Genomic DNA, 57,671 nt, shown 5'->3' on the forward strand with positions numbered 1-57,671 from the left:
GGCCATGACCGTGAGGTTGTGCAGCACGATGTAGCCGATGAAGAACAGCAGGTCGGGGTTCGAGAAGTGCGGGACCAGACCGGTGGAGGTCTGCTCCATGACCGTGTCGGTGCCGCGGTTGTTCAGCATCATCAGGAAGCACGGCACGATGATGAAGAAGTCGATGACGGTGACCACGGTGTACATGCGCTTGCGGCCGAACTTGTCGCCGAGCCAGCCGATGAGCGGCACGGTGGCGAATGCGACGAGCGAGGAGTACACGACGATGTTCGAGGCGACGGTCTTGGAGACGAGCAGGTTGGCGGTGAGGAAGGTGATGAGGTAGGTCTGCACCATGCCGGAGTTGCCGGACTGGCCGAAGCGCAGGGCGGAGGCCACGAGGAAGGCCTTCCAGGAGCGCTTGGTCTTGGCGAGCTCGGCGATGGCCTCCTTGCGGGCCTCGGCGGCGGCCTCCTTCTTGGCCTTCTCGGCCTCGCGGTCGAGCGGCTTGTCGTACTCCTCGATGATCTCGTCCACGGAGGCCTCGAAGACCGGGGTCTCCTTGAGGTGGATTCGGATGAAGACGGCCACGCCCATCACGATGACGGAGCCGAGGAACGGGATGCGCCAGCCCCAATCGACGACCGCGTCGTTGCCGAGCCAGCCGAGCAGGATGGCCCACACCAGACCGGCGAACAGGGTGCCGGAGTTGGTGCCGAGGGCGGTCAGCGAGGCGATGATGCCGCGCTGCTTGGTCGGTGCGTACTCGGCGAGGAGCACGGAGGAGCCGGCGATCTCGGCGCCGGCGCCGAAGCCCTGCACGAGTCGCAGGATCACCAGCAGTGCCGGGGCGAGGAGTCCCACCTGGTCGTAGGTGGGCAGCGCGCCGATCAGCGTGGTGGCCACACCCATGATGGCGATGGTGATGAACAGCACCTTCGCTCGTCCGATGCGGTCGCCGAGGCGGCCGAAGTACCAGGCTCCGATCGGGCGGGCGATGTAGCCCACGCCGTACACGGCCATTGCCGACATGATGGCCACGGCCTGCGAGCCGTGTCCGAAGAAGATGTCCTTGAACACCAGAGCCGCCGCCAGCGAGTAGAGCTGGAAGTCCATGAACTCGAGCGCGGTGCCGAGCCAGCCGGAGACGGCGGCCTTGACCAGGTCGCCCATCGTGCGCTTGACCAGCGAGGGGTCGCCGCCTCCATTGGCGGCAGTCGAAACTTCAGCAGAAGACATAGGAAACTTCACCTTTCCAACAGGGTTCTCTCTTGGTTGCATAGGGAGGGTTCCTCCCCTCCCATTCCCCGTAAGGCACGCATGCCATGGCATGCCCTCCGGCAGGTCCGCACAGGTAAGGGGAAGGAAACCAGTGCGGCACCCGTATGTTCACCGTCGCGTCTTCGTCGCCGCGACCGGTGGACGGGAGAGCGGCCGAAACCGCAGGCCCTCTCCCGATTCCCGCGCCGGGTCCATCCCGACGCAAGTCTTGTTCGGCGGACCGGCCGCAGCCGGCCCGCGTCGTCATCGCCCGACGACTAGCGCAGCAGGTAGCCGCCGTCGACCGGCAGCATCACGCCGGTGACGTAGTCGGAAGCCTCGCTGGCCAGGAACACCATCGGGCCCATGAGCTGCTCGGGCACGCCCCACTCGCCGGAGGGGATGTGCTCGCGGATTTCGGGACCGCGGACCGGGTCCTGCTGCAGGGAGCGGGTCATGTCGGTGATGATGTAGCCGGGGGCCAGGCCGTTGACCTGGATGTTGTACGGAGCAAGGGCGTCGGCGTAGGCGCGGGTGAGGCCGAGCACGCCGTGCTTGCTGGCCGCGTACGGGAAGATGCGCTTGCCGGCGCGGTAGGACTGCATGGAGCCGATGTTGATGATCTTGCCGTGCTTCTGCTTGGCCATCACCTTGGCGGCGGCGTGCGAGAGCATGTACAGGCCGTTGAGGTTCACGTCGATGACCTTGTACCAGTCCTCGTCCTTGAAGTCGAGCACGTCGTTGCGGATCTGGATGCCGGCGTTGTTCACGAGGATGTCGAGGTGGCCGAACTTCTCGATGACGGCGTCGACGATGGTGTCGGCGGCGCCGGGCTTGGTGATGTCCTGCTTGATGAAGCCGATCTGACGGCCGTTGGCCTCGACGATCTCGCGGATCTCGTCCCAGCCCTCCTCGTTCTCGGCGGCGACGAAGATGTCGGCGCCGTACATGGACAGCGCGATGGAGTAGTTGCGGCCGAGTCCTCGGGCGCCGCCGGTGATGAGGGCGACCTTGCCTTCGAGGTTGTAGCTGTTGCGATCGAACTTGGGCATGGTTTCTCCTTAGAAACGTGTCTTCGGAATCGCAGTCGGTCTTCCATGATCGACGCGAAATCAGATGATGATTGCGGCGATCGCCGTGATACAGGCGATCGGCCGGGGTTGATGATTATCGGGAGGGAGGCCGGGAGACCGCGCTTTTGGCGCGTCCCCCGGCGGAGACGTCACATGGCGATGAGCACCTTGGCGGACTTGGACGCGTCGGCCGCGGTGGCGAACGCCTCGCGGTAGTCATCGACGTCGAAGACCTGGGTGATGACCTCTTCGAGGTTCGGGTTCTTCGCCAGCACCTCGACGGCGTCGCGGATCTCCTGGAAGAAGCGGAAGCTGCCGATGTAGGTGATCTCCTTGCCGTTGATGGCGGAGATGTTGAGGCTGGCGTCGCGGTTGACCATCATGCCGACCTGGATGATGGTGGCGCCGGGGGCGGCGGCCTTGAAGGACGCGCTGATGGCCGGGGCGGCGCCGGAGCATTCGAGGATGAGGTCGTACTCGTTGTCGGGCAGGGACTCCTGCGCCACGTTGAAGACCTTGGTCGCGCCGAGCTTCTTCGCCACGGAGAGCGGGTGGTCGAGCACGTCGGAGACGGCGACGCTCGCGGCGCCCTCGGTGAGGGCGGCGCCTGCGGCCAGCAGGCCGATGGGGCCGGCGCCGGAGACGAGGACCTTCTTGCCGCGCACTCCGCCGGCGAGGTTGATGGCGTGCAGGCCCACACCCAGCGGCTCGGCCAGGGCGGCGGCCTTGAGCGAGACGCCTTCCGGCAGGACGATGAGCTGGTCGGGGCGGACGGCCATCTTCTCGGTCATGCCGCCCTGCTCGTGCGGCAGGTACTGGGCGGAGCCGAGGTAGCGGCCGTTCGGCCAGATCTCGGGCTTGTCCTCGATGCCGGGCTGCTTCTCGCCCCACGTGGAGGGGTGGATGGCGACCGGGGTGCCGGCCGGGATGACCTTGCCGTCGACCTCGACGTCCTCATCGGTCACGGCGCTGATCTCGTGGCCGGGGACGATGGGCTCGCGGACGACGGACATGCCGACCTGTCCGTCGGCCAGGTAATGCAGATCGGAACCGCAGATGCCAATGAACTGCGGACGGACGACGACCTTGCCGTCCTGATGCTCGGGTTCGGGGCGTTCAGCCAGGTCAATCAGTCCCTTGCCGCTGATAAGTACCGACTTCACTTCGACATCCTCCTTGATGTTCGATGATTTCATTTCCCAAGGTATATCGTTTCCCTTGTGGGGTTAACGTTACACCTAAATCAGTTATAATGTCAATATACATTGAAATTTGAGGCGTGTCTTAAGGTTTACAGCATGGTTTTAACGTTTTCCTAAAAACTGTATAACGACACGTTTGCGAAAGACGGCGCAGATAAGGAGCGAACCGTAGAATGACCAATGACCACAACCGTTTCGACCGATATTGAGCACCATGAACAGCCGAAAGACCATCACCATCAAGGAAGTAGCCAAAGTGGCGGGAGTCTCCGTCACGACCGTGTCGCGCTATCTCAACGGCAATCTCGGCAAGATGAGCGTCGCCACCCAGCAGAAGATCCAGCAGGTGATACAGGACCTCAACTATCGGCCGTCCGCCGCGGCGAAGAACATGCGGTCGGACAGCACACACATCATCGGCGTCATCGTCGGCGACATCTCGAACGTCTTCGCGTCCATGCTGTTCACCGGCATGTACAAGGCGCTGCAGCCGCAGAACTACAGCGTGATGCTCCTCAACGCCAACGACGGCGCGGACGAGGAGCGAGAATGCGTGGAGAAGCTGCTGCAGCAGAACGTAGACGGGCTGATCATCCAGCCGAGCCGCAGCAATTTCGAGGACTACTACCCCATCGTCAACGCACGCACGCCGCTCGCGTTCGTCGACCGATACGTGGACGCGACGCCGCCGTCGGTGATCCACGTGACGTCGGACAACTACGAGGCCAGCCAGCGCATGTGCGAGGAGCTGGCAGGCAAGGGATACCGGCATATCGTCGTGGTGAACATCACGACCGTGGGCACCTCGGCGCAGATCCCGCGACTGCACGCCATCACCGAGGCCGCGCGTCGGCTCGGGCTGCGCCTGTCGGTACTTGACCTCGCCGGCGGGGACAATGCCTGGCTGACCGACACGCTGCGGGTCATCAGCGCGAACAGCGCACAGGAGCGGACCGCCGTGGTCTCGCTGATGGGACCGCTGCTGCTGCGCGTGCTCGCCGCGGCACGAGAACTCGGCATGGATTTCCCCCGCGACATGGGGCTGCTGAGCTTCGACGACTGGGAATGGGGGGAATACGTCGGCCACGGCATCGACCTGATTCTCCAGGACCCGGAAACCATCGGCCGCAAGGCCGGGGAGGCGCTGCTCGCCACGATCCGCAAGCAGCCGCCCGTCAGCAACGAGATCGTCGTCCCCACGAAGCGGGTCCTCGGCCACTCGCTGTAATCACATGCGCAAATGGCCGAAATCCGCGATTCACGGTGCTTTCGGGTCGCTTTCAACGAGGAAAGCGACCCTTTGGCACCGCAGATCGCGGATTTCGGCCATTACGGACCGCATTACGACCCATCAGCCATCTCAGCGGTCCTACGACTCAACGGACCGACGGCTCAGACGACCTTGCGCTCGAACGGATCGGAGCTGATGCCCTTGGCGAGGATGTCCTTGCACCATTCCTTCGCCGTGAACAGGCTGTGGTCGCGGTAGTTGCCGCAGCTCTCGATGGTGGTGGCGGGCACGTCGTCCCACGTGGCCTTGTACGCGATGAACTCCAGCGACTCCTTGAGCGCCTTGGCCACGTCCTCGGTGGAGTGCTCGCCCCAGGTGAGCAGATGGAAGCCAGTGCGGCAGCCGAACGGCGAGCAGTCGATGTAGCCGGGGATGCGCTCGCGCAGCAGCACGGCGATGGTGTGCTCGATGGTGTGCAGGCCGCCGGTCGGGATGGCGTTCTCGTTCGGCTGCACCAGGCGCAGGTCGTAGTTGGAGATCACGTCGCCGTGGGGGCCGGTCTCCGTGTCGATGTAGCGCACGTACGGCGCCTTGACCTTGGTGTGATCCAACTGGAAGCTTTCGACGACCGGCTTGTCTGCCATGATGTCCTCCTTGAAAGACGGGATGCATACTCGCATGCCGGTAACGCATGCGACCGCTATCTACTGTCGTCGCAAAACCGTCAATCGTCAACCGCATGGTCGCCGTCATGTCATAGTTGTCGTCTATCGCCGGCCATCATGGCCGGTTATCGGACGGCCGGCACCACGGTCGCCAAATTGCGACGTGCCGGCCGGCGGCGCTATCGCCGGTCGTTGCGCTGATAGGCCAGTCGTTCGGCGTCGCCCTCGCGCCGCACCAGCGTGATCACTCCGCAGCGTGTGAAACCGCTGGATTCCAGCACATGCTGCATGCCGTGGTTGTTGCGGTGGGTGTCCATGCGCACGTTGCCGTAGTGCTTCACGGCCCAGTTCAGGCAGTCGCGGCCGGCATGGCCTCCAAGGCCCGACGCGGCCACGCGATGCACGGCCATGTAGTCGTCGTCATCCAGCCACGCGCCGTCGATCTCGGCGTACGACGGGTCGGGGCCGGGGCACAGCACGAATACGGCGAGCGCCCGCTCCGCGCCGGGGTTGCCGTCGTCGTCCGTTCCGGCGTGGTCGACGAGCAGACGCGTGCGCCCTTCGGCGATGTCGGCGCGGACGGTGGATTCCAGCGGGAACCGGTCGGCCCATTGCGTGGGGTTGCCGTTTTCGGCCATGAGCTTTCGCGCGCGGGCGTACATCGTCTGGATGACGTCGAAGTCGGCGGCGGTCGCCGTACGGACGATGCGGGTGGTGGACGGAGTGGAATCGGATGTCACGATGGTCCTTTCGTCTGGGTTGATGGATTGGCAGTATTCTCGGCTCCCCTCATGATTGAGGGGAGCTGGCCGCCAAAGGCGGTCTGAGGGGAGTTGAAACATCCGACCACACGCCCCCTCAGTCGGCCGCACCGACAGCTCCCCTCGCTGAGGGAAGCCATTGCATGAGGCATCCGTAGCGCCGTCATCCCGGGCAGAGCAATCGGCAGAGAGGCAGATAGGCGATACCTAAGCGAGGAAGTCGCGGATGACGGGGAGGAAACGATCGCCGTAGAGCTCGAGCTTGTGCTGGCCGACGCCGTTGACCTCGAGGAATTCGTCGTCATCGGTCGGCTTGAGCTCGCACATGCTGCGCAATGATTTGTCGGAGAACACGATGTACGGCGGCTTGCCGATCTCGCGCGCGATCTCGGTGCGCAGCTCGCGCAACCGGTCGAACAGTTCGGCGTCGGTTCCGGAAAGCTCCTCGGGAACGGCGGAGCGTGTGCCGCGCGACGGGCCGGACGAACCGCCGTATGATGATTCGCCGTCCCGGCCGGCGGGACGTTCCACCTGCTTGATGACCATGTGGAAGTCGTTGCGCACGGTCTGCGCGGCACGCGTTCCGAATGTGATGGTCTGGTATTTGCCGTCCTCCACGGCAAGATAGCCGTCCGACGTCATCTGCGATATGACGTCGCGGATGCGCGCCGCCGGCACGTCGCGAAGGCTGCCGTACGTGGGCGCGGAGTCGAGATGCCGCCAGTCGTGCATCTCCTGCGCGTCGGAGCCGCGCAGTATCTGGGTGAGCTTGCCGGCGCCGAGATTGCGCGGCCGGCCGTTCTCGCCGAGGCCGAGGAGCACCTGCACGTCATGCACGCATCGGCTTACGGCCACGGCGATCTTCGTCACGTCGACGGTCTCGAACTCGCTGTCGCAGTTGGAGCAGCCGGAGCATGGCGTATCGTCGGTCTCGCCGAAATACGACGTGATGTATCTATGCAGGCAGTCGGTGGTGCGGCAGTAGCCGATCATGCCGTCGAGCAGCACGCGTCGGCGGTTTCGTATGATTTCGGCCTCGTCGGCGCTGAGGCGTTCGTTGTCGCTGCCCATCTCGATGAAACGGCGTCGGGTGGTGATGTCGCCGTCGCTCCACAGCAGGGTGCATCGGGCGGGTTCGCCGTCTCGCCCGGCACGGCCGGCCTCCTGATAGTAGGCTTCGATGCTGTCGGGCATGTTGTGGTGGACGACGTAGCGCACGTTGGATTTGTCGATGCCCATGCCGAATGCGTTGGTGGCGACGACGACATGCGCATCGTCGTTGACGAAGTCGCGTTGCGCCCGGCTGCGTTCGTCGGCCGGCAGCCCCGCGTGGTAGCAGACGGCGGCGATGCCGCGGCCGCGCAGGTCGTCGGCGAGCGCTTCGGTCTCCTTGCGCGTGGCACAGTAGATGATGCCGGATTCATCGGGCCGGGCGGTCACGTATCGTTCTATCCATTGGCGTTTGGCGGTGGGCGTGGCCTTGATGACGTCGAAGTACAGGTTGGTGCGGTCGAAGCCGGTGACGCTGACCTGGGGATTGCGGAGCCCGACGAGGTTCACGATGTCGTGGCGCACGCGTTCGGTGGCGGTCGCGGTGAACGCGGCGATGACGGGACGGTATGGCAGGCCGGCGATGAAGTCGCCGATGCCGAGGTAGGCGGGGCGGAAGTCCTGCCCCCATTGGGAGACGCAGTGGGCCTCGTCGATGGCAAGCAGGGCGATGCGGTTCCGGGCGGCGAAATTCGTGAACTGCTGGGTGCCGAGGCGTTCGGGCGCCACGTAGACGGCGTCGCATCGTCCGGAGGCGGCTTCGGCGAGCGCGGCGGACTGCTCTTCGAGGCTTTGCGTGGAGTTGACGTAGACGGCGTGGATGCCGTTGTCCTCGAGTCCGGCGACCTGGTCGGCCATGAGCGACACCAGCGGCGAGACGACGACGGTGAGACCGCCGAGCAGTACGGCGGGTATCTGGTAGCAGATGGATTTGCCGGCGCCGGTGGGCATGACGCCGAGTGCGTCGCGGCCCTGCAGAATCGCTTCGATCAGCGGCTCCTGACCGGGTCGGAACCCGTCGTAGCCGAAGTAGTGCTTGAGCGCCGCCCGCGCATCGTTCATGTCTGCCATGCTCCCGAGTCTATGGCCGGGCGGCGAAAACCCGACGCGCCGGTCAGCGCACGGCAAGACGGATGTTCTCACGCAGGGAGTCGATGCCGGCGGCCCTGGTGGTGGAGCTGATGATGGCGGCCATGAATTCGATGGATTCCTTCCGCCCGTTTCTGAACCAGTCGCGAATCACGTTCATGACGCCGCCGAGGATGTAGTCGAACTGGTAGTCGCGCACCATCCGCGCGTGTTCGATGTCCACGTCGTCCGCGCCTTCCAACGCCGCCGAAACGGGGTCGAGCGCATCATTGCAGATGTCGCGGATACTGTCGGCAAAGTCATTGAACAACGCATTGCCGAAGGACGACATAAGCACGGAGAACAGCCCGTCATGCTCGTCGATGTAGGTGAGCGCGGCGACGGCGAACGGTCGGTACTCCCCCGCGATCATCTCCTGCGCGTGGTTCTCGACGACGTCGCGGAACTGTTGCACGGCATCGTCCTCGATCCGGCCGAGCAGCTCCTGCACGTTGTTGTAGTGCGCATAGAAGGTCACGCGGTTCACGTCGGCACGGTCGGCCAGCTCGGTCACGGTGATGGATTCCACCGGCTTGGTGCGCATGAGCTCGATGAGCGCGTCCGCCAGGCGGGCGCGGGTGCGTCGCACCCGTCGGTCGCCGTTCGGTTTCGTCGTGCGCACTGCCGTCTTCGTCATTGTCGATGCTCCTGACCGTTGTTGAAGGACCGTCCCGTAGGAAAAACGATATGTATTGTATATCGATTTTTCCTTACGATTGATTATTACACTACACTTGTAGTATAACTTATATCCGTAAGTTTTCGCTGCGACGACCATACGTCGCGCAAGCCGCAGGACATCAACGAGATTCACCGAGGGACAATGAAACACGTATTCCAGGTATTCGCGCGCGACATCCGCCGCATACTCGCCGTGCCCATGGCCGTGATCACGGTGCTGGGCATCTGCACGATTCCCGCGTTGTACTCCTGGTTCAACGTCGCCGCGTTCTGGAACCCGTACGACAACACCGGAGCGCTGCGCGTGGCCGTGGTCAACGAGGACAGGGGCGCGAAGGACGAGACCATGGGCGAGCTGAACATCGGCGACCAGGTGGAGACGTCGCTGCACGACAATCATCAGCTCGACTGGACGTTCATGGAGCGCGAGCAGGCGCTTGACGAGGTACGCGCCGGCAGAAGCTACGCGGCCATCATCATCCCTAGGGATTTCTCGGCCGACCTCATGACCATCGCCACCGGCGACTTTCATCAGCCGAAGATCGACTACTACGCCAACGAGAAGACCAGCCCCATCACGCCGCGCATCACCGACACCGGCGCCGGCACATTGGAACGACAGATCAACAGCCAGTTCCTCTCCACGGTGAGTAAAACGGCGGCCGAAGCCATGGCCAAGGCCGCGAACACGACCTCGGCCCATGCCGATGCGGCGCACCGCGAGACGTCGAACGGCGTGAACAAGGCGCTGGACGGCATCGACGACGCCGAGACCAAGCTTGATTCGCTCATCGCCGCCGTGGACGACGGGTCCGCGAAGGTCGCCGAGGCACGGAAGGCATTGAACGGCATCTCCGGCAAGGCCGCGAAGGCACAGAACACGCTGGACTCGGGCATCGCGTCGCTGAGCGACGCACAGAACGGGCTGACCTCGCTCAGCTCCGGGCTGGCGGTGAAATCGGCAAGCGCCTCGGCGGCGCTGTCCACAGGATCGCAGAATGCGAACTCGTTCATCGGCAAGGCGTCCGGCAGCGTGCTCGGCGCCAAGGAACGGGCCGATTCCGCGGTGGACTCCGCGCAGGATGCGGTGGATGCGAACGCCGCCATCGTCGACGCGCTGAAGGATTCGGAGTTCGCCGGCACGGACTCCGGCAAGGCGCTCATCACCCAGCTGGAGCAGCGCAATCAGGAAAGCCGGAAGGCCCTGGACGCCCTGCGCACGGCCGGCACGAACGTCGGCGACAGCGCCACCGCCATCGCCGGCGCCGCCAACGACATCGACGCGGCCAATCAGAACACCATCGCCGCACTGCAGAACACCCAGTCGACGCTCGGCGGCACCACGACCTCCGGTCTCAACAGCGCGCTCGGCTCGTTCTCCGCGAGCGCGACCACGCTTTCGGGAACGCTCGCCAAGGTCGGGCCGGCCGTGGACGAGGCGGATACGGCGCTCAATCAGCTCAGCACCACGCTCGCCAAGACGTCGAAGGCTCTCAAGGGCTCGAAGCAGTCCCTGGCCGCGACCCGCACCACGTTGAACGACATCGGCTCCGACATGAACGCCGCGTCCAGCGCCGGCACGTTCGACAGGCTTCGGTCGGCGCTCGGCGCCTCGTCCGACGAGGTGGCCTCGTTCGTGGCCTCCCCCACCGCACTGGAGACCCATACCGTGTATGCGCTGAACTCCTATGGTTCGGCCGTGGCTCCGATGTTCACGAATCTGGCGTTGTGGATCGGCGCGTTCACGCTGGCGATGATGGTGCATCTCGAGGTCGACGACGAAGGCATCCCCGGACTGACCTCGAGCCAGAAGTATCTGGGACGCTGGCTGCTGCTGGCCGTATTGTCCTGCGTGCAGGCGCTCATCACGACCACCGGCAATCTCGTCATCGGCGTGCAGTCGGCGAATGTGCCGGCGCTGTATCTGACGACGATGTTCATCGGCGTGGTGTACGTCTCCATCATCTACGCGATGTGCATATCGTTCGCCCATGTGGGCCGAGGCCTCACCGTGCTGCTGACCGTGCTGCAGGTGCCGGGCTCGTCGGGCATGTATCCGATAGAGATGATGCCGAAGGAGTTCCAGCGCATCTACCCGTTCCTGCCGATCACCCACGGCAACAACGCGTTGCGCGAGACGATCGGCGGGTTCTACGGCGACCACTACTGGCGGTATCTCACGACGCTGACGCTGTTCGCGGCCGTGGCGTTCGTGGTCGGCATGACGTTGCGCCCGTATCTCAACAATCTCAACACGATGGTCTCCCGGCGGTTCGCGGCCACGGACCTGCTGGCCGCGGAGAAGCCGGTGGCCATGAGGAACCGGTACCGGCTCGACCAGATGCTGCGCGCGCTGAGCGATTCCGAGGAGTTCCACGCGGGCATCATGCGACGGGCGGCGATGTTCGAACGATGGTATCCGCGGCTCAGGCGCGGGGCGCTGGCCGCCGGCATCATCCTGCCGATCGGACTGACGGCGTTCTCGCTGACCACCGGCGAGAAGATAGGCATCCTGATGGCCTGGGTCATCTGGATCGTGGCCATCATCACGTTCCTCATCGGCATCGAATTCATCTACGACGGCATCCAACGACAGATTCGATTGGGGAACATGGATGGCGAGGAGCTGCGCAACATCTACCGCGAACAGCGGCTGCACAAGAGGCCGTCGAATCCGCTGAACATATTGGACGCCGACGAACGCGGCGGCAGAACACCGAGGCATTCGGCGACGACCGTGGCATCCCGGAAGGAGGCGTGACGTCATGACGGCACCCAAAACGACGATTATGACGATTATGACAACGCTGATGGCGACGATCGCACGGAAGTCCAGAAACATCGGACGCATCATCGCCGGTGACGTGCGACGCATCACGTCGAACGTCACGGCCGTGACCCTGGTCATCGGCCTGGTGGCCATGCCCTCGCTGTTCGCGTGGTTCAACGTGACCGCCAACTGGGATCCGTTCGGCAGCACGGGCGAGCTCAAGGTGGCCGTGGCGAACGTCGACGAAGGCTATCGCAGCGACCTCGTGCCGGTGAAGGTGAACGTGGGCGAGAACGTCGTCTCGGCGCTGCGCGCCAACGACCAGCTCGACTGGGTGTTCACCGGCGAACAGGACGCCGTCGACGGCACCGAATCCGGCGAATACTATGCCGCCGTGGTGATCCCCAAGTCGTTCAGCCACGACATGATGACGCTCTTCTCCACCGATACCAGGCAGGCGAAGATCGCCTACTACACGAACGAGAAGAAGAACCCGCTGGCGCCGAAGGTGACCGGGCAGGGCGCCGACGCGGTGACGGCGCAGGTGAACGACACGTTCAACACCACCATCTCCGGCGTGGGGCTGACCGTCGCCTCGCAGCTCGCGGAATCGTTGGACAGCGATTCGGCGCAGACGCTCATCGGCAACCTCAACGCGAACATCGACCGCACGGCCAGACAGCTCGACCTCGCCGCCGATAATCTCGACCAGTACGGCGACATGCTGGATTCGGCACAGACGCTGGTGGCCACGTCGGCGGGGCTTGTGGGCAAGGCGGGCGGCAGCGCGGCGGACGCGCGCAAGGCCACCGACCAGGCGAAGCAGGGCGTGAGCACGGTCGCCGCCACCCTGGATTCCTCGGCCGATACGGTCGGCGACGCGCTCGACGCCAGTGCGAACAGCTATCAGGGTGCCGAGGCGAGCATCGACAAGGCGTTCGATGCCGTGGGCACGCAGGGCGCTGATTCGGCAAAGCAGCTGCGTGATGTGGCCACGAAGATCGACGACCAGATCAGCGCATATCAGGATCTTCGCGGCAAACTCGCGGCGCTCTCCCCCACGACCGACGAAGGCACACGGCTGCAGCAATCGCTGCTCGGCAATATGGACGAGGCGATCGCCAAGCAGACCGCCGTGCGCGATTCGCTGAACTCCGCGGCCGACGGCATCGACAAGGGGCTGACGGACAGCGGCCGGAAGCGGGAGGAGGCCAAGACCAAGGCCGAGGAGGCGCACAAGACCATGGCGCAGGTGAGCGACGACTTCGACAAGGGGCTCAAGGCGAAGCTCGCCGCCATGTCGTCGGCCGCATCGGACGCGTACAGGGAGACGGTCGAGGCGACCTCACGGCTGGAGACCATGTCGTCGGAACTTTCCGGGTCGGCGGATTCCATCGCCGCCAGCATGGCAGACGCGCATACGGGCATCGCCGCCACGGCGAAATCCCTGCGCGCTTCGGCGAACAAGCTCAGCGACCTGCACGGCAAAATCGCCAAGGCGCTGAACGGCGGCGACCTGAAGACCGTGCGCAGAATACTGGGCGACGACCCCGAGGCCCTGGCCGCGTCACTGGTCTCGCCGGTCGGGCTCAACCGCAACGCGGTCTACAAGGCCGACAACTTCGGTTCGTCCATGGCGCCGATGTATACGACGCTGGGATTGTGGATGGGCGCGTTGCTGCTGTCGCTGGCCATACTCGTGCAGGTGTCGGGCGAGCGCAAGGCCACGCTGGAGCGGCCGACGCCCGGCGAGATGCTCCTCGGCCGTTTCGGCATCTATGCGATTCTGGCGCTGCTGCAAAGCACCGTCATGTGCCTGGGCGAGCTCGTGTATCTGCGCGTGCAGTGCGATAATCCGTGGCTGTTCATGCTGGGCGGCTGGACGGCGTCGCTGACGTTCGCGTTCATCGTCTACACGATGGCGGCGGCGTTCGGCGCACCCGGCAAGGCGTTGTGCGTGCTCGTCATGGTGATGCAGATCACCGGCGCGGGCGGTTCGTTCCCGGTCGCGGTGCTGCCGGACTTCTTCCAAGCGGTGCATCCGTTCCTGCCGGCCACGCACGCCATCGACATGTTCCGTGCCGCCGCCTTCGGCGTCTACCGGAACGACTACTGGATTGCCATGGGCCGTCTGGCGGCGTTCATACTGCCGATGCTGGTGCTCGGCCTGGTGCTGCGCCGCCCGCTCATGCGGCTCACCGCCAAATCGGAGGCCAATCTCAGGCGCACCAAGGTGCTGGGATAGCGGCTGACGGCGCGACGCGACATAGGCGCATTCGGTTACTCACCAAATCCGCCGCAATCTCGGTTGCTCACTGTTTTCCGCCATGAACCGACGCCACCATCGGCGTGTCGCGGCGGAAAACAGTGAGCAACCGTGCGGGGATGCACGATAGACCCCTACTTCGTGCGCTCGAGGGCCTGGTCGAGGTCGGCGATGAGGTCGTCGACGTTCTCGATGCCCACGGAAAGACGGATGAGGTTGTCGGGCACCTGCAGCGTGGTGCCGGCCACGGAGGCGTGGGTCATGGCGGCCGGGTGCTCGATCAGCGACTCCACGCCGCCCAGCGATTCGGCCAGCGTGAAGATCTCGGTGGATTCGGCGAACCTCAGCGCCGCGTCACGTCCTGCGGCGAGCTGCACGGAGACCACGCCGCCGAAGCCGCCGTGCATCTGACGGGCGGCGATGTCGTGGCCCGGATGCGATTCGAGACCCGGGTACAGCACCTTCTCCACCTCGGGCAGGCCGACGAGGTGCTCGGCCACGGCGAGCGCGTTGGCGCTGTGGCGCTTCACGCGCAGTTCGAGGGTCTTCAGTCCTCGGGTCTGCAGCCAGGAGTCGAACGGGGCGGGCACGGCGCCGGCGGAGTTCTGCAGGAAGGCCACGGCGTCGCGGGTCTCCTCGTCGTTGGTCACGATGGCGCCGCCGACCACGTCGGAGTGGCCGCCGATGTACTTCGTGGTGGAGTAGACCACGTGGTCGGCGCCGAGTTCGAGCGGATGCTGGAGCACCGGCGAGGCGAACGTGTTGTCGACGACCACCTTGGTGCCGTGCTCGTGGGCGAGCGCGGAGACGGCCTCCACATCGGTGATGCGCAGCATCGGGTTCGACGGGGTCTCCACCCAGATGTAGGCGTAGTCGTTGGCGGCCAGCGCCTCCTTGACGGCGTCGACGTTCGAGATGTCGACCACGTCGAGGCCGACGCCCCACGGCACGAACACCTTGCTCAGCAGTCGGTAGGTGCCGCCGTACACGTCGTCGCCGAGCAGGATGCGGTCGCCGGGCTTCAGGGTGGAGCGCAGCAGCACGTCGATGGCGGCGAGGCCCGAGGAGAACGCGAGCGCGTACTTGCCGCCCTCGATGGCGGCGAGCTGGGTGTCGAACGAGTCGCGGGTCGGGTTGCCGGAGCGCGTGTAGTCGTAGCCCTGACGCAGGTTGCCGACGCCATCCTGCTTGTACGTGGACGTCAGGTACAGCGGCGGGACGACGGCGCCGGTGGTGGCGTCGGGCTCCTGGCCGGCGTGGATGGCGCGGGTGGCGAGCTGGGTGGCGGTGAAGTCGATGGTCATGGGGAATGTTTCCTTTATATCTGTAGTTGCGGTTGGTTATCTATTTTGCTGTTTACGGTTTGCGTGATGTCAGCCAAGTGTGCCGGTCGGACGATGTCCATTCCGCGACACACTCAAGGCCGTTCGGCCGCCACTCCGGCGTCTGCTTGGCGAAGCCTAGCAGACACCTTCGTTAGCTTACGGTCGCGGAACAGACATCGTCCTCCCTAGGTCAGCTTCCCGGCTCCCCTCTTTGAGGGGAGCTGTCCGCGTAGCGGACTGAGGGGAGTCGGACACGTCTCAGCGGCTACATCGTTCATGGGATAACACGGCGGTCATGCTCTGTTCCTTCACCGTCAGTCCTGGGAGGAAGAGGATTCGGGGATGGAGCTGGGGCGGGAGGTGCGCTTGACGACGTCCTCGAAGCCGTTGTCGATCATCCACTGGTCGTTGAATATCTTGCCGAGGTAGCTGCGTCCCGAGTCGGGCAGCAGCACCACGACGACCGCGTCCTTGCCGAGCTTGTGCTCCTTGGCGTACTTGATCGCGGAGACGACCGCCATGCCGGAGGAGCCGCCGACGAGCAGCCCTTCTTCGGCGGCGAGACGGCGGGTCATCTCGAACGCCTCGGCGTCGTTGACCTTCACGACCTCGTCGACCACGCTCGGGTCGTAGGCCTTGGGATAGAAGTCCTCGCCCACGCCTTCGATCTTGTACTGGTGGACCTCGTCGGGGCTGGAGGCCGAGTAGATGGAGCCTTCCGGGTCGGAGCCGACCACGGTCACGGCCCCGTCGGAGACCTCCTTGAGGTACTTGCCTGCGCCTGAGATGGTGCCGCCGGTGCCGATGCCGGCCACGTAGTGCGTGACCGTGTGGTCGGTCTGTTCCCAGATCTCCGGACCGGTGGTGTAGTAGTGGCTCAGCGGGCCGTTGGGGTTGTCGTACTGGTTGGGCTTGAACGCGCCGGGGATCTCGCGGGCGAGACGGTCGGAGACATCGTAATACGACCTAGGGTCGCCGGGGCCGGCGTCGGTGGGCGTGACGATGACCTCGGCGCCGTAGGCGCGCAGTACGGCGCGCTTGTCTTCGGAGACCTTGTCGGGCAGGGTGAAAATCGCGTGGTAGCCGCGCTGCTGGGCGACGAGCGCGAGGCCGACGCCGGTGTTGCCGCTGGTCGGCTCGACGATGGTGCCGCCGGGCTTGAGCTGGCCGGCTTTCTCGGCCGCGTCGATGATGCGCGCGGCTATGCGGTCCTTGGATGAGCCGCCAGGGTTCATGTATTCCACCTTGACCGCGATGGTGGCGTCGACGCCTTCGGTCACGCGGTTGAGCTTGACGAGCGGGGTGTTGCCGACGAGTTCGGTGATGGAGTTGGCGATGGTCATGTCTCATATCCCTTCGAAGTGCTGGGTTCCAAGTACTGCTTGCGTTCGTTGCGTTGCGTTCGTGGCCAGCCGCCGCCCCTTCGGCGCTGGTGCAATGCGGTACTGGAATGAGACGATACCGGATGCCGGTTTCCGTTCGGTTGTGATTTCCCGTGAATCCCGTGGTGTCGTTATAGATAAATCCGTTAGCCTGTTCGAGATTGCCGGATCCGTATGGTTTTTCGCCGTTTCCGTCGAAACCGTCCGTCAATCGGATATGACAGGACCGTGAGGATTTGCGTTTGGGATTCCAGGAAGAAGAATCGTCCTATTTCCAGTTATGCGTCACTGACCAGCGCCCGCACGATTCGCGCGACCAATGCGCGGATGCTTCGTGCCTCGGGGCGGCGGCTAGCGACAACAACAGGAAATGAACGTCATGGCTCAAACAGTAGCACACGCAAACGCGCCGGCGTGTCGAAACATCGTGTTCCGACCCCGCCGGCGCGGTTCGTCTGCTGTTTTTCGCCGTCTTTGCGTGGGACATGCACCAGATGGCCGGTGGTTGTCGGTACCCGATGGACGGCAGCGCATTTTCCCGAAAAATCGCCGTCGTCCATGAAAAACCATCCGATTCTCATGGACGACGCCGCATTTTCGCCGATATGCGCCGCCGTCCATCGCAAATTCATGAATCGAAAATCATCATCGTTGGAATCATGCGGTTTTCAGGGAATCGAATTCCGAATCATGATGGACGACGATGCATTTTCGCGGTTTTTACATCGTCGTCCATCAACAGCGGCGGAATTCCCATGGACGACGATGCATTTGGACGGATTATGCGGCGCCGTCCGTCGATTCATCCTCGTTCGCGATCTCGCCGGACTCGAGCTTGGCTTCGAGTTCCTTGACGATTCGCGCGTGCATTTTTTCGTCGATCTTCACGGTGAAGACGAAGACGAGGAGGCTGGCAACGATGAGCGCGAGCGGCGTGTAGAAGGCGAACATCTTGAAGGTTCGGATGTTGGCGGCGGTCATGTCGGCGGCGGTGGCGGTGCCGACCATGCCGGCGGCCACGGCGATGAATCCGACGATGCCGTTGGAGAACGCTCCGGCGATCTTGTCGAGCATCGGGCGCACGGAGAGGGTCACGGCCTCGTTGCGTCGGCCCGTCTTGAGCTGGCCGTACTCGATGGAGTCGGTGAGCGAGAGGATGGCGGTCATCTGGATGAACGTGCCGGGGATGTAGAACAGCACGAGCGCGATGATGACCATCGTGAGGTTCTGCGCGCCGATGATGAACATCACATAGCCGGCGATCATGAACACCATGCCGGCGATGTACAGGTAGCGTCGGGGGATGTAGCGGTTGAGGACCGGGTAGAGCGGCGCGGCGATGAGTCCGGTGATGATGGGGATGACGCCGGCGATGGAGAACGCGGCCGGCTGACCGAGCACGAACTTGAACAGGTAGAGCAGCACGCCGGTGGTGGCCACGTTGGCGATGGCATAGAGCAGGTAGCTCAGCGCCACCCACAGCAGCTGGTCGTTCTTGGCGAGTGCGGCGAACGCCTGCAGCGGGCTGCCGTTCTTCTGGGCCTTGGAACGCAGGGCGCTTTCGTTCTCCTTGGTGCCGAACGCCACGGTGAGCGCGGTGATGATGCCGAGCAGGGCCACGATGATGCCGAAGGAGGTCCAGCCGGCCTGGCTTTCGGCATGGGAGCCGGTGAATACGTAGCTGAAATAGGTGACGATGGGGATGACGACGACGGTGATGCCGTTGTAGCCGATGGAACCGGTGAACGAGCCGAGCGCGGTGTAGACGCTGCGTTCGTGCGAATCCTCGGAGAGGGCGGGAATCATGCCCCAGTAGGAGATGTCGCGCAGCGAGTAGAGCACGTCGAGCACGACGAATACGACGACGAACAGCACGATGAACCATGTCTCGCTCACGTTGACGAGACCGAACAGGCCCGTGTAGACGAGGGCGAGCAGCAGCGCGGAGACGCAGCCGCCGATGACCTGCCATGGGCGGAAGCGGCCGAACCGCGTGGTGGTGTTGTCGATGAGGTTGCCGAGCAGCGGGTCAAGGAAGATCTCGGCGATGCGGATGACGACGATGAGGCCGGTGATGATGCCGATGAGCCTGGCGGCGAGAGCCTTGTCGACGCCGGCGAACATAGTGCTGGTCACATAGACGACGAAGTAGGTGCTCAATACGTTGTAGAACGCGGCCTGGCCGAGGTTGCCGACCGCATAGCAGATGCGTCGGCCGATGACCCGCGCCTTGGATGGCGTCGACGTTGGTTGCGCGGGCTTGGATTGTTCAGGCTTGGGTTGATTCGTTTGCGGTTGGGTTGCCTGTTCCATGATTGCTCTTTTCGTTGGATGTCATGGCGAGAACGTCATGCTGCATGATGCGGGGATTGCGCTGCTTTGAGGTCAGTCATTGACCTGACAGTCATGAAGTGTATTTCATTACCAATGAAAAGTAAAATTCATTACCTATTTCAGTAAATTTCGGCGTGTCGAAAACAGATGCCCGAGATTGCATACACTGCCATAAATATCAATAATTTCAACGTTTTTAAATACGAAGGCTTCTCAATACAGGGGCCAACAATATCCACAGCCGTTAATTATCAACATCATCCAGTTGCAGTTTTCAGCAGTTCACGCTACTCTTTTAGTAAAGAGATTTACTAACTCTTATCAATTGCATTACTTAATGCGATTATCATTGGCAATGACGCGATGAGCATCAGGAAGGCGACAATCATGAGCACCACGGAATCCACCACCCAGACCGGCGATGATCTGCAGCAACGCATCGTCATTAATCAGGCCACGGAGGCGTCGGCCGCATGGCTTACCGACCCGCAGGTGTTTGCGGTCAACCGCATGACCGCCCACTCCGACCATCGCTTCTTCGACCACAGGCCTGTGCCAAATGAATCCGAAACGCTGAAGCAGAGCCTTGACGGCGAATGGCGTGTGAACGTCATCGACACCGCGACGACGCCGTTCGACGTCTCAGGCTCCCCCGACTTCGCAGCCGCCGATTTCGGCAACACCGACAGTAACGACGCCGCCTTCGGCGCCATCGCAGTGCCGGGCCATCTGGAGACGGCCGGATATCTGCCGCCGAAGTACGTGAACATCCAGTACCCGTGGGACGGACATGAGCACCCTACGGCCCCCGACATCCCGGAACACAACCATGTGGCGCTGTATCGCCGTGAATTCACGGCCGGCCCCGAGGTCTCCGCGGCGATTCGCGGACGTCGCACGGTGACGCTGACGTTCCAGGGCGCGCAGACCGCAATCTACGTGTGGCTGAACGGCACGTTCGTCGGCTATGCCGAGGATTCGTTCACCCCCAGCGAGTTCGATGTCTCCGATGCGATTCAAGAAGGGCACAACGTGCTGGCGGTGGCCTGCTACGAATATGCGAGCGCCAGCTGGCTGGAGGACCAGGATTTCTGGCGTCTGCACGGCCTGTTCCGCAGCGTGGGACTTACGGCCTGGCCTGAGGCCCATGTGACCGATCTGCGTGCCGTGGCCGATTACGACCATACGACGAAAACGGGCTCGATCGACGTCATCGCACGAATCGACAACGCCACGGCGGTCGACGCCGGCATCGTCGAAATCGTCGACGACAACACCGGCATCGTCTGGAGCCGCGAATTCAGCGCCGACGACATCGTCGACGGCGCGCTGCATATCAAGGACGGCGTGGGCGAGGTCGCACCGTGGAGCGCCGAGGACCCGAAGCTGTATACGCTCACCGTCACGTTGAACGGCCCGTTGAACAATACTGTCGACGACGTCATCGAGGTGTCGCGGACCCGCATCGGCTTCCGCCGGTTCGCCATCGACGGCGGCATCATGAAGCTCAACGGCAAGCGCATCGTGTTCAAGGGCGTGGACCGTCACGAGTTCGACGCCCGTCGCGGCCGTGCCGTCACCGAGGAGGACATGCTGTGGGACATCCGCTTCCTCAAGCGGCATAATCTCAACGCCGTACGCACGTCGCACTATCCGAATCAGAGCCGCTGGTACGAGCTGTGCGACGAATACGGCATCTATCTCATCGATGAGACGAACATCGAGACGCATGGCACCTGGTCCGCCCCCGGCGATCAGGTGACGCCCGAGACCAATATTCCGGGGAACAGGCCCGAGTGGGAGGGTGCGTGCCTCGACCGCGTGAATTCGATGACGTGCCGTGACTTCAACCATCCGAGCGTGGTCATCTGGTCGTTGGGCAACGAATCGTATGCCGGCGAGGTGTTCCAGGCCATGCACGACCTGGTGCATGAACTCGACGGGGTGCGACCGGTGCATTACGAGGGCGTGTATTGGAACCGCGGTTTCGATGCCGCCTCCGACATCGAAAGCCGTATGTACGCCAAGCCGGCCGAAATCGAGGAGTATCTTACGAACGACCCGAAGAAGCCGTATATCTCCTGCGAATACATGCATGCGATGGGCAATTCCGTCGGCGGCATGCAGCTGTATACGGCGTTGGAACGCTATCCGCACTATCAGGGCGGATTCATCTGGGACTACATCGACCAGGCACTGTGGCAGCGGCTCGGCGACGGCACGGAGCGGCTCACCTACGGCGGCGACTGGGACGACCGGCCGCACGACTATGAGTTCTCCGGCGACGGCATCGTGTTCGCCGACCGCACCGTCTCCCCCAAGGCGCAGGAGGTCAAGCAGCTGTATGCGAACGTGAAGATCGGGCCGGATGATTCGGGCGTGACGCTCACGAACGGGAACCTGTTCATCGACACCTCCGGTTACGTGTTCACGGCCCGTCTGCTGGTGGATGGCGTCGAGCAATGGAGTGCCGACTATGATTTCACCGTGCTTCCCGGCGAGACCTGCCGATTCGATATTGCGTTCCCCGATGCCTCCGATTATGCCGATGCGGCCGGTGGCAGCGTGGAGGTGACGTATGAGGTCGACCAGCGGCTGCGTCATGCGACCGCGTGGGCCAAGGCCGGCTACGAGCTGACGTTCGGCCAGCATACAGTGACCGTGGAGCCGGCCGCGGCAACGGATGACGGAGCGACTGATGAGTTGCGTTCCGGCGATGTGGAGATCGTCGACGGCCGTTGGAACCTTGGCATTCATGGCAGCGGCACGATGTACGGCAATGATTTCGAGGTGCTGCTCTCCCGTACGCAGGGCGGCATGGTGTCGTTGCGCCGGGACGGCCGCGAGATGGTCATCCGCCGGCCGGACATCGTCACGTTCCGTCCGTTGACAGACAACGACCGCGGCAACGGCAGCGGATTCGACCGCGCGCAGTGGTTCGGCGCGGGGCGTTACGCCCGCGTGGCCGATACGAGGTTCGAGACGTCGGAGCATGGCATCGCCGCCGAATACGCATACGAACTGGCGGAGCCGAACCGCACCCGCGTGACCGTGCGCTATGAGGTGGACGCCACCGGCCGCGTGCATCTGACCGCCTCCTACCCCGGCGGCGTGGATGCACCGACCCTGCCGGCGTTCGGCCTGGAGTGGATGCTGCCCGCACAGTATGCGAATCTTCGGTTCTATGGCCTCGGGCCCGATGAAACGTATCTCGACCGCAAGGCCGGCGGCAAGCTGGGTGTCTATGAGACCACGGCGGCCGGGTCCATGGCACCGTATCTGGTGCCGCAGGAGACCGGCAACCATGAGGACGTGCGTTGGTTGGAGGTCACCGACGAGCATGGCCATGGCATGAGGGTGAGCCGCGCGAGCGCCGACACGTTCTGTGTCAGTCTGCTCCCCTACTCCACGCTGATGCTCGAGGAGGCGCGCCATCAGGACGAACTGCCCGCACCGCGTCACACGTTCCTACGGCTGCTCGCCGCCCAGATGGGCGTCGGCGGCGACGACTCATGGGGCGCGCCCGTGCACCAGCAGTTCCAGCTCGACGCCGCCAAGCCGCTCACACTCGATGTGACCATCGAGTTGCTGTAGCACCCCCTGGCTCCCCTCATGATTGAGGGGAGCTGGCCGCCGTAGGCGGTCTGAGGGGAGTTGAACGCTCGTCCCCGTAGCCCGCCCCTCCCCTCAGTCGGCTACGCCAACGGCTCCCCTCAACGAGGGGAGCCGAGCACGCTCACCGCTCGCCGCGTACGAAACTGCCGCGTTCGACGAGCGTGGTGGAGAGCAGCAGGTGGTGCCGCACCGTGCGTTTGCTGGCGATGGCGTCGGCGAGCGTGTCGATCGCGGTGCGCACGAGTTCGTGCTGGTCGATGGCGTAGGTGCTCAACGCCGGTGAGGTGTATTGCGAAATCGGCTGGTTGTTGATGCTGATGAGGCTTACGTCACGCGGCACCAGCACGCCGGCCGCGTTGAACGCCTGCAGCACGCCGACGGCGATGACGTCCGCCGCCACGATGAACACGTCGGGCATATTGCCGTGCCGTTCCTCGATGATGCGTTCGCCAAGCCGCTGGCCGCTTTCCACGTTGAACGGCCCATCGATGTAGACGAGACCGTCGGTGCGAAGCTTCAGCCGTTGGGTCCAGTTACGGAAGGCGAACAGGCGCAGATCCTCCGGATATTCGTGCATGCCCATGATGCGGCCGGTGCCGCCGATGTATCCGATGCGCGTCATGCCGGCGGCGACGCATTCGTCCAAGGCATCGAGAACCGTCTGGGAAAGGTCGGGCCGTACGGAGTCGAACAGGCTCGGGGCCGGATTCGTGTCGATGAACACGCCATATGGCAGCACGGCATGAAGACGACGCAGATCGTCGTTGTCGATGACTTCGGCGCCGATGGCGATGAACCCGTCATAGTGTTCGCCTTCGTCGATGAGTTGCCTCACCTCGGTGATGAACGTCAGGTTCATGTGGTGTTGCGCGGCACTGTTACGCAACACCTCGCGCAGCTCGTTGAAGTAGGCGTCCTGCAGGTGGTCTCCGGGGTCGATGACGTCGAGCACGGCCACTTCGCGGGGCAGCGCGATGCGCTTGGATTGCGTTGCATAGCCGAGTTCCTCGCTCACCTGGATGATGCGGCGCCGCGTCTCCTCTTTGATCGACAGCGTCGGGTCGCCGTTGAGCAGTCGGGACACCGTGGCCGTGGAGTATCCCGCCTGTTTGGCGATTTCCTTGATGGTGACCATGCCTCAGCTCCAATACACATCGTTTAGTAAACAATTTACTAAACGAGTATAACGCACGGAAGCGCACATAGCGAGGTCATTCAACTCCCCTCAGACCGCCTACGGCGGCCAGCTCCCCTCAATCATGAGGGGAGCCGAAAAGTCTTCGTGAAGGATGGCATGCGTCTCGCGATCGCACCCTAACGAGAGAGGGCCGATATGCATTTCATGACCGTAAGCTTGGGAGGCGAAGCCTCCCGGCCGAACGGCCTTGAGTGTGTCACGAAATGCATATCGGCCCTCGGAGTCCTACGCCGGGCGGATGACGAGCTCCTGGATCTTGCCGGAGTCGTCCACGTTCTCGATCTGCGCCAGCGCGTGGATGATGGTGCCGGCGTAGTTGGCATAGAAGTTGACGGTGCGGCTGTTCACCACATGCGGATCCTCCACGGAGAATCCGCCGATGACGAACTGGTTGTGGAAGTACATGTCGATGGCCTTGTCGCCGAAGAGGAACGTGTTCTCACGCCCCACCAGCGACGGGCAGTAGTCGAACATGCGGCTGCGTTCGGCGAAGCAGGCGGAAAGAGCCTCGTAGTCCTTGTTCTGCAGCGCCTTGATGTAATCGTCGATGATCATAACGGTGTGTGCTCCTGTCTGGAAAGCTTAACGAATCGTGATGCGCGAATGCGCGGGACCGGTCTTTAGTAGACCTTCTCGGAGTGCAGCAGGGCGTCGGTGCCGCCGTCGGCGAAGAGCACCACGCCGTTGAGGCCGCGAGCCTCGGGGGACGCGACGAAGGCGATCACGTTGGCCACCTCCTCCGGGTCCATGAGCGGTTCGTCGCCATAGTGGGTGGGCACCTGGATGGCCTCCATGGCCACGCGCTGCTCGGGCAGGAGATTGTCGGTCATGGCGGTGCGCACGTTGCCGGGGGCCACCGCGTTGAGGCGCACTCCGGAGGCGCCCCACTGGGCGCTCATGCGGCGGGCCCAGCGGGCGAGCGCGTACTTGGTGGCCGCGTAGAAGGCATGGCCGCCGGCGGGGTCGTAGTCCTTGACCAGGTTGACGATGCGCGCCTCGTCGGGGTTGTTGTTGAGCATACCGACGACGTCCATGCGGGCGTCGCCGTGGGCGATGGAGTTGGAGGAGGTCACGGTGCAGCTGCCGTGCTTCTTCTTCAGCAGGTCGAACACGCCTTCGGCCATCACGGTGGCGCCGAAGTAGTTCAGGGATACGATCAACGGGATCGGCGCACGGCCTCCGGCGACGCCGGCATTGCAGATCATGCCATCGATGCCGTCGGGGTACTGCTCGTGCAGCGCGTTGAGCGCGAACTGGCGGCCTTCCTTGGTGGCGAGGTTCGCGCTGATGTCGCCGTCCTTCAAATCGATGTTGACGACCTCATGGCCGTGCTTCTTCAGAATCTCCGCGGTCTTGGCACCGATGCCGCTCGACGCGCCTGTGATGACATAAACGCCCATGTTTCCGTCCTTTCACCGATTCCGAATCCGCCACCATCATTGTGAATACCGAGAAACGAAACCGAATAATGTTGCTTTTCCCTCCGAAAGCGCCTCTGCCGGAAGGTAATCATCACTGTATATCGCTGCGGTTGGAAGGCGTCATCGGTTGCCAGCGTTTGCGGGAAAGTTGTTCACGGTCACATGCAGTCGCGCATCACGGGGATGACGCGGACGTCGGGTGTGAGGAAGATTACATCGGCAATTGTTGGCATGAACTGGCGACGGCAGGTCTTCGCTTATTAGACTTGTATCGGCTTTGACGGGGACTTCCCGCAGAGACTGACGAACTGGCGGCCCACCGTAGGGTGATCTCGCCGTATCGTATGGAGGCAGCGTAATGAGCGCCAATCACAGCAGCGGCACCCGTCCGCGTCATATTCTTCTGGGCGTCACCGGTTCCATCGCCGCGTTCAAGGCGTGCCAGCTGGCATCGAACCTCACCAAGCATGGCCATGAGGTCCGTGTGATGATGACGGCCTCGGCCACGAGGTTCGTGGGCCCCGTCACCTTCGACTCCCTCACGCACACCGCCACGCGCACGGCCATGTTCCCGGCCGCCGAATACGCCACCTATACCGACGAGTTCGGCGAGGCCCGCGTGGGCGTCAGCCATATCGAGGACGCCAAGTGGGCCGATGTCGTGGTCATCGCGCCGGCCACGGCGAACGTCATCGCGAAGTTCGCGTCCGGCATCGCCGACGACTATCTGACGAGCACGACGCTCGCCGCCACCTGCCCGAAGCTGGTGTGCCCAGCGATGAACGTGCATATGTACGAGAACCCGGCCACGCAGCGCAACATCGCCGAATGCCGTGAGCTCGGCTTCCGTTTCGTCGACCCCACGTCGGGTCTGCTGGCCTGCCAGGACGTCGGCAAGGGACGTCTCGCCGAGCCGGAGGACATCGAGAAGGCCATCGACGCGCTGCTCGCCGAAAACGACGCCGCCACCAATGCGACGACGCCTGTTCCGGCCGCGACCGGCGATGACCACGCCGATCAGCCGCTCAAGGGTCTGAATGTGCTGGTGACCGCCGGCCCCACGCAGGAGCCGCTCGACCCGGTGCGATACCTGACCAACCATTCCACCGGCAAGATGGGCTACGCCCTCGCCGCCGCCGCCCGTGACATGGGAGCGCATGTGACGCTGGTCTCCGGCCCCGTGAGCCTCGAGCCCCCCGAAGGCGTGGACGTGGTGGATGTGACGACCGCGCGCGATATGTTCGCCGCCGTCAGCGAGCGCTTCGCCGCCACCGACGTGACGGTGATGGCCGCCGCGGTCGGCGATTTCCGCGCCGAGACCGCCAGCCCGCAGAAGATCAAGAAGCACGGCCGCACCACGCTCACGCTGGAGCTCGTCTCGAATCCCGATATCCTCGCATGGGCGGGCGAGCACAAGCGCGATGACGGCTCGCAGGTGCTGTGCGGCTTCGCGATGGAGACCGAGCATCTGGTGGAGAACGCGGCGAAGAAGCTTGCCGAGAAGCACTGCGACATGCTGGTGGCCAACAACCTGCGCGACCCCGGCGCCGGATTCGCCACCGATACGAACGTGGTGACGATCCTTACCCCGCCCGACGACGTGGAGCACGACCACAGCATCGCCGACATCGAGCGCATCGGTCAGATGCCGAAGACCGACCTGGCGAGGCTGATCCTCGGCCGGCTCGCCGCGCTGCGCAAGGCGGGCGTGCCGCAGGCGGCCTGACCGGCACGCGACCCATACGAGGGCCATGGACCATACGAAGAGAAGAACCAGGGAAGATTGAAGAGAGGAAGACCATGCTGATCGCCGTGGACATCGGCAACACGAACATCGTCATCGGATTCATCGACGGCGACGACATCATCGGCACGTATCGTCTGACGACGAAGACCCGTCGAACCAGCGACGAATACGCGATGATGCTCTCGACGTTCATGACGATGTCGCATATCCGCCCCGAGGAGGTCGATGACGTCATCATCTCCTCCGTGGTGCCGAAGGTCATGTACGCGTTCCGTTCGAGCATCAAGAAGTTCCTCGACCTCGATCCCATCATCATCGGGCCGGGCATCCGCTGCGGCATCAATCTGCGGCTGGACGACCCGAAGACCGTGGGAGCGGACCGCATCGCGGACTGCGCCGGCGCCTACTACCTGTATGGCGGTCCGGTGCTGGTCATCGATTTCGGCACGGCCACGACCTACGACTACGTGGACGAGAACGGCACGTTCAGCGCCGGCGTGATCGGCGTGGGATTGGAGACCAGCGCGAACTCGCTGTGGAGCCATACGGCCCAGCTGCCGGAAATCGAGATCGAGCAGCCGGAGACGATTCTGGCGACGAACACGAAGACCGCCATGCAGGCCGGCATCTACTACCAGTATCTCGGTGGTGTGGAGTACACGATCGCCCAGTTCCGCAAGGAGATCGGCCATGATTTCAAGGTCGTGGCGACCGGCGGGCTCGGACGCGTGCTGTACAACGCCACCGACTCCATCGACGTCTACGACCGCCAGCTCATCTTCAAGGGCCTGGCCATCATCTACGCGCGTCTCAAAAAGCAGGGCACGCGCGGAAAGGCCCGCCGGTCATGAGGATTCAACTCCCCTCAGTCATGCTCGCGCATGACGGCTCCCCTCAAGATTGAGGGGAGCCGAACAGAGGTCGTCCCCCCTGGCTCCCCTCATGAATGAGGGGAGCTGGCCGACAAAGTCGGTCTGAGGGGAGTTGAAGGAAAGGTACAGACAGCATGAGGATCGGATTCATCGGGGCCGGCAAGGTGGGATGCGCGCTGGGCACGCATCTGAGCGGTTCGGCGACCGTCACCGTCAGCGGCTACTACAGCCGTTCGATGGCGTCGTCGCAGACCGCGGCCGACGCGTTGAACGCGGCCGCTCGTGAAGCGGCGGCCGATTCCGACGCCGCCGCGGCCGCCGCGTTCTCGTCGCTGATGTCGGCCGTGGAACTGAGCGACATGCTCATCGTCACCACGCCGGACGACGCCATCGCCGGCGTATGGCACGACCTGCGAGCGCTGCCGGACGACGCCGTCAGCGGCATGGCCATCGGCCATTGCAGCGGATGCCTGTCGTCCCGGGTGTTCGACGGCAGTGACGAGGCCGGTGTCTCCGCGTTCTCGATGCATCCGATGCAGGCGGTGAGCGAGCGATTCCCCGCCGACGGCCGCGACCAGCTCGACGGCGCGTTCTTCGCGCTGGAGGGCGACGCGCGGGTGGCCGAGGCGATGTCGCAATTGCTCACGTCTCTTGGCAATCCGAACCGGACGATTGACGCCGACAGCAAGACGCGCTACCATGCGGCGGCGGTCATGGCGAGCAACCTGCCCATCGCCCTGTGGAACCAGGCGGTGGAGACGCTGCGCTCCTGCGGGTTCACGGAAACGGACGCCCGCAATACGCTGTCGTCGATGATCCGGCATAACGCGGACTCGTTCTGCGAACGCGGCGCGAAGGCGGCGCTGACCGGCCCCGTCGAGCGGGCGGACACCGGCACCATCGAGGCCCATCTCAAGGCCCTGTCGAACGATGCGCTGGCCGTATACCGACCGCTGTCCCGGGCGCTGCTGGACATCGCCGCCGCGAAGAACCCCAATCGCGATTACGACGGGCTGCGAACGATACTTTCACCCATAACCGAATAACAAGTAAATCAGGCGTGGATCGGCCAAGCCGACCGCGACCAACGAAAGGACAACCAACAATGAAGCACACTGCGGTAACGTTCCGTGCGGCCAAAGAGAGCGGCGAGAAGCTTTCGATGCTCACCGCCTACGACTACACGACGGCCAGGCTGCTCGACGAATCCGGCATCGACGGCATCCTCGTCGGCGATTCGCTGGGCATGGTCATGCTCGGCTACGACTCCACCCTGCCGGTGACGATGGAGGACATGATCCATCACGCCAAGTGCGTGACGCGCGGCGCGAAGAACGCGCTCGTGGTGGTGGACCTGCCGTTCATGGCCTACCACACCGTGGACCAGGCCGTGGAGAACGCGGGCCGACTCGTCAAGGAGGGCGGCGCCCAGGCCGTCAAGCTCGAGGGCGGCGTGGCGTTCCACGACCAGATCAAGGCCATCGTGACCGCGTCCATCCCCGTGATGGCGCATCTGGGCCTCACCCCGCAGTCGGTGAACGCGTTCGGCGGCTTCAAGGTGCAGGGCAAGAACGTCAAGACCGCGCAGCAGATCCTCGACGACGCACGCGCCATCGAGGACGCCGGCGCCTTCGCCGTGGTGCTCGAGGGCATTCCCACGCCGCTCGCCAGGAAGATCACCGAGGAGCTTTCCATCCCGACCATCGGCATCGGCGCGGGCGACGTGACCGACGGACAGATCCTCGTCTACCAGGACCTGCTCGACATGTACGGCGAGATGAAGCCGAAGTTCGTGCGTCACTACGCCGAGATCGGCACGCAGATGCGCGAGGCGTTCGGCAGCTACATCAGGGACGTCAAGTCCGGAGCCTTCCCCGACAACGCCAAGGAGGGCTTCGCGATGGATGAGTCGATCATCGACCAACTCAAGTAGCACACGCCATCGGGCGCCCCTCTTCCTCCATCGTGCCTCCGCCGTGCCGCCCTCATCAGAGTCGGGCGCATGGAAACCGCAAAAGTAAACGTAACACCCAATATCCACACCATAAGAGGTAATCATCATGACTGAAACCAGTGAATTCGCCGTCGTCCACACCATCGCCGAGGTGCGTGAGCAGGTCAAGGCCTGGAAGGCCCAGGGCCTGTCCGTCGGTCTTGTGCCGACCATGGGCTTCCTGCACGAGGGCCACAGGAGCCTTATCGAGCGTGCCGTGGCCGACAACGACCGTGTGGTCGTCTCCGACTTCGTCAACCCCGTGCAGTTCGGGCCGAACGAGGACCTCGAGGCCTATCCGCGCGACCTCGACCGCGACTCGAAGCTCGTCTCCGGCGCCGGCGCGAACCTGCTGTTCAACCCGTCCCCCGAGGAGATGTACTACCCGAACCGCACCACCGCCATCACCATGGCCACGATCACCGAGGAGCTGTGCGGCAAGAGCCGTCCGGTGCACTTCGGCGGCGTGTGCACGGTGGTCGCCAAGCTGTTCAACATCGTGACGCCGAACCGCGCCTACTTCGGCCAGAAGGACGCGCAGCAGCTGCTGGTCATCAAGCGCATGGTGCGCGACCTCAACTTCGACATCGAGATCATCGGCTGCCCCATCATCCGCGAGGCCGACGGCCTGGCCAAGAGCTCGCGCAACACGTATCTGAACGCCGAGCAGCGCGCCGCCGCGCCGATTCTGCACAAGGCGCTGGAGGCCGGCCGCGAGCTGGCCGAGTCGGGCGAGAAGAGCGCCGAGGCCATCAAGGCCAAGGTGCGCGAGGTGCTGGCCACCGAGCCGCTCGCCGACCCGGAATATGTCGAGGTGGTGGACCTCGAGAACGTGCACCCCGTCGCCACGCTCGACCAGCCCGTGCTCGTCGCCATCGCCGTGCGCATCGGCAAGACCCGCCTCATCGACAACTTCTTCTACCCCGAACTCCACTGAGTCCACCAGCTCCCCTCACCATATTGGCTCCCCTCATGATTGAGGGGAGCTGTCTGCGAAGCAGACTGAGGGGAGTTGACCCCCACGTCAGCACCCAATTCATCTCATTCAATTCATCAAGGAAAAACACTCATGCAGCTCACCATGCTCAAGGGCAAGATCCACCGCGTCACCGTCACCGAGGCGCGGCTCGACTATGTCGGCTCCATCACCGTCGACTCCGAACTGCTCGACGCCGCCGGCATCCTCGAATACGAGAAGGTCGCCGTCGTGAACGTGAACAACGGCCAGCGTCTCGAGACCTACACCATCGCCGGCGAGCCCGGCAGCGGCATCATCTGCCTCAACGGCGCCGCGGCGCACTTCTTCGATCCCGGCGACACCGCCATCATCATGTGCTACTGCCAGATGGACGCCGCAGAGGCAAAGGACCACAAGCCGAAGGTCGTGTTCGTCGACGGGAAGAACCACGCCACACGCGTGACCAACTACGAGAAGCACGGCCAGATCGCCTAGGCCTCCGCCCGATTCCATGGCTTCCCCGGCCCATGCCCCGCATGACCGGGGAAGCCTCTCAATATAGCCATTGATCCGCGCATCACGCATCACGTCGTCATCGACTTGCCAAGCATACCGGCGAATCCTATGATAAAGACAAACGGTAAGCGTTTACCATAATGTCCGGCGCATGACGGGCCGCCGCGATCCATCGGATTCGATAACCCGTCATAACTTTTCCCTTCAGGAAAACACAGGCAAGAAATGACGCAAGCCGATATCGTATCTGTAGACTGATGCGCACTATCAACACCAAAGGAGCTGCACATGGGGAATACTGTGGGGAATACGGCAGCGTATTCCAATCCGTTGCGTGATTCGCGCGACCTGCGCCTGCCACGCGTCGCCGGACCATGCTCGCTGGTGATCTTCGGCGTCACCGGCGACCTTGCGAAACGCAAGCTGCTGCCCGCCGTCTACGACCTCGCCAACCGAGGCCTGCTGCCCGCCGGATTCGGCCTGGTCGGCTTCGGCCGCCGTCCGTGGAGCAACGAGGAGTTCGCCAACTACGCCGAGGAGCAGGTGCGCGCCCACTGCCGCACCCCGTTCAACGAAACCACCTGGGGCCATCTGCGCGACTCCATCCGCTTCGTGCAAGGCGAATTCCACGATTCCGAGGCGTTCACCCGTCTGAGCGACACCGTCTCCGAGCTCGACCGCGACCGCGGCACCCGAGGCAACCACGCGTTCTACATGGCCGTGCCGCCGCGCGACTTCCCCGTCGTCTCCAAGCAGCTTGCCGCGTCCGGTCTCTCCCACTCCTCCGAAGGCGCCTGGCGCCGCGTGATCATCGAGAAGCCGTTCGGCCACGACCTCAAGAGCGCCAAGGAGCTCGACCGCGTGGTCGGCGAGGTGTTCAGCCCCGAATCGGTGTTCCGCATCGACCACTACCTCGGCAAGGAGACCGTGCAGAACCTGCTGGCCCTGCGCTTTGCCAACATGATGTTCGAGCCGGTCTGGAACGCCAACTATGTGAGCCACGTGCAGATCACCATGGCCGAGGACCTTGGCATCGGCGGCCGTGCCGGTTACTACGACGGCATCGGCGCCGCACGCGACGTGATCCAGAACCACCTGCTGCAGCTCATGGCCCTCACCGCCATGGAGGAGCCGGTCTCCTTCGCCGCCAGCGACCTGCGCGCCGAGAAGACCAAGGTGCTCTCCGCCGTGCATCTGCCGAAGAACCTCGGCCTGCACACCGCCCGCGGCCAGTACGCCGAAGGCTGGCAGGGCTCCGAAAAGGTGATCGGATACCTTGACGAGCACGGCATCAATCCCGATTCCACCACGGAGACCTACGCGGCCATCCGCCTCGACGTCGACACCCGACGCTGGGCCGGCGTGCCGTTCTACCTGCGCACCGGCAAGCGCCTCGGCAAGCGAGTCACCGAGATCGCCGTGCAGTTCAAGCGCGCCCCGCACCTGCCGTTCGAGACCACCGCCACCCGAGAGCTCGGCGCCAACGCCGTGGTCATCCGCGTGCAGCCCGACGAGGGCGTGACCCTTCGATTCGGCGCGAAGGTGCCGGGCACCGCCATGGAGGTGCGCGACGTGAGCATGGACTTCAGCTACGGCAGCTCCTTCACCGAGGCCTCCCCCGAGGCCTACGAGCGACTGATCCTCGACGTGCTGCTCGGCGACCCGCCGCTGTTCCCGACCACCAAGGAGGTCGAGCTTTCCTGGGAGATCCTCGACCCGATCGAGGAGTTCTGGAGCACGCTCGGCCAGCCCTCCCCCTACCGCGCCGGCACATGGGGACCGAAGGAAGCCGACGACATGCTCGCCCGCGACGGACACCATTGGAGGATGCCATGATTTTCGACCTGCCCAACACCACCACCTCGGCGATCTCCCGCAAGATCGAGGAGCTGCACGAGGAACGCGGCGAAGCCGCGCAGAGCCGTGTGCTCACACTGCTGGTGGAGACCTACACCGAGGAACTGGAGAACTCGCTGGAGACGGCCAACGCCGCCAGCCGCGAGCACCCCTGCCGCGTCATCGTGATCGTAAAGCACGCCCGTCCGGCGGACGCCGAGGAGGGCTCCACGCTCGACGCGCAGATCCGCTTCGGCGCGGACGCCGGCGCCGGCGAGATCATCGTGCTCAAGCCGGCGGATGAGCTCATCCGTCATCTCGACACCCTGGTCATCCCGCTGCTGGTGCCCGACGCGCCGGTCGTGGCCTGGTGGCCCACCAAGGCGCCGGAGAACCCGTCCGTCAACGCCATCGGACGCATGGCACGCAGCCGCATCACCGACGCCACCCGCGCCCCTAATCCCGAGGCCGCGTTCACCGCGCTGCGCGCCCACTACAGCCCGCAGGACGTCGACATGTCGTGGACCCGTCTGACCATCTGGCGAGCACTGCTCGTCTCCATGCTCGACCAGCCACCGTATCTGCCCATCAAGTCGGTGAAGCTCACCGGCCCGACGCACGACCTGCCGCTGGAACTGCTGGCCTCCTGGCTCGCCTGGAGCCTGCACAACGTTCCCGTCACCGTCGAGCGCTCCGACGACCTCACCGCCATCTCCGGCGTGTACTTCACCCGCGAGGACGGCGTGCTGAGCATCGAACGCGCCGCCGAGGACGCGGCCATCATCTCCCAGCCCGGCCAGTCGCCGCAGAACGTGACCGTGCCGATCCGCACGCTCGGCGACTGCCTGAGCGAGGAGCTGCGCCGTCTCGACCCCGACGAGATCTACGCCGAGGTCATCCAGCGCGGCTGGGAACTCGTCGAGCACGAGTGACCTGACATCACCGCATCCCCGAAACGAATGGCGGCGCGGCGTCGGAATCGACGTCACGCCGCCTTTGTCGTCCAGGCGCCGGTGCCGTTCCAATCTGAAATCCATATGACATTCGCGTGGATGTCATGTCACAAAGCAAGAAAAACCACCTGGCGCGCAACGAGGATGCGCTAGTCTGACAACCAATCGAATATGACCGCCGCAAATGGACGACGATATGACAACGGCGCGGCGGATTTTTGGAGGAGACATCATGGCAATGATCGATAGGAAAGTCATCATCTACCCGACCGCCGACGTGCTGCGCGAAGCGCTGACCTCGCGGTTCCTGCTGAAGCTTTCGGACCGGCTGGCCAAGCGCCAGCGCGTGGACGTGGCGCTGACCGGCGGCACCGACGGCATCGCGATGCTGCGCACCGTGGCCGAAAGCCCGCTGTCGGCGGCCGTGGACTGGAGCCGCGTGCACCTGTGGTGGGGCGACGAACGGTTCGTCCCCGCCGACGATCCCGACCGCAACGCGCTGCAGGCCCGCGAGGCATGGTTCGGCAAACTGGTGGAAAACGGCCAGATGCCCGAATCGCACATCCACGAGATGCCGGCCGACACCCGTTCCGAGGAGGAACGCGCCAACGCCACCGACGTGGAGAACTACGACGCCGTGAACAAGGCCGCCAAGGCGTACGAGCATGAGATCGTCAAGGCGCTGGGCAAGAAGCAGGCGTTCGACATCGCCCTGTTCGGCGTCGGCCCCGACGGCCACTTCGCCTCGTTGTTCCCGAACCATCCGGCCCTGCGCAGCCACGACAAGAAGACCCGCGTGATCGGCATCACCGACTCCCCGAAGCTGCCGCCGATGCGTATCAGCCTCACCGTGCCGTTCATCCGCCGTTGCCGCCGCGTATGGGTGTTCGCCTCCACGCCGCGCAAGGCCGAGGCCGTGAGCAAGGCGCTGTCCGGCTACAACAACCCGCATGTGCCGAGCTCCTTCGCCGGCGGCGACAAGGAGACGCTGTGGCTGCTCGACAGGGACGCCGCCGCGAACCTGTAAAAACGAAGTCCGGCACGGACCATACGGACCATACGGACCCATAATGCCGGAAACACGAAAGGAGGTGCATCCCCGCATCGGGGATGCACCTCCTTTTTCCGTATCAGCGGCAATCGGAGATCAGCATCAGGACTGCTTGATTTCCTCCTGGCCTTCCTCAGTCCACAGAGTGTGGAAGACGCCGGGCTCGTCGACGCGCTGGTAGGTGTGGGCGCCGAAGAGGTCGCGCTGGCCCTGGATCAGGGCGGCGGGCAGGCGCTTGGAGCGCAGGCCGTCGTAGTAGGCCAGGGAGCTGGAGAACACCGGCATCGGGATGCCGAAGCTGATGGCGCGGGAGATCACGCGACGCCACGAACGCTGCACGGTCTCGACGGCATCCTTGAAGTACGGGGCGAACAGCAGCGACACATTGGCCTCGCCGGATTCGAACGCCTCGGAGATGCGGTTGAGGAACTGGGCGCGGATGATGCAGCCGCCACGCCAGATGCGCGCCACGGCGGCGAGGTCGATGTCCCAGCCGTATTCCTTGGCGGCCTCGGAGATCTCGTTGAAGCCCTGCGCGTAGGCCACGATCTTGGAGGCATACAGCGCCTCGCGGATGTCGTTGATGAACGCCTGACGCTCCTCAAGCGGCATCGGCACGACCTCGGACGGGCCCTCAAGACCCTGCTTGGCGGCCTCGGCTCGCAGCTCGGTCTGGGAGGAGAGACCGCGGGCGAACACGGCCTCGGCGATGCCCGTCACCGGCACGCCCAGCGACAGGGCGGTCTGCACGGTCCAGGTTCCGGTGCCCTTCATGCCGGCGTGGTCGAGCACCACGTCGATGAACGGCTTGCCGGTCTTCTTGTCCACGTGGTGGAGCACCTCGGCGGTGATCTCGATGAGGTAGGAGTTCAGCTCGGTCTTGTTCCACTCCTCGAACAGGTCGCCGATCTCGGCCGGCTCCATGCCCAGGCCGCGACGCATGAGGTCGTAGCTTTCGGCGATGAGCTGCATGTCGGAGTATTCGATGCCGTTGTGCACCATCTTCACGAAGTGGCCGGCGCCGTCGGAGCCGATGTGCGTGACGCACGGCTCGCCTTCGGCCTTGGCGGAGATGCTTTCGAGAATCGGGCCGAGGGTCTTCCAGGATTCCTTGGTGCCGCCGGGCATCATGGACGGGCCCTTGAGGGCGCCTTCCTCGCCGCCGGAGACGCCGCAGCCGACGAAGTGCAGGCCGCGGGCGCGGATGGCCTTCTCGCGACGCATGGTGTCCTTGTAGTAGGCGTTGCCGCAGTCGACGATGATGTCGCCCGGCTCCATGAGGTCGGCGAGGGCGTTGATCATGTCGTCGGTGGGCTCGCCGGCCTTGACCATGATGATGGCCGTGCGCGGCTTGGTCAGCGATGCGACGAACTCCTCCAGCGTCTTCGCGGGGACGAACTTGCCTTCGTCGCCATGCTTGTCGATCAGCGTTTCGGTGCGGGAGTAGTGACGGTTGTAGACGGCGACCGTGTTGCCCTTGTGCGCGAGGTTGCGAGCCAGGCTCGCTCCCATCGCCGCAAGACCTACAACACCGATATTGGCTTGTGCTTCGCTCATCATTGCCTTTCGATAGAACGTTCGGGCGGCCTCGCGGCCGCCATGGGCACGGTTATCGCGCTGGTAAAAGTATACCATTGCGATTAAACGTAGTACTTTTTACGTCCAGAGTTTTCCGACCGTTCATTCGGCTGGCATAGGTCGCGGCACCGCACTCGGCTCCCTCAATGGCACTCGCGAGTCGAATCGACGTGTATCTCCGGTGTAGGGGTCGATGAACTCGAGCGTGCGGGCCACGAGCTGCAGCGGGTTCGAAAAATCGTCGTAGGCGCGGTCGATGACGTGCGGATACATGGGGTCGCCGAGAATGGGCAGCTCCAGTGAGTTCATATGCACACGCAGTTGATGCGTCTTGCCGGTACGCGGATGCAACGTGTATGCGCGGAACAGTCCGCGACGGTCCCCGACCCTCTCATCGTTCCGGATGCCGCGCTCCTCCATCGACTCCAGCTCGATCACCGTCTCGGCGTTGACCGCCCCCGGTTCCTCATATGCCTGCAGGATGCCGCGGTCCTTGACGATGCGCGAGCGCCGCCGCAACGGAAACACACGCGGAGGCTCCAGCCGTTCGATGGTGCCGTATCGCGGCCGCGAGATCGGCTGCGCCGGAGCCAGGCATTCGTAGGTCTTCGTCGTCCGATGCTCCTGAAACAGCATCTGGTAGGCGCCACGGGCGGAGGGCTCGCGCACGAACACCACCACGCCAGCGGTGTCGCGGTCCAATCGGTGCGCCGGCGTGATCTGCGGCTCCCCCAGACGCTCGCGCAATCGAATCAGCGCCGTGGACCGATACCACATGCCGCGCGGCGTGGTGGGCAGGAAATGCGGTTTGTCGATGACGATGATGCGCTCGTCCTCGTAGAGCACGTCGAAGTCGAACGGAATCTCCGGTTCGTCCGTCACCCAGCGGTGGCGTTGCGGCATGTCCACTCCCCCAAATACTCGAAATCCGCATTCTCCCCGCGCAAATCATCGAAAACGGGGCCGTTTTGCGACAACTTGCGCGTGGAAAATACGGATAACGACAAAACGTTGCCCAGCCGTTACTCGACGGTGACGGACTTGGCGAGGTTGCGCGGCTTGTCGACGTCGTAGTTCTTGAGCTTGGCCATGTCCATGGCGAACAGCTGCAGCGGCACGACGTCCACGAGCGGGCTCATGAGCGTGGGGCACTTCGGACGCCAGAACACGACGTCGGCGTAGTTCTCCACGTCCTTGTCGCCCTCCTCGGCCACGGCGATGATGTAGGCGCCGCGGGCCTTGACCTCCTCGATGCCGGAGATGACCTTGGCGTGCAGCACGTTGCGGCCGCGTTCCGGCGGCACGATGAACACGACCGGCTCGCCTTCGTCCACCAGCGCGATCGGGCCGTGCTTAAGCTCGCCGGCGGCGAAGCCCTCGGTGAACGTGTAGGCGATCTCCTTGAGCTTCAGCGCGCCCTCAAGCGCCACCGGATAGCCGACGTGACGGCCGAGGAACAGGAACGAGTTCGCGTTCACCATGCTTTCGGCGGCCTTGCGGATGGTCTCGGTCTGCGTGTCGAGCACCCACTGGATCTTGCGCGGCATGTCCTTGAGCCCGCCGAGGATCTGATGGATCTCGTCGCGGAACATCGTGCCCTTGATCTGCGCGAGGTACAGGCCCAGCACGTAGGCGGCGGTGATCTGCGCGACGAACGCCTTCGTGGAGGCCACGGCGACCTCGGGGCCGGCGTGCGTGTAGAGCACGGCGTCGGATTCGCGCGGGATGGAGGCTCCCTGCGTGTTGCAGATGGCCAGCACCTTCGAGCCCTGCTCGCGGGCGTGGCGCAGAGCCATGAGCGTGTCCATGGTCTCGCCGGACTGCGAGATGGCCACGACAAGCGTGCGAGGAGTCAGAATCGGGTCGCGGTAGCGGAACTCGTGGGCGAGCTCCACCTCCACGGGGATGCGCACCCAGTGCTCGATGGCGTACTTGGCGACGAGGCCGGCGTAGCTGGCCGTGCCGCAGGCGATGACGATGATCTTGTCGATGGCCTTGAAGTCGTGCTCGTCGATGTGCACCTCGTCGAGGTTGAGGTCGCCGTTCTTGTCGAATCGGCCGAGCAGCGTGCGCTGCACGGCGGCCGGGTCCTCGTGGATCTCCTTGTCCATGAACGAGTCCCAACCACCCTTTTCGGCGGCCGAGGCATCCCAGTCGACGGTGTAGGTCTTCGGGTTCTCCACGACGTTGCCGTTGAAGTCGGTGACGATGACCTTGTCGGCGGAGACGCATACGGCCTGGTCCTGGTCGACCTCCAGCGCACGTTTCGTGTAGGCCACGAAAGCGGCCACGTCGGAGCCGAGGAAGTTCTCGCCGTCGCCGAGGCCGACGACCAGCGGCGAGTCATGACGGGCGCCGACGATGATGTCGGGCTGGCGGCAGTCGGTCGCCAGGATGGTGAACGCGCCCTCGAGCATGCGGGCCAGACGACGCACCGCACGGAACAGGTTCGGCTTGCCCTCGTCGGCGATGATGGTGTCGACGATCTTGCCGAGCAGCTTGGCGGCCACCTCGGTGTCGGTGTTCGACGAGAAGCGGTAGCCCTCGGCCTGCAGGTCGAGACGCAGCTGGGAGGCGTTCTCGATGATGCCGTTGTGGATGATGGCGACCTTGCCGTCCATGCTCGTATGCGGGTGGGCGTTCACGTCGCTCGGCACGCCGTTGGTGGCCCAGCGGGTGTGACCGATGCCGACGGTCGCCAGAGGCATGGGCTTGCGTTCGATGTCCTCGACGAGATTCGAGAGGCGTCCCGCCTTCTTGCGCACCTCGACGTGATCCATGCCGGGTGCCGTCAATGCCACGCCGGCAGAATCATATCCGCGATACTCCAGGCGCTTCAGGCCCTGAAGACAGACCTCCAACGGCTTGCCGCACGCGGTTTCGATGTTTCCTGCATATCCTACGATTCCACACATGAAAATCCAGTGTATGCAATGAATGTTGCATACGCCCCAAGCAAAACGCCACCTTGGCCGAACCTATACAAGGCACCCCCACGCTCCCGCGCCCGCCCGAAATCATCTCGTCTCTTCCCGACCCCGGCTATGCCCGCGCTTCTGGCTTCCCGCATCTGCCACGACCGCGACGGCCGCTGCTGGGTGGTGCAGACACCAAGGGCTCCGGCATGCGTTTCGCGACCGTAGGCTTGGGAGGCGGAGCCTCCCGGCCGAACGGCCTTGAGTGTGTCGCGAAATGCATGCCGGAGCCCTATGCAGCGGGCCACGAGGGCTAGAGCACGTGGTTGAGGAAGTCCTTGAAACGGGGTTCCTTGGGGTTGTCGATGATTTCAGGGCCGCCCTTCTCCACGACCACGCCGCCGTCCATGAACACAATCTGGTCGGCGACCTCACGGGCGAAGCCGATCTCATGCGTCACGCAGATCATGGTCATGCCGGCCTGGGCGAGCGAGCGCATGACGTTCAGCACCTCGCCCACGAGTTCGGGGTCAAGCGCCGAGGTCGGCTCGTCGAAGAGCATGATGTCGGGATGCATGGCGAGGGCGCGGGCGATGGCGACACGCTGCTGCTGACCGCCGGAAAGCTGCATCGGATAGTAGTTGAGGCGTTCGCCCATGCCGACGCGGTTGAGCTCCTCGATGGCCTCGTTGCGCGCCTTGTCCTTCGACATGTGCGCCACATGCACGGGCGCCTCCATCACGTTTTCGAGCGCGGTCATGTGCGGGAACAGGTTGAACTTCTGGAACACCATGCCGAGCTTGGCGCGCTGGCGGGCGATGTCCTTGTCGTCGAGGGTCTGGAGCACGGTCTGGCCGTTCCTCGTGACCTCCTTGTAGCCGATCATCTCGCCGTCGACCTCGATGCGTCCGCCGGTGAGCGTCTCGAGCTGGTTGATGAGACGCAGCAGGGTGGACTTGCCGGAGCCGGAGGGGCCGAGGATGACGGTCACCGTGCCGGTTTCGACGGTGAGGTCCACGCCCTTGAGCACGTGGAGGGATCCGAAGGCCTTGTGCACCTGCGTGGCCTTGACCGCGATGTTCGTTGTCGTCATTTGGTTGCCTCCACTCACGCGTTCAATCCGACCATGGTGGCCTGATTCGTCTTGTGCACGTCGTCCTTGGGTTCGCCGTCGGTCTTGCCAGGCAGCGGCGTCTGCTTGCCCTTGGTGCCGATCGGCCGGGCCTCGAAGCCCTTGCCGAAGTACTTTTCGAGCCTGGACTGGATGACCATCAGCACGGATGTGATGAGCAGGTACCAGAAGCAGGCCACGATGAGCAGCGGGATGGGCTTGTAGATGCGGTTGGCGATGGCGTTCGTGGCGAACTGCAGGTCGAGCGTGAACGGCACGGCCAGCACAAGGGATGTGGTCTTGAGCATGCCGATGGTCTCGTTGCCGGTCGGCGGGATGATGATGCGCATGGCCTGCGGCAGGATGATGCGGCGCATGATGAGCGAACGGCGCATGCCGAGCGCCTCGGCGGCCTCGGCCTGGCCGGGGTCGACGGCCTCGAGGCCGGCGCGCACGATCTCGGAAAGATACGCGGCCTCGTTCAGCGCCAGGCCGATGACGGCGGCGCGGAACGCGGTGACGACGTTCTGCGAGTCGATGGACCAGAATTCGATGGACGTGAACGGGATGCCGAGACCGAGCTTGGGCACGAGCACGGAGAACAGGCCCCAGAACACCAGCTGGGTGTACACAGGCGTTCCGCGGAAGAACCAGATGAAGAACCAGCTCACGCCGCGCAGCACCGGGTTGATGGACTTGCGCATGATGGCGAGGATCACGGCGAGCACGGTGGCGATGACCATGGAGAGCACGGTGATCCACAGCGTCCAGCCGATGCCGGCCAGCACGTTCTCATTGAAGAGGTACTTCCACACGATGTTCCATTCGAACCGCTCGTTGGTGACCATGCCGTACACCAGCATGGCCGCAAGGAGCGCCACGATGACGCCGGCGACGACCGGTCCGATGCGTCGCACGGGCAGGGCGTCGATCCGGTTGGGGATGTTCAGCCCGTCTGATTCTGTGTTCTTCGCTGCCATGATTACGGCTTTCTTCTCTTTCCACTAATACAACGGAGTCATCCAAGACACTACCCGATGGGCGGCATCTTGGATGACGATGGTTCCGTTTTCGCGAATCCGTGCGGAGATCACCGGGATTCGGGCAAACGGGTGTTCGCCGGCGTGCGTGCCGGCCGACGCGCTATTCGGCGGCGGGGTTGATCTCGGCCTTGTCGATGGCGCCGGAGGAGACGCCCCATGTGTCGAGAATCTTCTTGTAGGTGCCGTCGTCCATGAGCTTCTGCACGGCCTTCTGCATGGCTTCGGCGGTCTTGGTGTCGCCCTTCTTGACGGCGATGGCCTCGGGGGTCACGCCGACGTCCTCGCCGAGGGCCTCGAGCGTGTCTCCGGTCTGCTTGATGGCGTAGCCGGCCACGGGGGTGTCGGCGTAGAAGATGTCGGCCTTGCCGGAGGCGACGGCCGTGGTCACGTCGGTCTGCAGCTTGGACGACTGGATGTCGATGCTGCTCTTGCCGGCGGCCTTGCAGGCGTCATTGGCCTTGTTGACCTCCTCCTCCTGCGTGGTGCCGGTCTGGACGGCCACCTTCTTGCCGCACAGGTCGGCGCTGTCGATCTTCGAGGGGTTGCCCTTCTTCACCACGTACGTGGAGCCGGCCTTGAAGTAGGTGACGAAGTCGACGGCCTCGAGGCGTTCCTTGGTGACGGTGAACGAGGAGATGCCGATGTCGTACTTGGAGCCGACGGACGGGATGATGGAATCGAAGGTGGCGGTGGTGGTCTCGGGCTTGAGGCCGAACTCGGCGGCCAGCGCCTTGGTCAGGTCCACATCGAATCCGACGGGCGTCTTGCCGTCCTCGGCGAGGAACTCGGCCGGGGCGTACGAGGTGTCGGTGCCGACCTTGAGCACGCCGTCGCCCTTGACGGAGTCGGGCAGCATGGCGGCGAGCTCGTCGTCCTTCTTGATGGAGCTGGTGTCGAAGCCCTGCGTCGAGGACTTGGACGAGCTGTCGGACGACGAGTCGGACGAGGAGTCCGACGTGCCGCACGCGGCCATGGAGAACAGCGTGGCCGCGGCGAGCGTGGCCGCGGCAAGGGCCTTGATTCGAGTGGTGAGTGACATTGTTTCTTCCTCTCGGAAAGTTCATTTCCTAACCGATTACCGAAAGTAAGTTCGCAATGTCACGAGCAGGTTACCAACCAAACTTTTATGGACACCAGCCAAACTCGAGCCGCCCCACTGGCTCCCCTCATGATTGAGGGGAGCCGTCGGACGTAGTCCGGCTGAGGGGAGTCGATCACGCATCCACCTTGGGGTTGACCTCGGGCCTGTCGATCATGACGTTCTCCACGCCCCACGTCTTCATGATGGCCTTGTACGTTCCATCGGCCATGAGCTTCTCGAGCGCCGCCTTCACCGCCTTCACGGTCCGCTCGTCGCCCTTCTGCACGGCGATGCCCATCGGCTGCACGCCCTCGTTCTCGCCGAGCGTCTGCAGCTGGCCGTCGGTCTGGGCGACGGCGTAGCCGGAGACCGGCGTATCGGCGTACATGAGGTCCACGCGGCCGGCGATCAGCGCCGTGGTCACGTCGGTCTGGTTGCGGTACGGCAGGATCTCGATGCGCTCCTTGCCGGCGGCCTTGCAGGCGTCCTGCGCCTTGTACATCTCGGTCTCGGCCACGACGCCCACCTGCACGGAGACGCGCGTGCCGCACAGCTGCTTCGGGTCCGCGTGCGTGGGGTTGCCCTTACGCACGGCGAAGGTGAGGCCGGCCTTGGCATAGGTGACGAAGTCGACCGCGTCCATACGGTCCTTGTTCACGGTGAAGCCGGAGATGCCCAGGTCGTATTTCGAGCCGACCGAGGGGATGATGGTGTCGAATGTGGCGTTCTCGATGTCGAGGTCAAGCCCGAACACCTTGGCAAGCGCCTTGTCCAGGTCGATCTCGTAGCCGACGGACGTCTTGCCGTCGGAGGCCAGGAACTCGGCGGGCGCGTAGGTGACGTTGACGCCGACGGAGAGCTTGCCGTCCTTGGTGATGGATTCCGGCAGCATCGCGGCGATCTTCTCGTCCTTCTGGATATGGCTGACGTCGTAGCTGCGCGCGATGTCGGGGTCGGAATCGGTGGCGTCGCTGGTGCCGCACGCCGCGAGCGGCACCATCATCGTCGCGGCCACGACGGCCGCAAGCATCATCTTCAGTCTTCGCATACTGCCATAGTAAACGGTCGGTAACGCCAAATCTAATGACGCATGTTACGGAGGCGCATCTCGCGCTGCGCCTCGCGCTTGTCCTGCGCCTCGCGCAACGCCTGTCGCTTGTCGAACTCGCGCTTGCCCCGCGCCAGCGCGATCTCGACCTTCACGCGGCCGTCCTTGAAATACAGGCTCAGCGGCACGATGGTGTAGCCCTTCGCCTGGGTCTGGCGGGCGAGCTTCTCGATCTGCTGGGCGTGCAGCAGCAGCTTGCGCTTGCGCTTGGGCGCATGGTTGGTCCACGTACCGTTGAGGTATTCGGGGATGTTCGCGTTCTCCAGCCAGATCTCGTTGCGGCGGTCGATGCTCACGAACGCCTCGGCGAGCGATGCGCGCCCCTCGCGCAGCGACTTCACCTCCGTGCCCGAAAGCACGATGCCGGCCTCGAGCCTGTCCTCGATCTCGTAGTCGTGCCGCGCCCTGCGATTCACGGCGATCGGCTTGGCGCCCTGCTCCCTCTTGTCCTGCTTGGTCTGCTTTGCCGCCATACGGGCCTCCTTTCCTCTGTTGATGTTGCCTTCTCTGTGATTCCGAGCCCTGCGGCCGCGTCGGTGCCATCCGGTCCATACTAGCGTGAACGCAACGATGGCGGGAATCCTGCGTGGATTCCCGCCATCGGCGAACGTTGGTCCCGCTTTACGCCACGACCCTATGGATGGGGCCTATGGGCCGGACCCTGTGGATCAGTAGTGGACGTACTGGTGGTCGTAGGGATCGTACAGGGTGTCGTAGTGGACGTTGCCCTGCCAGATGGATCCGCCTTCGGAGACGAACACCGAGCCGTCGGAGTTGATGCGTTCGACGATTGCCACATGGCCGTAGATGGGGCTGTGGCCGTCCTGGCCGGCACGGAACACCATGACGGCGCCCACATGCGGCGTGTTGTTCACGTAGTAGCCGAGGCGCCTGGCCGAGTTGCCCCAGTCCTGGCCGTTGCCGAGGTAGGAGCCGACCGGCAGACTGAGCTGGCCGCGGCGGATGTAGGACCACCACGTGCACTGGCTCCACGGGTAGGCGTTGCCGACGTTGCCGGTGGCGTGGCCGTAGCAGTAGGTCGAGCCCTGCGGGCAGTTGCCGGGCACGGAGTAGTTCATGCCGGAGGGCCTGGAGTTGCTGCTCGAGCTGTTGTTCGACGGCCTACTGGACGAGGACGACGAATGGCTGCTGTTGCTGTTCGACGGACGGCTCGTGTTCGTGCTGGTGGAGGGACGGCTCGAGCTGCTGGAGCTGCCGCCGGACGGACGCGTGCTGCCCTGGGCGCCGCTGTTCGCGGTGATCTGCTGCTGGGCGCTCGGCTTCTGGGCGGCGAGCTGACGGTTGTAGGAGTCGATCTGCGACTGCAGGAGCACGATCTGCGCGGCCTCCTTGGCCGTGGCGGACTTGAGCTGGCTCTGCTGCGACTCCAGGTAGGTGCGCTGCGAGGTGCCCTTGTCGCGCAGCGCGTTGAGCTGCTCGGTCTTGGCCTGCGCGTTGGCGGCGGCCTTCTGCGCGGCGGCGGCATCGGACTCGGCCTGCGTCTTGAGTTCGGTGATCTGCTTCTCGATGGCGGCGAGACGGTCCTTGCGGTTCATCTGCGTGCTCTGCGCGTTGGCGGCATCGTTCGCGGCGTTCGATTCGGAGCGGGTGACGGCCGCGGACGACTGCATCGACTTGATGAAGTCGTCGGTGTTCTTCGCGCCGGTGACCATGCTCATGGTGTCGGAGGCGGCGGAGCCGTGGAAGCTGTCGCGGGCCAGTTCGGCGACGGCGGCGTGCGCGTCGTCGTAGTCCTCGCCGGTCTCCTTGATCTTCTTCTCGAGATCCGACTTGTCCTTCTGCGCGGCCTCCAGGCGGGCGGATGCGGCGTTGGCCTCCTCCTGCGCCGATTCGGCGGCGTCGGCGGCCTCGTTCGCGGCCTTCTGAGCGGCCGGGATCTGGTTGTTGGTCAGATCGTCAAGTTCGATGATCTTCTGCGCCAGGGCGGAGTTCACGCCGCTGAGCTTGCTCTGCAGCGACTGCTTCTTCGCCTTGCTCTGCGCCAGCTGGCTATACGACGGCGTTGCCGCGGCGGCCTGCGGTGCCGGCGCCGCGATGTTCACCACGGCCATCGACAGCGTCAGTCCGAGGCACGCCATGATGCCGATGGCTTTGGTGCTCGTACGCAACATAGTCATATCGTCTCCTTACGCTTCAGGCACCCCATCGTACTGCATTCGCCTGAAAGCCCTTTGTTCGATTCTAACGTCCGGCTTGACTTTCGCTAGGCCTTGAGGTAGCGGCGCAGCGAGATGAGCGAGGCGACGATGGACAGGAGCACGGCGCCGCCGATCAGCGCCGGCGAGACCATGAGCACCGTCGTCAGGTTGACGAACGGCATCCACGTGACCGTCTTCGCCAGCCATCCGGTGACGAACACCTCCACGATGCCGCCGAGCGCCACGCACGACAGGATGGAGCCGAGCAGCGAGGCGATGACGCCCTCGAGGATGAACGGCAGCTGGATGATCCAGTTCGAGGCGCCCACGAGGCGCATGATCTCCGTCTCGTTCTTGCGCGATGCGGCGGACATGCGGATCGTGGTGCCCGTAAGCATGATGGCCACGAGCACCATCACGGCGGCGAGCACGACCGTGACCACGGTTCCGCGGTTGAGCACGGCGAACACGGGGTCGAAGATCTGCCGCTGGTCCTGCACCTCCTCGACGCCCTTCTTGCCGGAAAGCACCTCGGAGACCTGCTGGTATTTCTCCGGATTGGTAAGCTTCAAGCGCAATGACGCCTGCATGTCGTCCGCTGTGAGCGTACGGCCCTGGTACACGCCGCCCGGATACTGCTTGACGAACGTGTCCTTGTAGAACTGGTCCTTGCTCACGTATGTGATCTTGGAGACGTCGCTGTGCAGCTCGTCCTTGATGGTGTTCTGGATGTCGATGATCTCATCGGTGGTCGGCGCCTTGCCGGTGGCGCAGTTGGCCGACTGGCTGGTGCCGTCCGGGCAGAGCCACACCACTACCTCGACCTTGTCGTACCAGTCGCCCTTGGCCTTGGTGATCTGCGCCTGCATGAGGCCGGATGCGCCGATGAACAGGAACGAGATGAAGGTGACGAGCATCACCGAAAGGATCATGGAGCCGTTGCGCTTGATGCTGGTCCATGTCTCCGACAGGACGAAACGGAATCTCATCGGTCGTTCTCCTTCGTATCCTGCGCGTCGTGGTTCTTGGAGGTCTTGTCGTCGGTCCTCTTCGCGTCGTCATGGCGGCGGGCCGGCGGGGCGGGGGGCGACGGAGGCGTGGGCGGGGTCGCGGGAGTCTCCGAGGCCGAGCCCGGCGCACGGAACTTCGCGTCCGGGTCCTCGTCGGCCTTGGCGGCGGAGGCATCGGGGCCCTTGGCGTCGACGCCTGCGGCCGACTTGTTCGCGGCCTTGCCGTCGGCGTCGACCATGATGCCCTTGCCCCAGGTGAGCGTGTCCTCCACGGAGACGAAGGTCTCGCCGTAGCGGCCGGTGCGTCCGGAATGCACGGACTGGGCCAGACGGGCGATGCCCTCGTCGCCGGCGGTCACGTTGTTCACGGCCTCGGCGGCGGCAAGCACACCCTCGGCCGCGGAACGCGAGGCGTCATCGGCCACATCGGCCTCGAGCAGACGCTTGGCGGCGCCTGAACCCTTGTCGTCCCCGCCACGCTTCGTTCCGCCGAGCGAGGAGAAGTCCGAGGAGCCGATGGCCTGCTGCGCGCGGGCCTCCACCTCGGCGTCGGGGAAGTACACGGTGGAGTCGTAGGAGCCCTCGCGCTCGTCGCGCACGATCTTGCCGCCGTGCAGCTCTACCACACGCTTGCGCATGGAGTTCACGATCTCCTCGTTGTGCGTGGCCATCACCACGGTGGTGCCGGTGCGGTTGATGGCCTCGAGCACCTCCATGATGCCCACGGACGTGGTCGGGTCGAGGTTGCCGGTGGGCTCGTCGGCCAGCAGGATCTGCGGATGGTTCACGTAGGCGCGGGCGATGGCCACACGCTGCGCCTCGCCACCGGAGAGCTCATGCGGCAGACGGTCCTCCTTGCCGGTGAGGCCCACGGTCTTGAGCACCTGCGGCACCAGCGACTTGATGGTCGAACGACGCGTGCCGATGACCTCGAGCGCGAACGCCACGTTCTGCCACACCGTCTTGTTGGCGAGCAGCTTGTAGTCCTGGAACACGAAGCCGATGGTACGGCGATACTGCGGCACCTGACGGTTCGGCAGACGACGTAGGTCGTGGCCGGCCACGCGGATCTCGCCCTCCGTGGCCTGCTCCTCGTGAAGCAGCAGGCTCAGCAGCGTGGTCTTGCCGGAGCCTGACGCGCCCACGAGGAACACGAACTCGCCGCGGTCGATATCCAACGAGATATCGTCCAGGGCCGGTCTCGACCCTCGTGGATAGATCTTCGTGACGTTATCAAGCGAAATCAGTGCCATACCTGTGCCCCTTCACGCATCGGCCCATGCCATGCCTTGATTATCCGATTATGTTCGATTGTCCGTTTTGCCCGATTGCCCGCCTCGCCGAAGCCGGCGAAGGACGCCGTTCTACTCGGCTTCCTTCGCGGCCTCGCGACGCTGCTGGTGACGCCAGCGGATGCCGGCGTCGATGAACTCGTCGATCTCGCCGTCGAACACGGCCTGGGTCTGCGAGGTCTCGTATCCGGTGCGCAGGTCCTTGACCATCTGGTACGGGTGCAGCACGTAGGAACGCATCTGGTCGCCCCAGCTGGCCTTGATGTCGCCGGCGAGCTCCTTCTTCTTCTTGGCCTCCTCCTCATGCTTGAGCACGAGCAGTCGGGACTGCAGCACCTGCATGGCGGCCGCACGGTTCTGGATCTGCGAGCGCTCGTCCTGCATGGTCACGACGATGCCGGTGGGAAGGTGGGTCAGTCGCACGGCGGAGTACGTGGTGTTCACGCCCTGGCCGCCGGGGCCGGAGGAGCAGTAGGTGTCGACGCGCAGGTCGGAGTCGGGGATGTCGATGTGGTCGGTGGCCTCGACGAGCGGCACCACCTCGACGGCGGCGAAGCTGGTCTGGCGGCGACCCTGGTTGTCGAACGGGCTGATGCGCACGAGACGGTGCGTGCCGCCCTCGACGGAGAGCTTGCCGTAGGCGTAGGGCTCGTCGATCTGGAACGTGGCCGACTTGATGCCGGCCTCCTCGGCGTAGGACGTGTCCATCACCTTGTGCTTGTAACCGTGGCGCTCGGCCCAACGCAGGTACATGCGCAGCAGGATCTGCGCCCAGTCGGCCGCGTCGACGCCGCCGGCGCCGGAACGGATGGTGATCACGGCGGCGCGCTCGTCGTATTCGCCGTCGAGCAGCGTCTGGATCTCGATGTCGGCGAGGTCCTTGTCGAGCTTCCTGACCTCCTCCTCGGCCTCGGCCAGGGTGTCGGCGTCGTTCTCCTCACGACCGAGCTCGACGAGCGTCTCGACGTCGTCGATGCGGCTGCCGGCCGATTCGACGCGCTTGAGCTGCGATTCGGCGGCGGAGAGGCGGCTCGTCACCTTCTGCGCGTTCTCGGGGTTGTCCCACAGTCCGGGCGCGCTGGCCTGCTGTTCGAGGTCCTTGATCTGCTCCTTGAGGGCGTCAAGGTCGATCGCGCCGGCGATCGTGTCGTACTTCGCACGCAGGGCGCTGATGCCCTGCGAAAAATCAAATTCTGCCATCGTCTTTTACCTTACAGTCGAATGTTCTTGGAATCGTCGGTCGCCGTGCCCGATCGGACGGGCTTCGCACATAACGCAAGTCCATGGCGAAGACCCACGGGAACACGGGTGTCGCAGCGTATCGTCACACCAGCCTTGGCGTGTGTCAGGGGAAATGATGCGTTCAAAGACCGGCGTACAATGCCGGGACGACCATGCTCACGAGCATGCCGACGGCAACGACGATGCACACCGCGCGCGCGATCATGCGACGGCGGCGGTCACGCTGCTCACGTTCGTTCCGGTATTCGTTCACAAATGGTCATTGTAACGGCTGCCCCTCTACAAAACCCCGTTCCGCGTGTGGACGTTCGCTGCGGGCTATCGCGGGTGGGATTTATTGTGGATGACGGAACATTCCACAGTCCCTGCCGAACGGCCACGTTCCATGGCCGGCGGTCTCGGACGACACCTGCATCATATGCACATGCATACGGCAATATATAAGGAGTAGCAATGGCTGAATCGCGTACCGCATGGGGTTGGGGCCTCGCCAGCATCGACGCGGCGGGAAACACGCTTGACGTATGGTATCCGAGCCTGACGCTCGGCACGGCCCCCGCCGAGGGCCACCGTCCGGAGCACGACTTCGGCGCGCTCGAGCACGTGGAGGCCGATGCCCGCGGCGTGCGCCGCGTCCCCGTGTTCACCGTCTCCTCGCTCGACGAGCCGATCGTGGACGCCGCCGACGCCTACCTGCGCCTGCACCTGCTGAGCATGCGCCTCGCCAAGCCGAACACGCTCAACCTCGACGGCATCTTCGGCAAGCTCAACAACGTCGTGTGGACCAACTACGGCCCGTTCGCCGTGGAGGACTTCGCCCTGCGCAAGCTCGACGTGCTCAAGGCCGCCTCCGCCGCCCCGTACCCGGCCGTCGACGTCAACGTGCTCTCCGTCGACAAGTTCCCCCGCATGATCGACTACGTGGTGCCCTCCGGCGTGCGCATCGGCAACGCCGACCGCATCCGCCTCGGAGCCCACCTGGCCGAAGGCACGACCGTCATGCACGAGGGCTTCGTGAACTTCAACGCCGGCACGCTTGGCACCTCCATGGTCGAAGGCCGCATCTCGCAGGGCGTCGTCGTCGGCGACGGCTCCGACATCGGCGGCGCCGCATCCATCATGGGCACCCTCTCCGGCGGCGGCAAGCTGCGCAACTCCATCGGCAAGCACTCGCTGCTCGGCGCCAACGCCGGCATCGGCATCTCCCTCGGCGACAACTGCGTGGTCGAAGCGGGCCTGTACGTGACCGCCGGCACCAAGGTCACCATCTACGACAAGGCCAAGGTCGCCGCCGGCCAGCCGCTCGACGTCGTCAAGGGCAAGGACCTCAGCGGCAAGGACAACATCATGTTCATCCGCAACTCGACGACGGGCGCCGTCGAGGCCCGCACCCGCAAGGTCGGCATCGAACTCAACGCCGCACTGCATAAGAACTAAGGACATCGTCCTTAGTTCTTATGCAGCCGTGCGCGGCCTTGGCGGCCGCTCCCCTCGCCTACGGACAGTCCACCGGACTGTCCGCCTAACGGCTCGGCATAAGAACTGACCCTCTCATAGGCTCCCCTCTGGAGGGGAGCTGTCATGCGGCAGCATGACTGAGGGGAGGATGACACCTCGCACCGCGGGACATCAACTCCCCTCAGACCGCCTTCGGCGGCCAGCTCCCCTCAATCATGAGGGGAGCTTTTTGCATAGACGGCCATCCAATTCAATCAGGCCGTCGGCCTTGCCCGGTCAAGAAGGGGAGCTTTTTCGTATCTTGCACGTCCTACCGCAGTCTGGCGAGCTGGTAGACCTCGTCGGACTGGGCGGCGACCTCGGGGCTGTGCGTCACGATGATGACGCACTTGCCCTCGTCATGGGCCAGCGATTTGAAGATCGCCATGATGTCGTCCTGCGTGGAGAGGTCGAGGTTGCCGGTCGGCTCGTCGGCGAGGATGATCGTCGGATCGTAGCCGAGCGCGCGAGCGATGGCCACGCGCTGCTGCTCGCCGCCCGACAGATGCAGGATGCGCTCGTTCGCGTATTCGGGACGGAGCCGCACCTTTTCGATGAGCTCCTTGGCGATCTCCGTCTTCGGCCTGTCGAACGTCTTGCCGGAGGCGTCCATGGACAGGATGATGTTCTCGGCCACGGTGAGCGCCGGCAGCAGGTTGAAGCTTTGGAAGATCACGCCGATGTCGTGGCTGCGGAAACGGTAGCGGTCGGTTTTGGCCAGGTCGTTGCCGTGATAGAGCACCCTGCCCTCGGTCGGCACGGTCAGACCGGAGAGCAGCGACAGCAGCGTGGTCTTGCCCGCGCCGGACGGGCCGGTGATGGAATACACCCTGCCCGGCTGGAAGGCGTAGTTCTTGTCGTCCAGCACCTTCTTGCCGCCCTTGGTGTAGGAGTATGACACATGGTCGAGTTCAAGCGCGGGAACGGTGGCCGGAGCCGCCGAGGCGTCGGCGACGGGTTCCTTGGCGCCGGGTTCCGCAGTGACGGTGGTTTCGACGGGGGTTTCGACGGCGGACGGTACGGTCTCGGTCGTCGCGGCGTCGATGGTTTCGTTGGTCATGATGGCTCTTTTCTGTACTTATGCGAAGAGGAACGGGAAACGGTCGGCTGTCCCTCGGTCCGCCTGCGGCGGCCGGCTCCCCTGTGGCATGGGGAGCCTGTTCGGGAAACGGCGTTTACGAACGGTCGGCGAGGATCTGCAGGGGCTCGTAGCGCATGACGAAGATGATGCCGACGAGCGCGGAGACGAGTGTAAGCCCCAGACCGATGAGTATCAGCTGACCGATGACCTTGAAGTTCACCGTGGCGTTGATGGTGCTCACATAGCTCACGGCCCGGTTCATGCCGCCTCGCACGCCGCCCTGGTCGCCGCCCGGTGCACTGGGCGCGGAGCTGCCGCCGCTCGAATTCGACGACGAGGAGGAGGAACCGGAGTCATTCGAATTCGACTCCGAGGAGCCGGACGATTCGGAGCCGGACGACGAATCGGAACCATTGGAATCAGAGCCGGACTGGCCCGGCGCTCCCCCGCCCATGTCGGCGCCGCGGCCGAACTGCTCCTGCTGGCTGGCGGTTTCGGACTGCTGCGCGGAGATCTGCGAGGCGAGCAGCTGGTTCGAGACCGGCACGGAGGCCGCGGCTCCGCCGGCCACGCCGAGCGCGATGCCGCACATGGTCACGATGAGCAGCTCGATGGCGAACTGCGCGGCGACCTTCACCTTGTTCACGCCGATGGCGGTGAGCACGCCCACCTCGTACTTGCGCTCGCGGATGTTGAACAGGTTGAGCACGATGAGCACCACCGCACCCACGATCAGCACCACGATGAGCAGGGTCAGCGCGAACTTGGCGAGGTTGTCGAGTGGCACGAGGCTGGACTCGTAGTTCTCCACGTCGGCGGACTGCACGGTGTAGGTGTCGGCGAGGCCGGCCTTCTTCACGTCGGAGGCGAAGGTCTTGTAGTCGTTGGCGTTGCTCAGCACGTAGGTGAAGCTCAGCTGCGTTGACGTGTTGTCGTCATCGTCGTTGGCCGTGGTCGTGGAGTCGAGGCCCAGCGACTTGAGCGTGGAGACGGACGTGTAGATGGCGTTGTCGGCGTCCTGCGAGGTGCCACCCATCGGCCCCATGGAGTCGGTGTTGCTCGACGTGGTGTTCTGGTAGATGCCGCTGATGGTGAGCTTGTAGGTCTTGGAGGTGTCGTTGGGGTTGGTCACCGTGATGGTGTCGCCCACTTTGAGGTCGTTGAAGTCGGCGAGCGCCTTGGAGATGATGACCTTGCCGTTGTCGGACGAGCCGTAGCCGAACACCTTGCCGGAGGTCATGGTGAAGGTGCCGTTGGCGGCCTTGCTTACGGCGGTGTCGGAGGAGAATCCGGTGAGGGTGAAGTCGCCGGAGGTCATGCCTCCCATGCCGCCGCCCTGGCCGTCGCCGCCGGGGCCGCCCTGGCCGGGCTGGCCCTGCTGGCCGTTGGAGCCGGAGGACGAATTCGAAGAGGATGATGACGAGCTCGACGACGAGGAGTTCGCCGAATTCGAGGAGGTGCTTTCGACCGGCTGGAACGAGTCGGTGCCGGAGACGCCGGTGCTTTCGGAGTAGTAGGTACTGACGCTCACGCTGGACGCCTTGGCGTACTTCTGATAGTCGGCGAGCGAGAGGCTGCTGGACTCCATGGCCTCACGCATGGCGTCGAAGTCCGGCTTGGAATCCGACGACGAGCTTGACGACGAGGACGACGAGCTCGACGACTTGGCCTGTTCCATGAGTTTGCTGCGGTCGGCGCTGATGGTCGCCGTCACGCTGGTGGATGCGAGGCCGGTCTCGCGCGCGTCGTCGGCGGCGTTGCGTATGGCGAGGCCGACGGTCGCGGCGGCGGCGATGATCGCGACGATCAGCACGATCAGTATGTTGCGGCCCTTGTTCCGTATCACGGTTTTCCAGGCGTTCCTAAGCACGAACATGATGGTCCTTCATTCACGATGGGCAGGATGCAAGCCCCGCATCATGCGCCATGGGCTAAGACCGTGAGTAGGGCGGCGACCGGCGGATGCCGTCATCATGCGGGGCTCTGACCCCAACTATGCGGCGCGAACTTGGCAGCCGCCTTGTTCGTCACTGGAAAAGCCCGGCGACCTTTCCGGCACCGGGCTTGATGTTTCCTGAACGCTGTCTGAATACGGCGCTCGTCATACGTTCACGTATGCATCACGCATGCGTCGCGTATGTCATAGCTGCGTCAGCACCAGCAGGGTGAAGGGCAGCAGGATCGCCAGCGTACCGGCGCCTGTGGCGCATAGGACGATGGCGACCATAGACATCCGTTTGTTGACGTGATGCGCGAAGGCCTTCGACGGGTCGGCCGGATCGTAGTAGACCGGCATGGGGCTGCCGAGCGGCCAGAGCTGCTGCGCCATGGCGCGCAGGTTGGTGACCATTCTGGTGGGCACGTGCAGCACGTCGTTGTCGGAGACGTAGGCACCGGAATCGTTGTATGGATCCCAGGGAACGTTCTTCTCCACTCCGGCGTAGGCACGGAACTGACGGGCGACGCGGTAGTCGCGGCCGTTCACCCGATAGCCGATGACGGGCTTCATGTTCACGCCTCCGAGGAACCGGTAGCCGATGACGGTGCCGTTGGTCACCGCCGTGCAGCGATTGGCCTTCCTGCGATGCAATGCTTCGACGACGACGCCTGCGATGATCAGACCCATCGAGGGAATGACCGTGATGCCGATGATCAGCGGCGCGAACCACCAGTTCTCCATTGATGCGACCTTTCGAGGATGGGTTCGATGGCAATGCTTGGATTATTCTACGCCGCCGCGCCCCGCATGCACATCATCGCCCTGCAGTGGATCGTCTGCCGTCGTCGATCACTGCCGGGAGGGGTCGGGGGCGACGTGGTCGAGCACGTCGATGCCGCCGCCGGGCCAGTAGGTGAGCAGTATCGGCCTGTGCGGCTCGCCGATGATGCGCGAGGCGGCGTCCTTGTCGGACCAGTCGCAGGTCACGGTGACGGTGCTGCCGTCGTCCTTGGTGAAGATGAAGTCGGCGTAGTCGCTCGAGTCGCCGTCATCGTCGGTCTCCGTATGCGTTTCGAGGCCCTGGTATTGCGCGGCGACCGTGCGGGGGCCGTATGCCAGCCCGAACAGGGCACCGCCCGCGATGATGATGCCGGCGAGCAGCGGCACGCCGATGCTGTAGAGGTGGAAGTTGCGGTTGTCGGCGAGGATGCCGCGCATCTGGTCCTCCGGAATCTCCTCGTCCGCTCCTATCCGCCTGAGTATCCTGCCTTTGACCACCATGTGAACGAGTATCCACAGTGCGATGCCGATTGGCGCGAGTCCAAGGTTTGTCTGCTTCAGCACGCCTTGGAAACCGAACGGCGACAATGCCCCGTCCAGCGCCAGCGTGCCGGCGATGATGCCGATCACGGCCACGACGGTCGCATACGTCAGCGGCTTGAAACGGGCGGGGTCACGTCCCACGAGCGTCTCCTTGTCCACGCGAGGCAGGCGGTGGAACGCCCGCGAGGTCGTATCGACCACGGTTTCCCGTGAAGCCGTCAGCGGGTCGAGCTCCAGCGACTCCCAGACCTGCGGCCGTTCGTACCAGCGCATGATCACATGGGTGCCGTACCTGCGCACGGCCCGGCGCAGCACGGGATCGCGCATGGCCTCGCGCGGCAGATGCTCGAAGACGACCTCCTCGCCGTCGTTGAGACGAAAGTGGTAGCGCGTGGTCACGCTGACGAGCGGTCCGTCCTCCTCGTCGCCGTCCTCGTCCTCGTCGTTGTTCGTCGTATGGTGTTCGATCTCCTCGTATTGCGCGACCACCGCATATGCGGTTCGTGGTCCGCGCCGCAACGCGGTCACGCATTGCAGGAAGGTGCGGCCGTTGCGGAACAACGCGTATCCGCTGGCCGCGGTGACGATGGCCCCCATGACGCCATCTATCGGCACACGTATATGCGTCAGTTCACCGATGCCGGCGTAAAGAAAGAACCCCGCGATGGCGAGACCTATGACGGCGATGATTATCTTCCTGACGAGTGTCTTCATCCAGCGACCGTTCCCTTTGCTCTCGCTTCCTGGTCCCGGTTCCATTATCGGCGAAGGCCCCGTGCATATACGGGGGTATATGCACGGGGCCCGATGAATTCAGACGCTGTTCACCGTCCGGTCGCCATCGGTCAATGTGACGCCGGTCAGCGCAACGTCAGTCGATGTCGTATCCGTCGATGCGACGCCGGCACACCTCGCGGAGCTTGACGGCCAGTCCCGCTGCGGCGAGCACGATGGCGAGCCCGAGCAGACCGTTGGCCACGCCGGTTCTGGCGAGTTCGGACGAGACCGAACCGTGGTCCTGCGGCCTGGTCTCGACGATGACGCGGCTGCCATCGGCGGTGCTGGAGCCGGGAAGGTCGTGGCTCGGGTTCCGGTTCACGTCGACGCTGCCGTCGCCGTCGTTGTCGCCGCCGTTGGGATTGTCGCCGTCGGAGCCGCTATCGGAGCCGTTGCTGCCGCCACCTCCGGGGGTCTCGCCCGGGTCGGTGGTCGGCTGCTTGTCCCATACGGCGGTGAGTGTGACGACGCCGTCGGCGTCGGCCGTGAGATTGGCCACCTTCTCGCCGTCGGCGTACACGGTGCCGTGGCCGTCGGACCAGCCGGCGAACGCGTAATCCTTGCGGACGAACGCGTTCTTCGTCAGTGTCGCCTCCTTGCCGTATTCCATGGCGAGGTCGGCCATCTCGCCGGTGACGTCGCCGGCGTCGTCCACGCCGGCGTCGAACCGGATGATGTAGCGGTTGGGCGTCCACACGGCGGTGAGCATGACGGTCTCATGGCCCTTCAAGGACAACGACTTCACGCCCTCCCCCGCTTTGACCACCGTGCCGTCGGGCAGCTTCCAGCCGTCGAACGTGTATCCGGCGCGCGTGAACTTCGGCTCGGGGGCCATCGTCTCCTCGCCGACGACGGCCGTCACGGTGTCCATGGTTCCGGTGCCGCCGGCCGCGTCGAACGCGATGGCGTATTTCGCGCGCGTCCATGTGGCGGTAAGCGTCAGGTCGCCGTCCGGCAGGGCGTCGCCGGGCTTGTAGACGGTCTTGCCGTCGGTCCAGCCGGTGGCGTCCCAGCCGTCGCGGGTGAAGGCGACGTCGGGCGCGACGGCGCTGACGCCTTGGTATCGTGTCAGGTCGGCCATGGTGCCCTTGGCGTCGTCGGCACCGGCCTTGAACGTCACGGTGCCGGCGGTCTTGGCTTCGGGCGCCTTGACGGTCTCCACCCTGATGGATTTGATGGGCAGGGCGTTGTAGCCGTTCACCCAGTTGACGGTGGACGTGTACGTGTACGATTTGCCGGTCAGGTTCT

At 64.2% G+C, this 57,671-nt stretch carries 45 protein-coding genes (2 of these 45 cut by a window edge); 14 read left to right on the forward strand and 31 right to left on the reverse strand.

What is annotated here, in order from left to right:
* The 3 genes from CS006_RS00995 to CS006_RS01005 form a co-directional block, all read right to left on the reverse strand.
* On the reverse strand, positions 1 to 1,218 hold the 5' portion of the coding sequence (locus tag CS006_RS00995; protein ID WP_100509934.1) for an MFS transporter. Its footprint begins 264 nt before the window's first position; the window shows 1,218 of its 1,482 coding nt (coding positions 1-1,218); it begins with the start codon at positions 1,216 to 1,218; its stop codon lies off the left edge, out of view.
* 299 nt (positions 1,219 to 1,517) lie between these two features.
* Entirely contained in the window at positions 1,518 to 2,291 is a 774-nt protein-coding gene (locus tag CS006_RS01000; RefSeq protein WP_100509935.1) for an SDR family oxidoreductase, read from the reverse strand.
* A 170-nt stretch (positions 2,292 to 2,461) separates the two neighbouring features.
* On the reverse strand, positions 2,462 to 3,475 hold the full coding sequence (locus CS006_RS01005; protein WP_100510432.1) for a zinc-binding dehydrogenase: 1,014 nt from the start codon (positions 3,473 to 3,475) through the stop codon (positions 2,462 to 2,464).
* Between the two features lie 253 nt (positions 3,476 to 3,728).
* On the opposite strand from CS006_RS01005, the gene CS006_RS01010 reads away from it, so the two are divergent.
* Positions 3,729 to 4,742, forward strand: coding sequence for a LacI family DNA-binding transcriptional regulator (locus tag CS006_RS01010; RefSeq protein WP_100509936.1), 1,014 nt, complete (start codon positions 3,729 to 3,731; stop codon positions 4,740 to 4,742).
* Between the two features lie 164 nt (positions 4,743 to 4,906).
* Here CS006_RS01010 and CS006_RS01015 read toward each other — a convergent pair whose 3' ends face one another.
* The 4 genes from CS006_RS01015 to CS006_RS01030 form a co-directional block, all read right to left on the reverse strand.
* The gene (locus CS006_RS01015) at positions 4,907 to 5,389 is read right to left on the reverse strand and encodes an S-ribosylhomocysteine lyase (RefSeq protein ID WP_225432814.1); all 483 of its coding nucleotides are present in this window, start codon (positions 5,387 to 5,389) and stop codon (positions 4,907 to 4,909) included.
* Between the two features lie 200 nt (positions 5,390 to 5,589).
* Positions 5,590 to 6,072 carry an N-acetyltransferase gene (locus CS006_RS01020; protein ID WP_191997265.1) on the reverse strand — a complete coding sequence of 161 codons (483 nt, stop codon included), beginning with the start codon at positions 6,070 to 6,072 and terminating at the stop codon, positions 5,590 to 5,592.
* Between the two features lie 306 nt (positions 6,073 to 6,378).
* Positions 6,379 to 8,292: a DNA helicase RecQ gene (recQ, locus tag CS006_RS01025; protein ID WP_100509937.1), complete on the reverse strand. Its 1,914-nt coding sequence runs from the start codon at positions 8,290 to 8,292 to the stop codon at positions 6,379 to 6,381.
* Between the two features lie 43 nt (positions 8,293 to 8,335).
* On the reverse strand, positions 8,336 to 8,986 hold the full coding sequence (locus CS006_RS01030) for a TetR/AcrR family transcriptional regulator (RefSeq protein ID WP_100509938.1): 651 nt from the start codon (positions 8,984 to 8,986) through the stop codon (positions 8,336 to 8,338).
* Positions 8,987 to 9,172: 186 nt separating this feature from the next.
* Here CS006_RS01030 and CS006_RS01035 point away from each other — a divergent pair, with 186 nt between their 5' ends.
* Both CS006_RS01035 and CS006_RS01040 read left to right on the forward strand, forming a co-directional pair.
* On the forward strand, positions 9,173 to 11,791 hold the full coding sequence (locus CS006_RS01035; protein WP_100509939.1) for a YhgE/Pip domain-containing protein: 2,619 nt from the start codon (positions 9,173 to 9,175) through the stop codon (positions 11,789 to 11,791).
* A gap of 4 nt (positions 11,792 to 11,795) precedes the next feature.
* Positions 11,796 to 14,045 (forward strand): YhgE/Pip domain-containing protein, encoded by a 2,250-nt coding sequence (locus CS006_RS01040; protein ID WP_100509940.1) that lies wholly within the window; start codon positions 11,796 to 11,798, stop codon positions 14,043 to 14,045.
* 155 nt (positions 14,046 to 14,200) lie between these two features.
* Here the strand turns inward: CS006_RS01040 and CS006_RS01045 are convergent, their stop codons facing one another.
* From CS006_RS01045 to CS006_RS01055, 3 genes are all read right to left on the reverse strand, one after another.
* On the reverse strand, positions 14,201 to 15,370 hold the full coding sequence (locus CS006_RS01045; protein ID WP_100509941.1) for a cystathionine gamma-synthase: 1,170 nt from the start codon (positions 15,368 to 15,370) through the stop codon (positions 14,201 to 14,203).
* A 335-nt stretch (positions 15,371 to 15,705) separates the two neighbouring features.
* Positions 15,706 to 16,734 (reverse strand): pyridoxal-phosphate dependent enzyme, encoded by a 1,029-nt coding sequence (locus CS006_RS01050; RefSeq protein WP_100509942.1) that lies wholly within the window; start codon positions 16,732 to 16,734, stop codon positions 15,706 to 15,708.
* Between the two features lie 819 nt (positions 16,735 to 17,553).
* Entirely contained in the window at positions 17,554 to 19,086 is a 1,533-nt protein-coding gene (locus tag CS006_RS01055; RefSeq protein WP_100509943.1) for a glycoside-pentoside-hexuronide (GPH):cation symporter, read from the reverse strand.
* A 408-nt stretch (positions 19,087 to 19,494) separates the two neighbouring features.
* Here CS006_RS01055 and lacZ point away from each other — a divergent pair, with 408 nt between their 5' ends.
* Positions 19,495 to 22,701: a beta-galactosidase, LacZ type gene (gene lacZ, locus CS006_RS01060; RefSeq protein WP_243386566.1), complete on the forward strand. Its 3,207-nt coding sequence runs from the start codon at positions 19,495 to 19,497 to the stop codon at positions 22,699 to 22,701.
* Between the two features lie 142 nt (positions 22,702 to 22,843).
* On the opposite strand, the gene CS006_RS01065 is transcribed toward lacZ, so the two are convergent.
* From CS006_RS01065 to CS006_RS01075, 3 genes are all read right to left on the reverse strand, one after another.
* Entirely contained in the window at positions 22,844 to 23,857 is a 1,014-nt protein-coding gene (locus tag CS006_RS01065) for a LacI family DNA-binding transcriptional regulator (protein WP_100509945.1), read from the reverse strand.
* A 288-nt stretch (positions 23,858 to 24,145) separates the two neighbouring features.
* Positions 24,146 to 24,475 carry a hypothetical protein gene (locus CS006_RS01070; RefSeq protein ID WP_100509946.1) on the reverse strand — a complete coding sequence of 110 codons (330 nt, stop codon included), beginning with the start codon at positions 24,473 to 24,475 and terminating at the stop codon, positions 24,146 to 24,148.
* A 65-nt stretch (positions 24,476 to 24,540) separates the two neighbouring features.
* Entirely contained in the window at positions 24,541 to 25,320 is a 780-nt protein-coding gene (locus CS006_RS01075; RefSeq protein ID WP_100509947.1) for an SDR family oxidoreductase, read from the reverse strand.
* 379 nt (positions 25,321 to 25,699) lie between these two features.
* On the opposite strand from CS006_RS01075, the gene coaBC reads away from it, so the two are divergent.
* From coaBC to pgl, 9 genes are all read left to right on the forward strand, one after another.
* Positions 25,700 to 27,067 (forward strand): bifunctional phosphopantothenoylcysteine decarboxylase/phosphopantothenate--cysteine ligase CoaBC, encoded by a 1,368-nt coding sequence (coaBC, locus tag CS006_RS01080; RefSeq protein WP_100509948.1) that lies wholly within the window; start codon positions 25,700 to 25,702, stop codon positions 27,065 to 27,067.
* Positions 27,068 to 27,141: 74 nt separating this feature from the next.
* Positions 27,142 to 27,939, forward strand: a complete 798-nt coding sequence (locus CS006_RS01085) for a type III pantothenate kinase (RefSeq protein WP_100509949.1) — start codon at positions 27,142 to 27,144, stop codon at positions 27,937 to 27,939.
* A gap of 155 nt (positions 27,940 to 28,094) precedes the next feature.
* Positions 28,095 to 29,006: a Rossmann-like and DUF2520 domain-containing protein gene (locus CS006_RS01090; RefSeq protein WP_100509950.1), complete on the forward strand. Its 912-nt coding sequence runs from the start codon at positions 28,095 to 28,097 to the stop codon at positions 29,004 to 29,006.
* A gap of 59 nt (positions 29,007 to 29,065) precedes the next feature.
* On the forward strand, positions 29,066 to 29,893 hold the full coding sequence (panB, locus tag CS006_RS01095; protein ID WP_100509951.1) for a 3-methyl-2-oxobutanoate hydroxymethyltransferase: 828 nt from the start codon (positions 29,066 to 29,068) through the stop codon (positions 29,891 to 29,893).
* Between the two features lie 127 nt (positions 29,894 to 30,020).
* Complete coding sequence (gene panC / locus CS006_RS01100) at positions 30,021 to 30,890, forward strand: pantoate--beta-alanine ligase (protein WP_100509952.1); 870 nt, start codon at positions 30,021 to 30,023, stop codon at positions 30,888 to 30,890.
* A gap of 132 nt (positions 30,891 to 31,022) precedes the next feature.
* Positions 31,023 to 31,406 carry an aspartate 1-decarboxylase gene (gene panD / locus CS006_RS01105; RefSeq protein ID WP_100509953.1) on the forward strand — a complete coding sequence of 128 codons (384 nt, stop codon included), beginning with the start codon at positions 31,023 to 31,025 and terminating at the stop codon, positions 31,404 to 31,406.
* A gap of 309 nt (positions 31,407 to 31,715) precedes the next feature.
* Positions 31,716 to 33,263, forward strand: coding sequence for a glucose-6-phosphate dehydrogenase (gene zwf / locus CS006_RS01110; RefSeq protein ID WP_100509954.1), 1,548 nt, complete (start codon positions 31,716 to 31,718; stop codon positions 33,261 to 33,263).
* Complete coding sequence (locus tag CS006_RS01115; RefSeq protein WP_100510435.1) at positions 33,260 to 34,195, forward strand: glucose-6-phosphate dehydrogenase assembly protein OpcA; 936 nt, start codon at positions 33,260 to 33,262, stop codon at positions 34,193 to 34,195. Before zwf ends, CS006_RS01115 begins: the two co-directional genes overlap by 4 nt.
* A gap of 259 nt (positions 34,196 to 34,454) precedes the next feature.
* Complete coding sequence (gene pgl, locus CS006_RS01120; protein ID WP_100509955.1) at positions 34,455 to 35,243, forward strand: 6-phosphogluconolactonase; 789 nt, start codon at positions 34,455 to 34,457, stop codon at positions 35,241 to 35,243.
* A 126-nt stretch (positions 35,244 to 35,369) separates the two neighbouring features.
* On the opposite strand, the gene gndA is transcribed toward pgl, so the two are convergent.
* The 13 genes from gndA to CS006_RS11025 form a co-directional block, all read right to left on the reverse strand.
* A complete protein-coding gene (gene gndA / locus CS006_RS01125; protein WP_100510436.1) occupies positions 35,370 to 36,824 on the reverse strand; it encodes an NADP-dependent phosphogluconate dehydrogenase in 1,455 nt (484 codons plus the stop codon).
* Positions 36,825 to 36,947: 123 nt separating this feature from the next.
* Complete coding sequence (locus tag CS006_RS01130; protein ID WP_100510437.1) at positions 36,948 to 37,748, reverse strand: pseudouridine synthase; 801 nt, start codon at positions 37,746 to 37,748, stop codon at positions 36,948 to 36,950.
* 119 nt (positions 37,749 to 37,867) lie between these two features.
* The gene (glmS, locus tag CS006_RS01135) at positions 37,868 to 39,760 is read right to left on the reverse strand and encodes a glutamine--fructose-6-phosphate transaminase (isomerizing) (RefSeq protein WP_100509956.1); all 1,893 of its coding nucleotides are present in this window, start codon (positions 39,758 to 39,760) and stop codon (positions 37,868 to 37,870) included.
* A gap of 313 nt (positions 39,761 to 40,073) precedes the next feature.
* Positions 40,074 to 40,853: an amino acid ABC transporter ATP-binding protein gene (locus tag CS006_RS01140; RefSeq protein WP_100509957.1), complete on the reverse strand. Its 780-nt coding sequence runs from the start codon at positions 40,851 to 40,853 to the stop codon at positions 40,074 to 40,076.
* A gap of 14 nt (positions 40,854 to 40,867) precedes the next feature.
* Positions 40,868 to 41,851: an amino acid ABC transporter permease gene (locus tag CS006_RS01145; protein ID WP_100509958.1), complete on the reverse strand. Its 984-nt coding sequence runs from the start codon at positions 41,849 to 41,851 to the stop codon at positions 40,868 to 40,870.
* Between the two features lie 163 nt (positions 41,852 to 42,014).
* Positions 42,015 to 42,953 (reverse strand): ABC transporter substrate-binding protein, encoded by a 939-nt coding sequence (locus tag CS006_RS01150; RefSeq protein WP_100509959.1) that lies wholly within the window; start codon positions 42,951 to 42,953, stop codon positions 42,015 to 42,017.
* A 175-nt stretch (positions 42,954 to 43,128) separates the two neighbouring features.
* Positions 43,129 to 44,043, reverse strand: a complete 915-nt coding sequence (locus tag CS006_RS01155) for an ABC transporter substrate-binding protein (RefSeq protein WP_243386568.1) — start codon at positions 44,041 to 44,043, stop codon at positions 43,129 to 43,131.
* A 32-nt stretch (positions 44,044 to 44,075) separates the two neighbouring features.
* Positions 44,076 to 44,576, reverse strand: a complete 501-nt coding sequence (gene smpB, locus CS006_RS01160) for an SsrA-binding protein SmpB (RefSeq protein WP_100509961.1) — start codon at positions 44,574 to 44,576, stop codon at positions 44,076 to 44,078.
* Between the two features lie 195 nt (positions 44,577 to 44,771).
* A complete protein-coding gene (locus CS006_RS01165; protein WP_243386574.1) occupies positions 44,772 to 46,241 on the reverse strand; it encodes a CHAP domain-containing protein in 1,470 nt (489 codons plus the stop codon).
* 86 nt (positions 46,242 to 46,327) lie between these two features.
* The gene (ftsX, locus tag CS006_RS01170; protein WP_100509962.1) at positions 46,328 to 47,251 is read right to left on the reverse strand and encodes a permease-like cell division protein FtsX; all 924 of its coding nucleotides are present in this window, start codon (positions 47,249 to 47,251) and stop codon (positions 46,328 to 46,330) included.
* Positions 47,248 to 48,525 carry a cell division ATP-binding protein FtsE gene (ftsE, locus tag CS006_RS01175; protein WP_100509963.1) on the reverse strand — a complete coding sequence of 426 codons (1,278 nt, stop codon included), beginning with the start codon at positions 48,523 to 48,525 and terminating at the stop codon, positions 47,248 to 47,250. The genes ftsX and ftsE overlap by 4 nt, the downstream gene beginning before the upstream one ends.
* Positions 48,526 to 48,636: 111 nt before the next feature.
* Positions 48,637 to 49,764 (reverse strand): peptide chain release factor 2, encoded by a 1,128-nt coding sequence (gene prfB, locus CS006_RS01180; protein ID WP_100509964.1) that lies wholly within the window; start codon positions 49,762 to 49,764, stop codon positions 48,637 to 48,639.
* A 163-nt stretch (positions 49,765 to 49,927) separates the two neighbouring features.
* Entirely contained in the window at positions 49,928 to 50,059 is a 132-nt protein-coding gene (locus tag CS006_RS11025; RefSeq protein WP_279324812.1) for a hypothetical protein, read from the reverse strand.
* A 200-nt stretch (positions 50,060 to 50,259) separates the two neighbouring features.
* Here CS006_RS11025 and dapD point away from each other — a divergent pair, with 200 nt between their 5' ends.
* Entirely contained in the window at positions 50,260 to 51,243 is a 984-nt protein-coding gene (gene dapD, locus CS006_RS01185; RefSeq protein WP_100509965.1) for a 2,3,4,5-tetrahydropyridine-2,6-dicarboxylate N-succinyltransferase, read from the forward strand.
* A 331-nt stretch (positions 51,244 to 51,574) separates the two neighbouring features.
* Here the strand turns inward: dapD and CS006_RS01190 are convergent, their stop codons facing one another.
* The 5 genes from CS006_RS01190 to CS006_RS01210 form a co-directional block, all read right to left on the reverse strand.
* Positions 51,575 to 52,363 (reverse strand): ABC transporter ATP-binding protein, encoded by a 789-nt coding sequence (locus CS006_RS01190; RefSeq protein ID WP_100509966.1) that lies wholly within the window; start codon positions 52,361 to 52,363, stop codon positions 51,575 to 51,577.
* Positions 52,364 to 52,478: 115 nt separating this feature from the next.
* A complete protein-coding gene (locus CS006_RS01195) occupies positions 52,479 to 54,260 on the reverse strand; it encodes an ABC transporter permease (RefSeq protein WP_100509967.1) in 1,782 nt (593 codons plus the stop codon).
* Positions 54,261 to 54,524: 264 nt separating this feature from the next.
* Positions 54,525 to 55,064, reverse strand: coding sequence for a DUF3592 domain-containing protein (locus CS006_RS01200; protein ID WP_100509968.1), 540 nt, complete (start codon positions 55,062 to 55,064; stop codon positions 54,525 to 54,527).
* A 108-nt stretch (positions 55,065 to 55,172) separates the two neighbouring features.
* Positions 55,173 to 56,360, reverse strand: coding sequence for a hypothetical protein (locus tag CS006_RS01205; RefSeq protein ID WP_100509969.1), 1,188 nt, complete (start codon positions 56,358 to 56,360; stop codon positions 55,173 to 55,175).
* 157 nt (positions 56,361 to 56,517) lie between these two features.
* A protein-coding gene (locus CS006_RS01210; protein ID WP_243386670.1) for an InlB B-repeat-containing protein crosses the window boundary here: on the reverse strand, positions 56,518 to 57,671 show its 3' portion. It continues 2,587 nt past the right edge of the window; 1,154 of the gene's 3,741 nt are visible here — the last part of the coding sequence; its start codon lies beyond the right edge, outside the window; it ends in the stop codon at positions 56,518 to 56,520.

The organism is Bifidobacterium primatium, assembly GCF_002802875.1.
Lineage (GTDB): Bacteria > Actinomycetota > Actinomycetes > Actinomycetales > Bifidobacteriaceae > Galliscardovia > Galliscardovia primatium.

What these genes read in the sequence shown, in the direction of transcription:
- CS006_RS01200 (WP_100509968.1), bottom strand. Translation starts at nt 55,064, where the DNA reads ATGGAGAACTGGTGGTTCGCGCCGCTGATCATCGGCATCACGGTCATT.
- ftsE (WP_100509963.1), bottom strand. Translation starts at nt 48,525, where the DNA reads ATGGCACTGATTTCGCTTGATAACGTCACGAAGATCTATCCACGAGGG.
- prfB (WP_100509964.1), bottom strand. Translation starts at nt 49,764, where the DNA reads ATGGCAGAATTTGATTTTTCGCAGGGCATCAGCGCCCTGCGTGCGAAG.
- lacZ (WP_243386566.1), top strand. Translation starts at nt 19,495, where the DNA reads ATGAGCACCACGGAATCCACCACCCAGACCGGCGATGATCTGCAGCAA.
- CS006_RS01150 (WP_100509959.1), bottom strand. Translation starts at nt 42,953, where the DNA reads ATGTCACTCACCACTCGAATCAAGGCCCTTGCCGCGGCCACGCTCGCC.
- CS006_RS01055 (WP_100509943.1), bottom strand. Translation starts at nt 19,086, where the DNA reads ATGGAACAGGCAACCCAACCGCAAACGAATCAACCCAAGCCTGAACAA.
- CS006_RS01195 (WP_100509967.1), bottom strand. Translation starts at nt 54,260, where the DNA reads ATGTTCGTGCTTAGGAACGCCTGGAAAACCGTGATACGGAACAAGGGC.
- glmS (WP_100509956.1), bottom strand. Translation starts at nt 39,760, where the DNA reads ATGTGTGGAATCGTAGGATATGCAGGAAACATCGAAACCGCGTGCGGC.
- zwf (WP_100509954.1), top strand. Translation starts at nt 31,716, where the DNA reads ATGGGGAATACTGTGGGGAATACGGCAGCGTATTCCAATCCGTTGCGT.
- recQ (WP_100509937.1), bottom strand. Translation starts at nt 8,292, where the DNA reads ATGGCAGACATGAACGATGCGCGGGCGGCGCTCAAGCACTACTTCGGC.
- CS006_RS01090 (WP_100509950.1), top strand. Translation starts at nt 28,095, where the DNA reads ATGAGGATCGGATTCATCGGGGCCGGCAAGGTGGGATGCGCGCTGGGC.
- CS006_RS01015 (WP_225432814.1), bottom strand. Translation starts at nt 5,389, where the DNA reads ATGGCAGACAAGCCGGTCGTCGAAAGCTTCCAGTTGGATCACACCAAG.
- gndA (WP_100510436.1), bottom strand. Translation starts at nt 36,824, where the DNA reads ATGAGCGAAGCACAAGCCAATATCGGTGTTGTAGGTCTTGCGGCGATG.
- CS006_RS01040 (WP_100509940.1), top strand. Translation starts at nt 11,796, where the DNA reads ATGACGGCACCCAAAACGACGATTATGACGATTATGACAACGCTGATG.
- panC (WP_100509952.1), top strand. Translation starts at nt 30,021, where the DNA reads ATGACTGAAACCAGTGAATTCGCCGTCGTCCACACCATCGCCGAGGTG.
- CS006_RS01145 (WP_100509958.1), bottom strand. Translation starts at nt 41,851, where the DNA reads ATGGCAGCGAAGAACACAGAATCAGACGGGCTGAACATCCCCAACCGG.
- CS006_RS01140 (WP_100509957.1), bottom strand. Translation starts at nt 40,853, where the DNA reads ATGACGACAACGAACATCGCGGTCAAGGCCACGCAGGTGCACAAGGCC.
- CS006_RS01130 (WP_100510437.1), bottom strand. Translation starts at nt 37,748, where the DNA reads ATGCCGCAACGCCACCGCTGGGTGACGGACGAACCGGAGATTCCGTTC.
- ftsX (WP_100509962.1), bottom strand. Translation starts at nt 47,251, where the DNA reads ATGAGATTCCGTTTCGTCCTGTCGGAGACATGGACCAGCATCAAGCGC.
- CS006_RS01075 (WP_100509947.1), bottom strand. Translation starts at nt 25,320, where the DNA reads ATGGGCGTTTATGTCATCACAGGCGCGTCGAGCGGCATCGGTGCCAAG.
- CS006_RS01165 (WP_243386574.1), bottom strand. Translation starts at nt 46,241, where the DNA reads ATGACTATGTTGCGTACGAGCACCAAAGCCATCGGCATCATGGCGTGC.
- pgl (WP_100509955.1), top strand. Translation starts at nt 34,455, where the DNA reads ATGATCGATAGGAAAGTCATCATCTACCCGACCGCCGACGTGCTGCGC.
- CS006_RS01010 (WP_100509936.1), top strand. Translation starts at nt 3,729, where the DNA reads ATGAACAGCCGAAAGACCATCACCATCAAGGAAGTAGCCAAAGTGGCG.
- CS006_RS01070 (WP_100509946.1), bottom strand. Translation starts at nt 24,475, where the DNA reads ATGATCATCGACGATTACATCAAGGCGCTGCAGAACAAGGACTACGAG.
- CS006_RS01020 (WP_191997265.1), bottom strand. Translation starts at nt 6,072, where the DNA reads ATGTACGCCCGCGCGCGAAAGCTCATGGCCGAAAACGGCAACCCCACG.
- CS006_RS01155 (WP_243386568.1), bottom strand. Translation starts at nt 44,043, where the DNA reads ATGCGAAGACTGAAGATGATGCTTGCGGCCGTCGTGGCCGCGACGATG.
- dapD (WP_100509965.1), top strand. Translation starts at nt 50,260, where the DNA reads ATGGCTGAATCGCGTACCGCATGGGGTTGGGGCCTCGCCAGCATCGAC.
- smpB (WP_100509961.1), bottom strand. Translation starts at nt 44,576, where the DNA reads ATGGCGGCAAAGCAGACCAAGCAGGACAAGAGGGAGCAGGGCGCCAAG.
- CS006_RS01065 (WP_100509945.1), bottom strand. Translation starts at nt 23,857, where the DNA reads ATGGTCACCATCAAGGAAATCGCCAAACAGGCGGGATACTCCACGGCC.
- CS006_RS01000 (WP_100509935.1), bottom strand. Translation starts at nt 2,291, where the DNA reads ATGCCCAAGTTCGATCGCAACAGCTACAACCTCGAAGGCAAGGTCGCC.
- panB (WP_100509951.1), top strand. Translation starts at nt 29,066, where the DNA reads ATGAAGCACACTGCGGTAACGTTCCGTGCGGCCAAAGAGAGCGGCGAG.
- CS006_RS01190 (WP_100509966.1), bottom strand. Translation starts at nt 52,363, where the DNA reads ATGACCAACGAAACCATCGACGCCGCGACGACCGAGACCGTACCGTCC.
- panD (WP_100509953.1), top strand. Translation starts at nt 31,023, where the DNA reads ATGCAGCTCACCATGCTCAAGGGCAAGATCCACCGCGTCACCGTCACC.
- CS006_RS01085 (WP_100509949.1), top strand. Translation starts at nt 27,142, where the DNA reads ATGCTGATCGCCGTGGACATCGGCAACACGAACATCGTCATCGGATTC.
- coaBC (WP_100509948.1), top strand. Translation starts at nt 25,700, where the DNA reads ATGAGCGCCAATCACAGCAGCGGCACCCGTCCGCGTCATATTCTTCTG.
- CS006_RS01035 (WP_100509939.1), top strand. Translation starts at nt 9,173, where the DNA reads ATGAAACACGTATTCCAGGTATTCGCGCGCGACATCCGCCGCATACTC.
- CS006_RS01045 (WP_100509941.1), bottom strand. Translation starts at nt 15,370, where the DNA reads ATGACCATCGACTTCACCGCCACCCAGCTCGCCACCCGCGCCATCCAC.
- CS006_RS01030 (WP_100509938.1), bottom strand. Translation starts at nt 8,986, where the DNA reads ATGACGAAGACGGCAGTGCGCACGACGAAACCGAACGGCGACCGACGG.
- CS006_RS01115 (WP_100510435.1), top strand. Translation starts at nt 33,260, where the DNA reads ATGATTTTCGACCTGCCCAACACCACCACCTCGGCGATCTCCCGCAAG.
- CS006_RS01205 (WP_100509969.1), bottom strand. Translation starts at nt 56,360, where the DNA reads ATGAAGACACTCGTCAGGAAGATAATCATCGCCGTCATAGGTCTCGCC.
- CS006_RS01050 (WP_100509942.1), bottom strand. Translation starts at nt 16,734, where the DNA reads ATGACCATCGCCAACTCCATCACCGAACTCGTCGGCAACACCCCGCTC.